The organism is Curtobacterium sp. MCBD17_028 (assembly GCF_003234875.1).
In the GTDB taxonomy this organism is placed as follows: domain Bacteria; phylum Actinomycetota; class Actinomycetes; order Actinomycetales; family Microbacteriaceae; genus Curtobacterium.
The window spans coordinates 1-56,327 of record NZ_QKTQ01000016.1; the positions used below are offsets into that span (position 1 = coordinate 1).

Below are 56,327 nucleotides of genomic sequence, written 5' to 3' on the forward strand. Positions count from 1 at the left end.
CGGCTCGGATGGGCGGGGCCGGAGGGGTGTCAGGAGCGCGGGGACAGGACGACCGCGACCGCCTCGGCCCGGGTGCGGACGCCGAGCTTGGCGAACACCTGGTTCACGTACGACTTCACGGTCGGGACCGTCAGGAACAGCGCGCTGGCGATCTCCGGGTTCGTGCGACCCGCCGCGATCGCCGCGAGCACGTCCGCCTCGCGCGGGGTGAGCGTCGGCCAGCGGGTGCGGAGCGCCCCGGGTGTCGCCGGGTCCGCCGCTCGCGAGGGCGCTGCCAGGGGGTGGGTCCCCGGATCCGCGGCGCCCGTCGCCCGCGGCGCCGCCGGTGCCGGGAGGCCCGTCGTCGGCTCGGTCGCGTCCGGCAGGTTCGCCACGAGGAGCGCCGCCACCGACGCGTCCAGGGTCGTCTGCCCACTCGCCACGGCCCGGACCGCCGCCGCGAGTTCGGCTCGACCCGCGTCCTTCGTCAGGTACCCGCGGGCCCCGGCACGGAGCGCGGTGACGATCGAGGCGTCGTCCGCGAAGGTCGTGAGCACGAGGACGCGGACCCCGGGGTGCTCGCGCTGGATCGCCGCGGTCGCCGTCGCGCCGTCGACCCCGGGCATCCGGAGGTCCATGAGGACGACGTCGGGGCGTTCCGTCGCCACGAGCGCGAGTGCCGCGGCGCCGTCGGCGGCCTCGCCGACGACCTCGACGTCGGGCAGGAGCGACAGGACCGTCACGAGCCCGTCGCGGACGATCGCCTGGTCGTCGGCGACGAGGACGCGGATCGGGGTCACGAGCGCGGGCCGCCGTCCACGTGGGGCACGTGCATCGACACGACGAACTCCCCCGCCTGGCGATCGGCGCGGACGGCCGAACCGTCGCCGAGCTCCGCGAACCGCTCCCGCATGCCGACCAGGCCGTGGCCACCGCTGGCGAGCGGGTTCGTGACGACCACGTCGACGGCATCGGAACCGTGGACGACGGAGAGCTCCACGGTGGCACCCGGCGCGTGCCTGCGGGCGTTGCTCAGGGCCTCCCGGGCCGCGGCGACGACGACCGCGCGGTGCGCGTCGTCGAGGTCCCGCAGCGAGAGGTCGCCCTCGGTGAGCACGGCGCCGCCGAACGAGCGGTGCGCGGCCACGAGGGGCACGAGCCCGCCGCCCGATGCGCCAGGGTCGGGCACGGCGGCACCGGCGTCGAAAGGGCCGGACGTGGCGGCGCCGGACACGTCGCTGCCGGACACGGCGGCGCGGGACGCGGCGGGGAGGGACGGTGCGGCTCCGTCCCTCCCCTCCGGATCGCGGAGCGCCGCGACCGCACGCCGGGCCTCCACCAGGCTGTCCGCGGCGAGACGGCGGGCATCGGCGGCCTTGGCGGTGCCCTCGGCCGTCCGCCCGGCCTCGAGGAGGGCCTCGACCGCGTCGAGCTGGAGGACGAGTCCGCCGAGTCCGTGCGCGAGGACGTCGTGGACGTCTCGGGCGACCCGAGCCCGGTCGGCGAGCAACGCGGACCGCTGCTGCTCGGCCTCGGCCTCGGCCACGCGGTGTGCGAGCGCTTCCTCTCGGCGCCTGGCGAGCCGGGCCTGCCGCCGGCTGACCCCGATGAGGACCGCCACCGCGAGGCCCGCGAGCACGCCGAGCAGGACCAGTGCCGGGACGCCCTCGACGGCCGCCACGACCGCGACGATGACGGCCGCGACCCCGGCGAGCGACGGTCCGAGCCACACCGGCAGCGCGAGGTCCGCCCCGAGGACGACGAGCGCGACCATGATCGGTGCGACGAGGGCGGCCGAGGACGCCATGACGCCCGGTGCGGCGAGGAGGACCATCACGACCGCGGCGACGGCCGGGCCGGCACGTCCGGGCAGGAACAGCCGCACGGCCCACGCGAGCAGGGCGACCCCGGTGGCGACCACGACGAGCACGGGCACGTCCGCGCCGGCGAAGGACCGGGCCGTCGACCACGCGACGACGACCACGCCGACGAGGTTGAGTGCGGAGCCGACTCCGTTGCGGTCCGTCAGCAGGGCGTCGGTCGAACCGGTGCCGGGGCGGCCCACGCTGTTCACCGCTCCATCATGCCCGGACGAGGGGTCCGCGCGGGATCCGGCGGTCGATGACGAACGCGCGGGCGGCCCGGTTCGCCGCGATCCCGAGCAGGACCACCCCGGTCGAGGTGAGCAGGACGGCGCCGAGCTGCGATCCGAGGACGTCGATCCCGACGCGGACCAGGACGAGGACGAGCCAGAGCGCCGCGCCGGTCCAGCCGCTCCGCGCCTCCAGGGACGACGGCCGCCCGGGGCCACCTGCGTCCACGGTCCGGAACCGCGTCATCGTGCCCATCACCGCACCGACGGCGGCCGACAGCACGAGCTCGACCACGAGGAGCGCGACGTCCACCGTGCCGACGCGGGTCACGCCGCTGTGCGTGAGCGAGAGCACGCCGACGCCGGCAAGGACGACCGGCATCCGCCAGACCCGGGTCGGGTCGACGCGGCGCCAGGTGGTCTGGCGGTACATGAGGAACGCGACGAGCGCGAGTCCGAGCGCGATGTTCCCGATGGCCTGCAGCGTCATGACGACGGTCTCCTCCCGGTGGTCGGGACGCTCCCGTGACCACCGGGATCCAGCCTCGTCATCGGGTCGCGGACGCCCCACCACCCCCGGGTGGGGACCGGGGTGCAGGCGGGTGGTGATCGTGCTCGTCGGGGCAAGGCGGAGGATGGGGGCATGGAGGACGCAATCCGCATCGGTGCCGGCATCGCCGTGATCGAGCCAGACCGGCACCGCCCGGGGTCGTACACGCTCGTCGTCGACGGCACCCCGCAGTCGCACGTCGACCTCGAGGACCCCACCCACCTGGCCTTCGAGTACGTGCGGCGGATCGGCCACGCGATCGACCTGCTGCCGTCGGGGCCGATCACCGCGCTGCACCTCGGCGCCGGGGCGCTGACGCTGCCACGGTACGTCGCGGCCACCCGCCCGGGGTCCCGCCAGCAGGTGATCGAACTCGAGCGGGACCTCGTCGACCTGGTGCGCAAGGAGCTGCCCCTGCCCCGCGACGCGTCCATCCGAGTCCGGTACGGCGACGCCCGCGCCGTGCTCGAACGGCTGCCCGCGGGACTCGCCGGGACGGTCGACCTCGCCGTGGTCGACGTCTTCAGCGGCTCGACGACGCCGGCCCACGTGACGAGCATCGAGTTCCACCGGGAGCTCGCCGCGCTCCTGTCGCCCACCGGGATCATCGCGGTGAACGCGGCGGACGGTGCCGGCCTGGCGTTCGTGCGCGGGCAGCTCGCGACGCTGCAGGCCGTGCTGCCCTCCGTGGCGGCCGTGGCGGACACGGGGATGCTCAAGGGGCGGCGGTTCGGGAACGTGGTGCTCCTCGCCTCGCCGACCGAACTGCCGTTCGCCGACATGCCCCGACGGTTCGCGTCCGACCCGCTCCCGAGCAAGGTCGTGCACGGCGCCGAACTCACCGCGCTCATCGCCGGTGCGGCCGTCGTGACGGACGACACCGCGACCGGGTCCCCGGAGCCGAACCGGTCCGTGTTCACGAGCGGGCGCTGAGTCCCCTGCCGCTGGGCCGCCGGTCCTGCCAGGATGAGCGCAGTGCCGCCGGGCCCCCGGCGTCGCACCGACCCGGACGAGTGGGGAACCGCCATGAGCAACGACGACCGCGACGCACCCCGGTGGGGGGAGCGCCTGCCGCAGCCCGACGCCGACCGACACGGTGAGGCCCCGCGGGACGGGCAGCCGCGGTACGGCGAGCAGCCGGACGGGCAGCCCCGGTACGGCGAGCGGCAGGACCCGGCACCGCAGGACGGCCAGCCCCGGTACGGCCAGCAGGACGACGGCCAGCAGTACGGGCAGCGCCGGTACGGCGAGCAGCACGACGGGCAGCAGTACGGCCAACAGCACGACGGGCAGCAGTACGGCCAACAGCACGACGGCCAGCAGTACGGCCAGCCCCAGTACGGCCAGCCGCACCAGGGCGACACCCAGCACGGCGCTCCGCAGTGGCAGCCGTACGCGCAGCACCCCTACGGGCAGCCGTCCGGCGGCAGCGCGGCGTGGGCGAGCGCTGGCGGCGCGCGACCGTCCCGTCGACTCGGCGTGATCGCGCTCATCGCCGGCATCGTGGCGCTCGCGCTCGGGATCGTCGGCGGGATCGTCTTCGGCCAGGGCCTGGCGCACATCCCCGGCCTCGCCGACCAGATCCGCAGCGGTGGCGGCGTGGTCGACCAGTCGGAGCTCCAGGCGAAGATCCGCCAGGACCCGTCCGTGCTCGCGGGGATCGCGACGGGCGGTCTCCTCGCCCTCGTGGGCACGGCCTTCGGGATCTGGGCCCTCGTGCAGGGCATCATCGCGATCGCCAAGGACCGCGGCCGCGTGTTCGGGATCATCGCAGTGGTCGTCGCCGTGCTCGGGCCGATCGCCTTCGGCGCGGTCTACACGGCCGTCGTCGCCGCAGCGACGCGATGACGGTCGCCGCCGAGCGGGCGCAGTGCACCCCGCACGCAGGTCGACGGGGCTACCCTCGTTCCTGATGTGCCCCCTCCCGACCGACCCGACCGGCCCCCGGGACCCGCGCGCGGACCGACGCCTCCGGGACACCGACCCGGTGGACCTGCGGCCGCGGACCGCCGGAGTCAGCCCCGGGAGCACGTTCGCGCCCATCAGCCTCCGTCCCGCCGTGGACGTCGCCCTCGTGCAGGAGCGACTACAGCGCCTCGGCCAGAACCGCAGCACGGCAGCGCTCGCCGAGCGGGCCGAACTGCTCCGGCTGCTCGGTCGGCTCGACGAGGCCCTCACCGTGGCCGAGGAGGGGTTCCGCCTCGCTCTCTTCACGGGTGACCGCGCCGACGGAGTGTCCGCCCGCATCCGACGCGCGCACGTGCTGCACGACCTCGGCCGGTTCGAGCGCGCGGTGACCGAGGCCTCGACCGCCCGGGGCACCGCCGCGATCGAGGAGTGGTACGAGCTCGAGGGTGCCGCCGCCGAGCTCGAGGGCTGGTCGCTGTACGAACTGAACCGCTACGAGGAGGCCCGCGCCGCACTCAACCGCGCCCACGACGCCTTCCGTGCCGCGGGGGCATCACCGGAGCGGACGAGCGCGCTCAAGGCCGCGGTGGAGGAAGCGATGCGTGCCCACCTGCAGAACCCCTCGTCCTCGCGACGCTCGGATCCAGCCGACGCCGTGCGTGCCGCCGCGGCGAGGAGGGACCTGCCCCGGTGAGCGACCTGGACCGCGTCCGGCAGATCGCCGCCGCGGTCATGGGCGCCCACCTGGAACCCGGGAGCTGGTCGTTCGACCTCGACAACGCGAAGACCCGCGCCGGGCAGTGCGACTTCGGCCGCCGCCGCATCACCGTCAGCCGGTACATCGCCCTGCGCTCGACCGATGACGAGGTCCGGCAGGTGCTCCTGCACGAGGTCGCCCACGCGCTCGCGGGTGCCCGCGCCGGCCACGGTCCGGCATGGCGACGGGCAGCGGGGGCCATCGGGTACGTCGGCTCGCGCTTGCACGACGGGCCCATCGCGAGCGAACTCGCGCCGTGGGTCGGGACGTGCCCGGCCGGCCACGAGCACTTCCGGTACCGCACCCCGAACCGCCCGATGGCGTGCGCGCGGTGCTCGCGGCGATACGACCCCCGGCACGGGATCACCTGGCAGCGCCGCACACCCGAGCGCGCGGCCTGATCTGAACCGGCTGCGACGTAACCGACTAGCGTGGTGTCCGTGCACACCGGGCAGCAGATCAGGACCGAGTCCGGCGGGACGTGGTTCTACGACGCGGGCCGGATCGCGCTCGACTTCGCCCACACGGGCGGCTTCGCCGACGACCCGGACGGACTCCGGCCGCGGGCGCACCTCGGCGAACTGCTCGCGACGCCCGCCGACCTCGACCAGTGGTTGTCCGAGCACACCGAACCGGTGGACGTCGGCGCCGGCGAGCGTGAACTGCACGACGCGCGCGAGCTCCGGGGCGCGATCGCCCGCCTCGCGGTGGCCGCGGCACCACCGCCCGTCGTCACGGCCGGCGGCAGCGTCGTGGCCGCGGGCCTCCGCGCACCCGCCGGCCCGGTCCGACCGCGCCCGGACGACATCGACACCGTCAACCTGTTCGCCGCCCTGCCCGACGTCCCGCCGACCCTCGCCGGAGGGCGTCGTCGCGCCGGTGCGAACCGCGTCCGACTCGCGCAGGCCCTGTCGAGCATCGCGCGTGACGCGGTCGCGCTGTTCACCGAGGTCGGGTTCGACGGCGTCGAGGGAGACCACGCCGGTCGGCTGAGCCGCTGCGCGGCCGCCGACTGCGGGCTCGTGTTCCACGACGGGTCGCGCGGTGGCACCCGGCGGTGGTGCTCGATGCAACGGTGCGGCAACCGCGAGAAGGTCCGCGCGCACCGCGCGCGCGTCGCAGCACGGTGACCGACCCCCGGCCGGAACGTCGGCGGGCGGGCGGTCTCGCACTCCTCGGGCCCGCGTTCGTCGCGGCGATCGCGTACGTCGACCCGGGGAACGTCGCCGCGAACCTCACCGCCGGCGCGCGCTACGGGTACCTGCTGCTCTGGGTGCTCGTCGCGGCGAACGCGAGCGCGGTGGTCGTGCAGTACCTGTCGGCGAAGCTCGGCATCGTGACGGGTCGCTCACTGCCCGAGGTGCTCGGCGCGCACATGCGCCGCCCCGCGCGACTGCTGTTCTGGGCCCAGGCCGAGGTCGTCGCGGCGGCCACCGACGTCGCCGAGGTGATCGGCGGCGCACTGGCGCTCCACCTGCTGTTCGGGCTCCCGCTGTTCGTCGGCGGGGTCGTCACGGGGATCGTGTCGGTCGTCGTGCTCGCCGTGCAGTCCCGCCGGGGCGCCCGGACGTTCGAGGTCGTCGTCTCGGGCATGCTCGCCGTGCTCACCGTGGGGTTCTGCGCCGGCCTCGTGTTCACCGATCCGTCACCGTCGGCGATGCTCGCGGGACTCGCGCCGCGGTTCGAGGGCTCGGGGTCGGTCGTGCTCGCGGCGTCGATGCTCGGCGCGACGGTCATGCCGCACGCCGTCTACCTGCACTCCGCGCTGAGCCGGGACCGGCACGCGGCGGCCGCGCCGGGCACCGAGCGCCGGCGGGTGCTCCGCGCCACCCGCTGGGACGTCGGGCTCGCGCTCGTCGTCGCGGGCGGGGTCAACGTCGCGATGCTCGTCCTGGCGGCCGCGACGCTGCAGGGGGTCGGGGGCACCGACACGATCGCGGGTGCCCAGCGCGCGATCACGGCACACCTGGGTCCGGTCGTGGGCGTGCTGTTCGCGGTCGGGCTCCTCGCGTCGGGGTTGGCGTCGACCTCGGTGGGCTGCATGGCCGGGGCGGAGATCATGCGGGGCCTGCTGCACGTCCGGATCCCGCTGCTGCTCCGGCGCCTCCTGACGCTCGTGCCCGCCCTGGTGCTCCTCGCGGTCGCGGTCGACCCGACCGTCCTGCTCGTGGTGAGCCAGGTGGTCCTCAGCTTCGGCATCGCGTTCGCCGTCGTGCCGCTCGTCGCGTACACGTCCCGCCGGAGCCTCATGGGGCCGGACGTCAACGCGATCGGGACGCGGGTGCTCGCGTCGGTGATCGCGGTCGTCATCGTCGCGCTCAACGTCGCGCTCATCTGGCTGACGCTGCACGGCTGAGCCCGCGCGCCCCTGCCTGCCGTCCGAGGTGGCTCGCAGGCAGGCCTCCGGCCCCCGTCCCCGGACGCAGCGCGGCCGGACCCGGGACGTCCGGATCCGGCCGCGGGGCACGCGTCAGGTCAGTCGGTGACCTGGACTTCCTTCCAGAACGCGACGTAGCCGCTGTAGTCCTTGCCGACGCGGTCGAACGACGACGGGATCGGGTCCGGGTACGACCACGCGCGGTCGGGCAGGACCTGGTCGCCGGCGTGGACCGTGAAGTACTGGGTGTCGCCCTTCCACGGGCAGTGGTACGGCGTGTCCGACTCCTCGAGCAGGTCGGTCCGCACGCTCGCCGGCGGGAAGTACCAGTTCCCCTCGATCTGGATGAGGTCCTCCTGCGGGGCCTCGGCGATCACGGTGCCGTTGGCGACGGCCTTCATGGTTCCTCCTGGGTCGATCGGTCCGCGGCCCGGGCGACCGCGTTCCCGTTATGGAACGCTACCCGCGGCGGCCGTGTTCCCGTCCGCCGCCGGCGCCCCCGGCGCGCAGGGTCCGCAGCGTCGCGGGGGCGGCGAGCGCCGCCTCCACCAGGTCGTGACGGCCGACCGCGTCGAGCATCGTCGCGCTCACCGACGCCGTCAGGAGGTGCCGGACGGCACGCCGCAGGCCCGTGTACGCGGCGCAGGCCGCGGCGGCTTCGGGCGACGTGTGGTCGATGCCCCGAGCGGCGAGCGCGTCGACCACCGCGCCGGCGGCGAGGAGGTCCTCGACGGCGGGCTCGGGTGCGCCGGCGGGATCGGCCACGGCCTCCCCGGCGTCCTCGAGCGACGGCGCCGCACCGCCGGCCGTCGCGTCGTCGTCGACACCCGCGCCGACCACGGCGACGACGCACCGGTCACCGAGTGCGGCCTGGAGGCCCAGCACCCGCTCCGCCACGAGGTCCGCGTCCGCGAGTCCCGCGTGCACGACCTCGGGGCCCGCGGGGAGGAGCGGCAGGACGGCCCGGACCTCCGATGTCGGGAGGACGTCGACCCACACGAGCACGTGGGCGTCGGCGGCGATGCGACCCGCGCCCGCGGCGCCCCACCCGAACCGGACCTGGTACTTCGTCTGTCCACGCTCGTGCACCCCGTCACTGTAGCCGCGACGACTAACATCGCCGCATGGACATCGACCCGATCCCGACCCTCATCGGCGACCGCGTCACGCTCGAGCCGCTCGGACACGAGCACGCCGACGACCTGCGGGCCGTGGTGGCGGACGGGGACCTCTGGCGCACCTGGTACACGTCCGTACCCCGCCCGGCCGAGGTCGAGGGCGAGATCGACCGTCGGCTGGCCGAGCACGCGGCGGGCACGATGGTCCCGTTCGCCATCCGTGACCGTCCGACGGGTCGGGTCGTCGGGGCGACCACGTTCCTCGACGTCGACGAGCTGAACCGGCACGTGGAGATCGGCGCGACGTTCCTGGCGCGCTCGGCGCAGCGCACGGGCGTCAACCCCGAGGCGAAGCTGCTCATGCTGTCCCACGCGTTCGACGTCTGGGAGTGCATCGCGGTCGAGTTCCGCACGCACTGGCACAACCGGCAGTCGCGTGCCGCGATCGAGGGGCTCGGCGCGAAGCTCGACGGCGTCCTCCGCAACCACCGGCTCGGGCCGGACGGCAGTCGACGCGACACCGTCGTCTACTCGATCACCGACGGCGAGTGGCCCACGGTCCGGCTCGGTCTGCGTGAGCGGCTCGCCGCCCACGACCGCCGCGCGGGCAGCCGCCACGAGGGTCGGCACGCCGGCCGGCACGCCTGAGGCAACCGTGCACGTCGGACTCCGCGTGGTGCTGGACGCCCCGGTCGCCACGGTCCGGGAGGCCCTGCTCGACCCCGCCGTGATGGTCGCCGTGACCCGCCCCCTGCTGGTGTACCGGTCGCTCGAACCGGGCGGGTTCCCGGAGCGGTGGACCCCCGACGAACCCCACCGGGTCCGGGCGGACGCGTTCGGCGTGCTGCCGAGCGGTGCGACCCACGTGCACCTCGAGCGGTACGAGGTCGACGGCGTCCCCGTGCAGCGCGACGTCGGCGGCGGGATCTCCGGCCTGTTCGCGCGCATGACGATCCGGCACCGGATGGCGGCCACGGCGACCGCGGACGGACGGACACTGCTGCACGACCGGCTCGTGTACCGCACGCGGCCGTGGGGGCTCGGCGTCGCGCTGTGGCCGGGCATGTGGGTGGTGTGGCAGTGGCGCGGCCTGCGCATGCGGATGCTCGCGCCGACCTGGGCGACGCGCGGCCGATCCCCCGTCTGATCCCCCGTCCTCCGGAGACGCCGACCAGAGCCGGGCGCGGCCGGTGCGCCCTGTGGACGACGGAGGGCACCGGATCGCCGTCGGGCGTACCCTCGCTCCCGTGACCGACGCGAGCACCGCCGTGGACGAGACGACCGCCGCCACCTTCGCCACGATGGACTGGCGGCGCCGCACCTTCGACCTGTACCGCCGGGTCCGTGCGGTCGGGGACCCGGCCGAGGCGCACGCGCTGTGGCGGGCCGGACGCGACGCGATGTTCGCGGAGCACCCCGCCAGCCCGCTCCTCCCCGAGGACACCGTGGGGTTCACCGGGCTGCCCGTGGCGGCGTACGACCCCGACTGGCGGTTCGAGCTCGCCGTCGAGCCGACCGAGCCCGCGCACCTCGACGTCCCGACCGGCACCGACGGCATCGTCGCCTTCGACCGCGTCGGCCTGGTGCGGGTCCCCGACGTCGGACCGCTCGACGTCTGGGCGCACGCCGGGTACGGCGGTGGGCTGTTCGTGCCCGTCAAGGACGCCGACGCGGGACGCCCCGGGGGCACGTACGGCGGCGGTCGCTACCTGCTCGACACGATCAAGGGCGCGGACCTCGGTGGCACCCCTGACTCCCTCGTCGTCGACCTCAACTTCGCGTACAACCCGTCGTGCGCCTACGACCCGGCATGGGCGTGCCCCCTCGCGCCGCCCGGCAACACCGTCCCCGTCCCGATCCCCGTGGGCGAGCGCTCCGGCGTGGTGGCGGCGGAGGACGTGCGGTGAGCGGCACCGGGCACCTCGTCGCGATCGACGCCGGCGGACGGGTCCCGCCGTACGAGCAGGTCCGCTCGCAGATCGCCGCGCAGATCGCCGCGGGCTACCTGGTCGACGGCGAGCGCCTGCCGAGCGTGCGCGGCCTCGCCGGCGAACTCCGGCTCGCGCCCGGCACCGTCGCCAAGGCCTACGGGCTGCTCGAGGAGGCCGGTCTCGTCACGACGGCGCGCGGCGGTGGGACCCGCGTGGTCCGGCCTGCCGCCGTGCCCGAGGCGGTCGACGCCGCCGCGCGGGTCCTCGCCGAGCAGGCCCGCCACGACGGCCTGTCGTTCGACCAGACGGTGGCGGCGCTGCGGGACCGCTGGCAGGACTGACGCGCCGAGCGCGCACCCGTCCGACGCGGTCCGACACCCGTCGCCCTGGCCCTCCGGTGCCGACGGCGATATGATGGGGGCACTCGAGGCGTTCCACTGCCTCGTGCGTCGTACGACGCCCCCGAGACTCTCCCGGTCCCCGGCCACATGGTCGGCCGGACCGATGCGTATCGTGCACCGGGCCTCCAGAACGGAGGGCCGTGCCTGGCTCACTGCGGCGAACCCGCCCGCGCGTCCGCGCCGGCGTCCCGCTCCGCACGGCCGTCGGCCGTGCGCATCCGAAAGGCCCTCGTGACCTCCGACTCCACCGTTCCCGCGTCCACCGACACGGACGCCCCCACCACCTCGTTCGCCGAACTCGGCGTCCCGACCGCCATGGTCGACGTCCTGACCGCGCAGGGCAAGACCGGCGCGTTCCCGATCCAGGTCGACACGCTGCCCGACACCCTCGCCGGCAAGGACGTCCTCGGCCGCGGCCGCACGGGCTCCGGCAAGACCCTCGCGTTCTCGATCCCGCTCGTGGCCCGGCTCGCCGGCGACCAGCGCCGTCGCCGGAGCGGCCACCCCCGCGCGCTCGTCCTCGCGCCGACCCGAGAGCTCGCGACCCAGATCGACGCCGTGCTCGCCCCGCTCGCCCAGGCGATGGGCCTCAACACCACCGTGATCTTCGGCGGTGTCTCCCAGGGCCGTCAGGTCGATGCCGTCTCGCGCGGGGTCGACATCGTCGTGGCCTGCCCGGGCCGACTCGACGACCTCATGAAGCAGGGGCACGTCAAGCTCGACGGCATCGAGGCGACCGTCCTCGACGAGGCCGACCACATGGCGGACCTCGGGTTCCTGCCCGTCGTCACGCGGATCATGAAGGCCACCCCGGCCGATGGTCAGCGGCTGCTCTTCAGCGCCACGCTCGACAACGGCGTGGACAAGCTCGTCAAGCAGTTCCTGCACTCCCCCGTCATGCACTCCGTCGACGACGCCTCGTCGCACGTCGACCAGATGACGCACCACATCTTCGAGGTGTCCGGGGCCGACGACAAGAAGGACCTCGTCCAGGTGCTCGCCTCGGGCTCCGGCCGTCGCATCATGTTCATGCGCACGAAGCACCACGCCAAGCGCCTCGCGAAGTCGCTGACCGCGGCCGGGATCCCCGCCGTCGACCTGCAGGGCAACCTGTCGCAGCCGCAGCGGGACCGCAACCTCGCGCGCTTCGCATCGGGTGACGCGCTCGTCCTCGTCGCCACCGACGTCGCCGCACGCGGTGTCCACGTCGACGGTGTCGAGCTCGTCGTGCACGTCGACCCGCCGACCGAGCACAAGGCGTACCTGCACCGCTCGGGCCGCACCGCCCGTGCCGGGTCCGCCGGTGACGTCGTGACGGTCGTGCTCCCCGAGCAGCGCCGCGACGTCGCGCAGATGCTCAAGAAGGCGTCGATCGGCGCGCGCCCGCAGCAGGTGACCGCACGGTCCGCCGCGGTCACCGAGCTCGTCGGGGACGTCGCACCGATCCGCCACGTCGCGGAGGCCGCGCCCACGCAGCGCCAGCCGCAGCGCGCCACGCGCTCCGTCGCCGACGCGGTGGCCGCCTCGGCCACCGAGGGCGCCGGGCGTCGCCGTCGCCGCGGCGGTCGCGGGACCGGGCAGGGCACCGCCACCGGCGAACCGACGCAGGGTCGATCGGGAGGTCCGCAGCGGTCCGCCGGGACCCGTTCCGGTGACGAGGCCGGGCACCGTTCGGACGCGCGTCGCGGCGAGCCCCGGCGTGGCGGCCAGGCCGGCTCGCGGTCGACCGGCCACACGTCCGGCGGCGGTCGCCGCGCACAGTCCTCCGTGACGCGTGGCGGCTCGGCCGCGGTGTACTCGTCCGAGACGGGGCGGCCCGCCCAGCCGTGGCACGACGAGAAGCCGGCCCGCCGGACGGGCTCGCGCCGGGCCTCCCGTCCGGCCGGATCCGCGCGCGACTGATCGCTGGCAACCCGCTGGGAGCACGTCCTCTCATCCGCGTACGGTGAGCGGCGTCCTGGTCACGACGTGGCCCGGACGGCAACCGTCCCCGACGGAAGGAGAGCCCATGGCAGGCACGGAAGACATGAAGAACAACGGCGAGAAGCTCCTCGGCAAGGCCAAGGAGGCGTTCGGCGACGCGACCGGCGACGACCGGTTGAAGACCGAGGGCCAGACCGACCAGGCCAAGGGCTCTGCGAAGCAGGGTGTGACGGACGTCAAGGACGCCGCGCACGGTGTCGCGGACAGCTTCAAGGACAAGTAGGACCAAGCCGGAGAACGGCTGCGGACGGCCCCGACGATCGATGATCGTCGGGGCCGTCCGTCGTTCCCGAGCCGTTCGTCGTCCCCGAGCTGGGGCGCCGGCAGCGGTCGCGGGTGTCGGTGGTGTGGGGGTGCTGACCCCTGGTCACATGAGGGCGCCGACCGACGCCAGCCCGGCGCGGAGCAGGGAGCCGCGGCCACCCTCCATCTCGGCCGCCACCGCGTCACTCGCCGCCTCGATCGGAGTCATCCACGTGAGCTCGAGGGCGTCCTGGCGGGGTTCGCACGTGCCGGTCACGGGCACCACGTAGGCGAGCGAGATCGCGTGCTGCCGGTCGTCCGTGTACACCGACGCGCCGGGCAGCGGGAAGTACTCGGCGACCGTGAACGGCGTCGGGCTCGCGGGCAGCTGCGGGAACGCCATGGCACCGAGGTCCTTCTCGAGGTGACGGAACAGCGCGCTCCGCAGCGACTCCCCGTACATCACGCGGCCCGACACGAGCGTGCGCGCGATCGATCCGCTCGGGCTGACCCGGAGGAGGACGCCGACCTCCGTCACGACACCGAGTCCGTCGGTGCGGACGGGCAGCGCCTCGACGTAGCAGATGGGGAGTCGGCGCCGGATCGACGCGAGCTCCTCGTCGGACAGCCAGCCGGAGTCGGGGTCGGGAGTGCGCAACGAGGCCATGGTCCGTTCTTACCAGGCAGGACGAGCGACGGCGGCGACCGGCACGCGTGGCACGGTGTGCACGCGGTCGGTCACCGCCGCCGGTCCGGGTCGGGTCCGCGGATCGGACCCGTGGCGCCGGCTCACTCCGCGAGGATCTGGAGCAGCTCGCGGCGGAGCTGGTCGATCTTGTCCCGCGCCGCGGCCAGCTGCGCCTCCGACGCTCCGGAGCGGTAGAGGTGCACGACCCCGAAGAGCTTCTGCAGCCCCTCGGCGAACGCGCGCTGGGTGTCCGAGACACCGCTCGGGCTCGTCTCCCAGGCGCGAGCGATGTCGGCGGAGCGCGCCTCGACCTCGGCGCGGCCGGCGTCGGTCAGCTCGTAGGTGCTCCGCCCGTCGGTGCCCACGGCGCGCACCAGACCCTCGTCGACGAGCTGTTGGAGGGTCGGGTAGACCGACCCCGGGCTCGGACGCCAGTTCCCTCCCGTCCGCTCGGCGATCGCGCGGATGAGGCCGTAGCCGTTGTACGGCTCGCCGTTCTCGGCGCCGTCCGCGAGCAGTCCGAGGACGGCCAGGCGGACGTCGCCACGGCGTGCGCGCCGGCCCTCTCGCCCGAAGCCGAAGCCGGGCGCGAAGCCCGGACCGAAGCCGCCGGGTCCGAAGCCGCCGGGTCCGAACGGCGCTCCCGCGCCGCCTCGGCCGCCGCCGTGCTGGTGGTGTTCCCGGGCGCCGCCGAAGCGTGCGGCCCAGGGGCCTCTGCGGCCCTGGTGGTGGCCGTCGTGACCGTGTTCGTCGTCATGCATGGATCGCATGGTCGACCTCCTGTTCATGTCGCGTTCATCGTGGTATCGCGATGTGTGAACGATATGTCGTTAATGCGCCAGCCGTCAAGGCTGGGGCGGACTTCCGGCCGAGCGAGCATCCTGAGCGGAACGGGACCGCTACGGATCCCGACGGCCGGTCACCGGAGGGAGACGCCATGGGCAAGCTCGTGTACGGCGTGAACGTGGTCGAGATCGGGTTCGACGACCGCACGCTCGCGCACCTCAGCGTCGTGATCATCGCCAAGCTCCGGCGACGCGAGAGCTTCCTGTTCTCGTGGCGCGACGACTCCTCGGTCGGGGACGGCCGGAGCAGCGTGTGGATCGACCCGTCCATCCCGCTGCACTTCAAGTACTTCGGGTCACGGCCACCCTCGCTCAACCGGGCGTGGGTCGCAGCGCTCACCGCCACCGCGAACTCGGCACAGGGGCTGCACCTGGTGCCGGAGCCGAGCGACGGGGACGGGGCCGGCGGCGACGACGGCTGAAGCGCGCTGTCCGCCAGCCCCGGCCACGGCGTGACGCGCGGCGTGGAGCGACGGCCTGGCGACGGGTCGAGGGGATGCGAGACCTCGCGCCCTGCCGTATCGTGCAATGCGTTGACGATGTCTCATGCGTCGTCGCCGTCGTCCGTCGACGAGGAGCCGGGGCGGGTGCCGGCACGGGGAGCCGGGTTCAGGGGCGCTCCGCGCCGGGCCCGGCCGGGCTCCGTCCGGAGGCGAGTCGGAGCACGTGGGCGGGGTCGGGCCTCCCGGCCGGATGTCGGGCGTCGCGGGCATGATGGGCCGCACATGACCGACGTGCTCGACCGCTTCTCGCCGCCCACTGCCGCGTGGTTCCGCGGGGCGTTCACCGCGCCCACGGCCGCGCAGACCGGCGCGTGGGACGCCGTCTCGACCGGGCGCCACGCCCTCGTCGTCGCGCCGACCGGGTCCGGCAAGACCCTCGCGGCGTTCCTGTGGTCGATCGACCGGCTCATCACGGCGCCCGAGCAGCCCGATCCGCGGGCACGGACCCGCGTGCTGTACGTGTCCCCGCTCAAGGCGCTCGGCGTCGACGTCGAGCGCAACCTCCGCAGCCCGCTCGTCGGCATCACGCAGACGGCGAAGCGTCTGGGACTCGAGCCACCGGACGTCACCGTCGGCGTGCGGAGCGGGGACACCCCCACGGCCGACCGTCGCCTGCTGCAGCGGACGCCGCCCGACGTCCTCATCACGACGCCCGAGTCGCTCTACCTCATGCTCACGTCCTCAGCCCGGGACACCCTGCGGAACGTGGACACCGTCATCGTCGACGAGGTCCACGCCGTCGCGGCGTCGAAGCGGGGCGCGCACCTCGCCCTGAGCCTCGAGCGCCTCGACGACCTGCTCGAGCGTCCGGTGCAGCGGATCGGCCTGTCGGCCACGGTCCGCCCGGCAGAAGAGGTCGCACGGTTCCTCGGTGGTCGGGCTCCCGTCGAGATCATCGCGCCGCCCGCCCAGAAGACGTTCGACCTGCGCGTGGTCGTCCCGGTCGAGGACATGGCCGAACTCGGGCAGCCCGCCGCGGGTGACGACCCGACGGCCACGCCGACGAACGGCTCGATCTGGCCCCACGTCGAGGAGGCCGTGGTCGACCTCGTCGAGGCCCACCGGTCGACCATCGTGTTCGCGAACTCGCGGCGCCTGGCGGAGCGGCTCACGGCACGGCTCAACGAGATCCACGAGGAACGGCTCGGGCTGGTCGGCGCCCCCGAGGAGGCCCTGGTCGCCGTCGCCGCGGACGCCGGGGAGGCCGCCGAGCACGGACCCGGCTCGGACGACGGACGCGCGACACCGCGACGACCGCCCGCACAGCTCATCGGCGGCTCCGGACAGACGGCCGGTGGCGGCGGCGCGACGACGGACGACGCCGTCCCCGTCCTGGCCCGCGCCCACCACGGCTCCGTGTCCAAGGACCAGCGCGCGATCATCGAGGACGACCTGAAGTCGGGGCGCCTGCGGTGCGTCGTGGCGACGAGTTCGCTCGAGCTCGGGATCGACATGGGCGAGGTCGACCTCGTCGTCCAGGTCGAGGCACCACCCTCGGTCGCGAGCGGCCTGCAGCGCGTCGGCCGGGCGGGACACCAGGTCGGCGAGGTCTCGCGGGGCGTCCTGTTCCCGAAGCACCGCGCCGACCTCGTGCACAGTGCGGTCACCGTCGAGCGCATGGTCGAGGGCGCCATCGAGTCCATCGCGGTACCGGCGAACCCCCTCGACGTCCTCGCCCAACAGACCGTGGCCGCCGTCGCGCTCGACGAGGTCGACGTCGAGCACTGGTTCGAGCTCGTGCGGCGGAGTGCTCCGTTCAGCGGCCTGCCGCGCTCCGCGTTCGAGGCGACCCTCGACCTCGTGAGCGGGCGCTATCCGAGCGACGAGTTCGCCGAGCTGCGCCCCCGGCTCGTCTGGGACCGCGTGCACGGGACGATGACCGGGCGTCCGGGTGCCCAACGCCTCGCCGTGACGAGCGGTGGCACGATCCCGGACCGCGGTCTGTTCGGCGTGTTCATGGTCGGCGAGAAGGCATCGCGCGTCGGCGAGCTCGACGAGGAGATGGTCTACGAGTCCCGCGTCGGCGACGTCTTCGCCCTCGGGGCGACGAGCTGGCGGATCGAGGACATCACGCACGACCGCGTGCTCGTCAGTCCCGCGTTCGGCCAGCCCGGACGCGTCCCGTTCTGGAAGGGCGACGGCATCGGCCGCCCCGCGGAGCTCGGCCGGGCGATGGGCGCGTACGTGCGCGAGCTCGACACGGCCGCGCCGGACGACGCCCGGGCCCGGGTGTCGGGCAGCGGGCTGGACGACCGCGCCGTGACGAACCTCCTGACGTTCATCCGGGAGCAGCGCGAGGCGACCGGGCACGTGCCGACCGACACGACGCTCGTGGTCGAGCGCTTCCGGGACGAACTCGGCGACTGGCGGATGATCCTGCACTCGCCGTTCGGCATGCAGGTCCACGCACCGTGGGCACTCGCGGTCGGGGCGCGCCTGCGCGAGCGGTACGGGATCGACGGCGGCGCGATGGCCAGCGACGACGGCGTGGTCGTGCGGATCCCGGAGACCGACGCCGAGCCTCCCGGCTCCGAGCTGTTCGTGTTCGAGCGCGACGACCTCGACGCGTTGGTGACGGACGAGGTCGGGGGCTCCGCGCTGTTCGCCGCGCGGTTCCGCGAGTGCGCCGCTCGCGCGCTCCTGTTGCCGCGCCGTGACCCGGGCCGGCGGTCGCCGCTCTGGCAGCAGCGCCAGCGGGCGTCGCAACTGCTCGACGTCGCGCGCAAGTTCCCGACGTTCCCGATCATCCTCGAGACCGTGCGCGAGGTCCTGCAGGACGTCTACGACGTGCCGGCCCTCCTCGGCATCGCCGACGACATCGCGCGTCGGTCCATCCGCATCGTCGAGACCCAGACCGAGCAGCCGTCGCCGTTCGCGCGCTCCCTGCTGTTCGGGTACGTCGCGGCGTTCATGTACGAGGGCGACTCGCCCCTCGCCGAGCGTCGGGCCGCGGCGCTGTCGCTCGACGCCACCCTGCTCGGCGAACTGCTCGGTCGTGCAGAGCTGCGGGAGCTCCTCGACCCGGGCGTGCTCGCGAGCGTCGAGGCGGACCTGCAGCGGCTGTCACCCGACCGCCGCGCGCGCGACGCCGAGGGGCTCGTCGACGTGCTCCGCCTCGTGGGACCGCTCGACCTCGACGAGTGCGTGGCCCGGAGCTGGCTCGCCGACGCCGCCGCCACGTCCGAGTCCGCCGCCGCGGACGCCCGGGCGACGATGACCACGACCCTCACGGACCTGGAGCGGGACCGCCGACTCCTCGGCTTCACGTTCCGGGGCGAGCAGCGGTGGTCCGTGATCGAGGACGCCTCGCGCCTCCGTGACGCCCTCGGGGTCGCCCTGCCGATCGGCGTACCGACGGCGTTCGTCGAGCCGGTCGCCGACCCCCTCGGCGACCTCGTCGGCCGGTACGCACGGAGCCACGGGCCGTTCGCGGCTGGCGAGGCCGCCACCCACCTCGGCCTCGGGGTCGCGGTGGTCACGGACGTCCTGCGGCGCCTCGTCGCGGACCGGCGCGTCGTCGAGGGCGAGTTCCGCCCGGACCGTCAGGGTGCCGAGTGGTGCGACGCCGAGGTCCTCCGGCGCATCCGGACGCGGTCGCTCGCCGCGCTCCGGCACGAGGTCGAACCGGTGTCCGCCGACGCGCTCGCCCGGTTCCTGCCCGCGTGGCAGCACGTGCACACACCCGAGACCCGTGGGGGCCTCCGCGGCGTCGACGGCGTGCTGCAGGTCGTCGACCAGCTGTCCGGCGTCGCGGTCCCGGCGTCCGCGTGGGAGTCGCTGGTGCTGCCGAGCCGCGTGGTCGACTACACACCCGCGATGCTCGACGAACTGACCGCGACCGGGGAGGTCCTGTGGTCCGGCGGCGGGTCGCTGCCGGGGAACGACGGCTGGGTGCGCCTGCACCTGGCGGACACGGCCTCGACGACGCTCGCCGAACCGTCCGGCGCGGACACCACCGAGCTGCAGCGCGACGTGCTCGGGGCGCTCGCGGGTGGCGGCGCGTACTTCTTCCGACAGCTGGCCCAGTCCGTCGGCAGCACGGACGACCAGGCCCTCGCGACGGCGCTGTGGGACCTCGTGTGGGCCGGGCAGATCACGAACGACACCTTCGCGCCGCTCCGGTCCGTGATCGGCGGTCGCACCCGGGCCGCCGCGCCCCGCACGCGCGCCTACCGTCGCCGACGACGGCCGACCCTGCCTGCACAGTCCGGGCCGCCGACCGTCGGCGGCCGGTGGTCGCTCCTCCCCCTCGCCGAGCCCGACCAGACCGTCCGGGCCGCCGCACTCGCCGAACAGCTGCTCGAGCGGCACGGCGTCGTCACCCGCGGTGCCGTGCAGGTCGAGGGCGTCCGAGGCGGGTTCGCCGGCGTGTACCGCGTGCTCGCCCGGTTCGAGGAGACCGGGCGTGCCCGTCGCGGTTACTTCGTCGAGGGCCTCGGCGCGGCGCAGTTCGCGACCGGGCCCACCGTCGACCGACTCCGCACGTACAGCCAGGACATCGACGCCGCCGAGGCCGACCCGGAGCGCCGTCGCGTGGCGATCACCCTCGCCGCGACCGATCCCGCCAACCCGTTCGGTGCGGCGCTGCCCTGGCCGGCGGGCGACACGGACGAGGACGGCTCGCGCGGACACCGGCCGGGACGCAAGGCCGGTGCACTCGTCACGATCGTCGACGGCCGCCTCGCCGTGTACGTCGAGCGGGGCGGCAAGAGCGTGCTGACGTTCACCCCGGACGAACCCGTGCTCGCCGCCGCCGCGCAGTCCATCGCCGCGACGGTGCGCCGTGGGCTCGGGCGCCTCGCCGTCGAGCGCGTCGACGGGACCTTCGTGCTCGAGACGCCGCTCGGAGACCTGCTGCGCGACGCCGGGTTCACCGCCACGCCACAGGGACTGCGACTCCGTGCCTGAGGGCGACACCGTCTACCGCGCGGCCCACAAGCTGCACGCGGCCCTGGCCGGCAAGGTCCTGACGCGCACCGACTTCCGGGTACCGGCGTTCGCGACCGTCGACCTGACCGGGCGCGTGGTCGACGAGGTCGTCCCGCGCGGCAAGCACATCCTGCACCGCATCGGCGACGTCACCGTCCACTCGCACCTCAAGATGGAGGGCCGGTGGGACGTCTACGCGCCGGGTGACCGTTGGCGGCGCCCTGCACACCAGGCACGCGCCGTCCTCGACGCCGAGGGCGTCTCCACCGTGGGGTTCACCCTCGGCGTGCTCGAGATCGTCCCCCGCGAGCACGAGGACACGATCGTCGGGCACCTCGGCCCGGACCTGCTCGGGCCGGACTGGGACCCGGCGCGCGCCGAGGCGAACCTCGTCGCGGACCCCGCACGGCCGATCGGCCTCGCGCTGCTCGACCAGCGGGTCATGGCCGGGCTCGGCAACGTCTACCGGAACGAGTTGTGCTTCCTCCGCGGGGTGCTGCCGACGCGGCCCGTCGGCGAGGTGCATGACCCGACGCGCGTGGTGGCGCTCGCGGAACGGCTCATCGTGGCGAACCGCGACCGCTCCAACCGCGTCACGACGGGGAACACCCGGCCGGGGCAGCGATTCTGGGTCTACGGGCGCGACGGCAAGCCGTGCCTCCGCTGCGGCACGCGGATCCGGTACGGCACGCTCGGCGAGGACGCGCTGTCGCTGCGGGACACCTACTGGTGTCCGCGGTGTCAGCACTGAACCCCCGGACAGTGGCGAGCGCCGCAGACAGCACTGAGCGCCGCGGGGCTCGTGGCCGGCCGCGGCGCTCAGAGTCGTTGCGCGGGCGGACCCGCGTGGATCAGTGGTCGATGTCCTCGACGATGCAGCTGATCACGGTCTTCGCGTCCGACGACGACGCGGTGAAGCCCGCGGGTGCGTTCGGCGACGACGAGCCGTTGCGCGCCGCGGCGTTCACGGCGTAGATCGTGCCGTCGAAGGTCTGCCCCTTCGCCATGGTCGGGTTCTTCGTCGTCACCCAGACGGCGACCTCGTCCTCGTTCGGGTCGTCCTGGCCGTTCGTCGGCGCCACCGAGGCACCGATGTACCAGCCCCCCGTGGTCTTCCACGTGTCGGCGAAGTCGATGTCGTCGTGGGTGCCGAGCGCGTGGTTGATCTGCTCGACGACGTCGACGTTCGCGACGGGGCACTTCGACCCGTTGCGCTGCGCGGGGTTCGTCTGCTGCTGCTGGGAGCCGGGGACCTTGCCGACGGGATCCTGGTTCTGCGCGCCCCCGGTGCCCGCGGTGTGACAGCCGGTGAGCAGGAGTGCAGACGCGACGGCCACGATGGCCGCGCTCGTGATCTTCGTGGTCCTCATGGCCCGGACCGTACCCGCGCACTCCTGCCCGGGCTCCCATTTCCGGGAGTCCGCTCAGCGTGTCTGTCCCCCGACCGATCGACGTCGCGGCTGATCCACGGGTGTCGCGCAACCTCGGCCCGGTTCCTCCTGGTGCCGGTGTGCCATCATCCGCGCATGCCGTTCACCGTCAGCCACACGATCGTGGCGCTGCCGTTCCGCGGGACCCGGATCCCCGCAGCGGCCCTCGCCGTCGGTGCCATGGCACCGGACGCGGTGCTCTTCGTCCCGGAGCTGCCCGCGTACGGGGTGACGCACTCGGCACTCGGCGCGCTGACGGTGTCCACGCCGGTCGCACTCATCGCCCTGGCCGCGTGGACCTTCGGGCTCCGATGGGCGTTCACCGCGATCCAACCCCGGTCGGTGCACGACCGACTGCCCGCGTCCTGGGACGACCCGACGAGTGCGTGGTCCGCCTTCCGGTCCCGGACGCCCGCCGCGCGGGTGGGTCGGCTGGCGCTGGTGCTCGCCACCGTGATCGCCGGCGTCTACAGCCACGTCGCGTGGGACTCGTTCACCCACCGGCACGGGTGGTCGGTCGCGCGGATCGCGGTCCTCCGTGCGTCGATCCACGGCCACCCCGTGTACGACCTGGTGCAGAACACGTGTTCGGTGGGCGGGATGCTCGTGCTCGCCGTCGCGTTCGTGCTCTGGTTGCGCCGGACGCCCACGGTGCCGCGTCCCCGGCGCCTGCCCGCGGGGGTCGCGCGCGGCCTGCGCGTCGCACTGCTGGCGGTCGCGGGGCTGGTGACGATCGTCGGAGCTGCCCCGCTCCTCCTGGTCGGATCGAGCGCGGAGGGCGTGCTCGGCTGGGCGGCGATCCTGGCCGTGCGGGTGTGCGCGGTGCTGCTCGTCCTGACGGCCGTCGGCCTCGCGCTGGTGCGCGTGGGACGGGCGCCGGATCGGGTCGTGCCCCGCGGCCGGTGACCGGGCGGACTCGTCAGGGGGCCGTGACCCAGGTGCGCAGGAACCGGGCTCCCGCCTCGTCGTGGATGACGCCGTCGGGCGCGGTGAGGACCGGGTACGGGGTCTCGGGCACACCGTCAGCCGGGCGGACGTCCACGTGCGCGACGTCGTGCCCGTGCTCGTGCAGCCAGTCCGCCATGGCGTAGTCGCTCCGGGAGTCACCGACCGTGCGCCAGGTCGCGGGCAGGGCGCCGTCATCGGCCAGGAGCTCGAGCGCACGCTCCGCTCCCATGTCCTTGCCGGTGCGGGCGGACTCGATGTCGGTGGAGATGATCGTCGGGTCGATGCGCCAGGTGACGCTGCCGTCGTCGGCCGGGCGGACGTCGTCGAGTCGCCGCACCCCGTACCCGCGGCGGACGAGGGCGTCCATCGCGCGGGCGTCGAGGTCGGGCTGCCGGGCCAGGAACGTCGCACTCGGGACGTCGACCCGCTGCTCGATCGAGACCATCGCCCGCTTCGTCTCGTCGTAGAACACGACATCGGCGAAGGTGTCGGCGACGAGGGCGCGCATCTCGTCGGCGAAGTCCACCGGGAGCGCGAGGTCCTCGGCGACCTCGATCGCGCTCATCCCGCCGTCGAACCGCGGGTCGATCGAGCACCAGACCGCGCCCTTCTCGCACACGGCGTGCACCCGACCACCGGGCGCGAGACCACCGGCGAGCAACGGCCCGACGACCTGCTCGCGGATGAACGCGTCGCTGCGCCCGGTGTTGAAGACGACCGGGATCCCCTGGGCCGCCAGTGCCACGAGGTCCTCGACGATGGACGGGATGGCGATCGTCCGCGACACCGGACTGGCGATCGGACCGTCGACGTCGAGGAGCAGACCGAGGCGCGGAGGGGTCGTCATCCGTCCATCCTCCCAGGCGAACGCCGAGGGACGGACGCGGACCGACGCGCTCCGTGGTGACGCGCCGACCGAGGTCAGCCGAGCGGGTCGGGCTCCTCCACCCGCTCCCGCAGGAGGAACGGGACGACGCCCTCGGCCAGCGCGGCACCGTTGACGACGTGCGCCTGGTCCTGCAGCACGGTGTGCTCCGACCCCGGCACGGCCTCGACCGCCGCGTGGGCCGCGAGCTTGAGCCAGTCCGGGCTCGATCCGCCGGTCATGACGAGCACGGGTGTCGTGATGCGGGCGAGGACCTCGGTCGGCAGGGCGAATCCGGTCATGACGTGGACGTCGTTCGGGAGGGTCGCGGCACCGGCGAGCAGACCGGCCCACGCCGGGCGCTGCATCCGCAGGACGACGGGCGCGAGCCAGGGCGTGCCGAGCACCCGACGCAGGAAGAACCGCACCGCTGCCGCGGCACGACCGCCACGGACGAGGGCCGTGATGCGCTCGGGGTCCGGGAACCGCGGATCGACCGACGCGCGGTACGGCGGCTCCCAGGCGACCGCTCGCTCGATCGGCGCTCCGCCCGCAGCGGCCAGGAGGACCAACCCGGCCCCGGCACAGAGGCCCACGACGGACGGTCGCCCGCCCGCAGCGGCGATGACGGCCTCGAGGTCCTCGACCTCGCGCTGCGCCTCGGCCAGCCCGCCACCGCTCTCGCCCCTGCCACGGCGGTCGTACCAGGTGACGGTGAAGTGCTCGGCGAGGGCCGTGGCGGTCTCGGTGAGGGCCCCGAAGGCACGGTGGTCGAACGGCCCGGCGACGAGCACGAGCGCCGGCCCGCTGCCCGTGGTGGACGTCGCGATCGCGGTGCCGTCCGCGGAGACGACGGTGCGCTCAGCGGGTTCGACGTGCATGGAGGTCCTCTGGACGGGATGGCGCGTGGTCGGGGCGCTTCCGGGGAAGGCGCTCCCGATTCTGTCAGCGCGCTCCCGACGCGTCATCACCCGCAACCAGGGGTGGTCGTCGCGCCTCCGGCACGGAGCGGGCCGTCGTCCGGACGAAGCCCCCGGGGCCGGTCACCCGAACGGACCGGCCCCGAGGCGACGGCGACCCGACCCGAACGGGTGCGCCCTCGGCCCTGGGGGCTCCCCGACGCCGAGCGCCGGGCACTTCTCGCCATGCCTTCGATGCGGGGTCCGCGGACCGATGGGATCGCGCTTGACCCCAGTTCGGGTGGCGTCGGCGATCGCGTCCGTCGCGTGGCGTAACAGATGCCGTGCGGCGCCGGACCCGTGGCACGCTTGCCTCCACGCAGCGCACCACGCGAAGCCTCGCGCGCGGCGTCGACCGCTCCCGTCGTGGACGGCCGCCGCGCACGCCTGCGACGTCCCACTGCCCGAGGGAGTCGCACGACGACTCCGTCCCCGAGGAGCGCACGCATGTCATTCGAGAACACCACACACATCCAGGCCACCACGGCCGGTTCCCTTCCCCGTACCCCCGAGCTCATCGCCGCGAACGCCGCGCGACCGCTCGCCGAGGACGGGTTCACCCTGCAGACGACCGACGAGGTCCGCGCCCTGACGAGTGCCGCCGTCGACGACGTGGTCGCCCGGCAGGTCCGGCTCGGGATCACCCAGCCCGGCGACGGCGAGTACGGCAAGGCGATGTCGAGTTCGGTCGACTACGGCGCCTGGTGGGGCTACTCGTTCCAGCGCGTCAGCGGCCTGTCCCTGACCGAGGAGAACATCTTCACGCAGGAGCCCGTCCGCTCGGAGCCGGGGCACGTCCGCCTGACCTCGTTCCCCGACCGACGGGACTGGATCGCCTTCCGGGACGCCTACCAGGACCCCGAGAGCGGGATCTCGGTCGGCAAGAACGCGACCGCGTTCCCCACGACGACCGGGCCGATCGTCTACACGGGCCACGAGGCCGCCCGCACCGACGCCGCGAACCTCACGCACGCGCTCGAGGCGAACGGCGTCGACAACGGGTTCATCACCGCGCTCTCGCCCGGTTCCGGTGCCCGCGTCGCGAACGAGTACTACGCGACCGAGGAAGAGCACATCTGGGCCTGGGCCGACGCCCTCCGCGAGGAGTACCGGATCATCCTCGACGCGGGGCTCTCGCTGCAGATCGACGACCCCTCGATCGCCGAGAACTGGGACCAGATCAACCCCGAGCCGAGCGTCGAGGACTACCGCGCGTTCACCCGGATCCGGGTCGAGGCCCTCAACCACGCACTCCGCGGCCTGGACACCTCGCGCGTGCGGTTCCACCTGTGCTGGGGCTCGTGGCACGGACCCCACACGACGGACATCGAACTCCGTCACATCGTGGACCTCATGCTCGACATCGACGCGAGCGCCTACTCGTTCGAGGCCGCGAACGCCCGCCACGAGCACGAGTGGACCGTCTGGGAGGACACCGAGCTGCCGGACGGCAAGGTGATCATCCCGGGTGTGGTCGGCCACGCCACGAACGTCGTCGAGCACCCGGACCTGGTCGCGCAGCGGATCGAGCGGTTCGCCGAGTTCGTCGGCCGCGAGCGGGTCATCGCCGGAACGGACTGTGGTCTGGGCGGCCGCGTCCACCCCTCGATCGCCGCCGCCAAGCTCGAGTCGCTCGGCGAGGGCGCCCGACGGGCCTCGGCGAAGCTGTTCTGAGTTCACACATCGCGCTGACCGGACGGCCCGGCCCCTCCTGGGGTCGGGCCGTCCGTCGTCCCGGCCCCTCCTGGGGGTCGGGCCGTCCGTCGTCCCGGCCCCTCCTGGGGTCGGGCCGTCCGTCCTCTCGGCCGCCGCGATCCGTGCTCGGTCGTCAGACCGTCCGTGCGGCGAGGTCGGCCTCGCGCTCGAGCAGGGACCGTTTGACGTGCTCGCCCCAGGCGAAGCCCCCGAGACCGCCGTTGCTCCGGAGCACCCGGTGGCAGGGCACGAACAGTGCCGGTGCGTTCCGGGCGCAGACGCTCGCCGCGGCGCGCACGGCCTCCGGACGACCCATGGCCGCGGCGAACTGCGTGTACGTGAGCACGGTGCCCGCCGGCACGAGCCGGAGCTGCCGCCAGCCCTCGGTGAACAGTTCCGTGCCGAACTGCCGGACGCGCACCTGCATGGCCGGTTCGACGTCGCCGTCGTAGTAGGCCTGGACCGCCGTGGCCGACGCCACCACACCCGGCACGACGACCACCGGGCGGTGGCGCTCCGCCAGCCGGGCGAGGACCTCGGTGGCCTCCGCCGTCCATCCGGACGCGAGGACCGTGCCGTCGCCGTCCTCGAGCACGGTGAACGGACCGTCGGGCGTCGCGAGGGTGGCGACGCGCGCGACCGTCGTCGCCGCGCGAGGCTCGGGCGGGACCACGACGGCGTCGGACGACCGGAGCGGGGACGCCGCGTCCGGTACGACGGACGCCGACTCCGACGCGGCCGGTTCGGGCCGCAGGTCGATGGTGCTCATGGGATGTGCCTTCCGTTCGGTCGATGCCCCTGGTGCGGCGGGGTGCGTGCGGCAGCGCGCCAGAGGTGCATGGTCAGGTAGCTCCGCCAGGGAGCGAGTGCCGACGACCATACGGAGAGTCCGCGCGGGTCCTCGGGGATCCCGAGGGCCTGTGCACCGTTCCGCACGGCGACGTCCTTGGGGAGGAGGAGATCGGGGTGGTGCCGGACCCGGAGCGCGACGTACGCGGCGGTCCAGGGCCCGACCCCGGGCACGGCGAGCAGTCGCGCGCGGAGGTCGTCCAGCGTCGCGGCCCGGTCCACGACGAGCGATCCGTCGGCGAGCCCCGCTGCGACCCGGTGCAGCGTCGCGACACGGGCCCGGGGACCGCGGAGGATCCGCTCCGCGTCGCCCGGCGGCGCCGACCCCGCTCCCGCATCGGCGACGAGCTGTCGCCCCACGGCATCGGCGAGCACGGCGGCCGTCGGGAACATCCGCATCCCGGGCGCGACCGTGTCGAGCACCGGCTCTCCGAGGGCGTCCACCACACGACCGAGCGCCGTCCGCGCCGCGGCGACGCGCACCTGCTGCCCGAGGACCGCCCGGACGACGAGCTCGTCGGCGTCGAGCGCCCCCGGCACCCGGATGCCCGGCACAGCGGCCACCGACGGCGCCAGCTCCGGGACCACTGCGAGCAGGGCGTCCACCGCGACCGGGTCCGCGTCCAGGTCGAACAGGGACCGGACGCGCGCGACGAGGGTCGGGAGGTCGGACAGCGTCGTCATCCGGACCTCGAGGTCGATGCCGGTACCGCGGCCGGAGGGCCCCGGGTCGGCGGGGGTCGCGGCGAACCAGGCCGGGCCTCCCGGCAGTCGCACGACCCGCTCGTAGCGGGCACCGCCGGGATCCGCGGCGGTGGCCGCGACCTCGACGCCGGGCAGCGCGCGGGCGGCGAACCAGGCGAAGAGGCCGTGGGCGTCGAACGGCGGTCGCGCGGGCAGGTGGACGCGGAGCGCCCCGTCCGGCGTCGGCGCCGCGCGTCCACTCCGCGCCCGCAGCGCGGTCGGGGTGAGCCCGTAGACCTCGCGCACGGTGTCGTTGAACTGCCGCACGCTGCCGAATCCGGCGGCGAACGCGACGTCCGCGACCGGCAGCGACGACGTCGTGAGCAGCGTCCGGGCGTGCTGGGCGCGCTGCGCGCGGCTCAGCGCCTTCGGCCCGGCGCCGAGCTCCTGCACGAGGATCCGCGTGAGGTGTCGCGGGGAGTACCCGAGGCGTGCGGCGAGCGCCGGCACTCCGTCGCGCTCGACCACGCCGTCCGTCACGAGGCGCATGGCGCGCGCGGCGACGTCCTCGCGCACGTTCCACGCGGGGCTGCCGGGGCTCGCCTCCGGCAGGCACCGCTTGCACGCGCGGTACCCGGCGAGGTGCGCGGCCGCACTCGTGGGGTAGAACGTGACGCCCGAGCTCCGCGGCGTGCGAGCGGGACAGCTCGGTCGGCAGTAGATGCGCGTCGAGTGGACGGCGGTGACGAACTGGCCGTCGAAGCGGGCGTCGCGCGACGCGGCGATGCGGTAGCGCTCGGCGTGGAGCGGGTCGGAGGTCGTGCCCGTCCCCCCGCCCGTGTCCATGCTCCCAGCCTGACACGCGCCACCGACCCGGACCAGCGGGAATCGGACACGGCGGCAGGGTCGACGGGATCGGCCCGACGGGCGCGCAGTGGCGCGCTCGGTCCGCCTCCGCACCTCGACCGGGAGGCACGGCGGACGCCGACAGGTACGGTCGGGTGTCATGGACGCGAGCGGTGAGCACCCCGCGTGCGGCGGGGCGGACGCGCACGGCGGGGCGGACGCGCGCGACGGGGCGGGCGCGACTCCGGGCCTCCCGGCCGGACTGCTGACGACCGCGTACCCGGTGACCGTCGAGCTGCTGCTCGCCGCACCGCGGCACCGCTACGAGGGCCGGCCCGCCGACGGTCCGGCCCCGGCGGACGGACCGGAGCTCCACGAGCGGATCACGGTGCGGGCCGGGCTCGGGATCGTCGGCGACCGGTTCCACGGCCATCCCGCGCACCGCCAGGCGTCCGTCACGGTGATCGGGGCCGAGCCGCTCGAGGCGCTCGCGGCGGAACTCGGCATCCCGCTGGACCCGGCGCTCACCCGACGGAACGTGGTGCTCCGCGGCGTCGACGTCGAGGCCCTCCGCGGCGTCCTGTTCTCGATCGACACGGGGTCGGGGCCGGTCGTGCTGCAGGGACACCGTGCGGCGAACCCCTGCGCGTGGATGGACGTGGCGATCGGGCCGGGCGCGTTCCGGGGGATGCGGGGTCGGGGCGGGATCCGCTGCGAGCCGCTGACCGACGGCGTGCTGACGCTCGGCCCGGGGACGCTCCGGGCGGCGGTGCCGCTGGGCTGAGCGCGGTTCGCGTGGCCGTCGAACCGCGTGGTGCCCGTGGAACCGCGGGATCACGCGGTTCGACGGGCACCAAGGTGTTCGATGTGCGGCGGTCAGCCGACGGGGACGACCGCCCCTTCGACCGCGGGGACGAACGCCTGCAGGTCGCCGGGATTCCGGGAGGTGATGAGCGTGTAGCCCCCCGAGACGTCGACCTCGACCTCGCGGTCCACCCACTCGGCGCCGGCGTTGCGGATGTCGGTCTGCAGCGTGTGGAACGAGGTGATCGTGCGTCCGGGGAGGATGCCCGCCTCGACCAGGAGCCAGGGGCCGTGGCAGATCGCGGCGATGGGCTTGCCCGCGTCGGCGAACGCCGTGACGAGGGCGATCGCTCCCGGCTCGCGGCGCAGTGTGTCGGCGTTGATGGTGCCGCCGGGGATGAGGATCGCGTCGTAGTCGCTCTCGTCGGCCTCGTCGAGCGCGAGGTCGACGTCCACCTGCTGGCCCGGGTCCTTGTCGCCCACGAGCGTCTGGATGGGCGACTGCTCCTTGGCGGCGATCGTGACCGCGGCGCCCTTCTCGCGGAGCTGCTCGACCGGGACGACGATCTCGTCCTGCTCGACCCCGTAGTTCGTGGCGATCACGAGGATCTTCGTGCCGTTCAGTTCGTCGGCCATGGTGCTCCTTCCGTCGGTGCGCGGTCCGGATCGGCTCCGCGCCGCCGTCGGGTCGTGTCCGGCGGCTCCATCGAGTGTCGGCGTGATCACCCGCGAGCGTCCGCAGGTCGCAGCCGACGTGGAGGCGCCCCGTCCCCCGGGTGCACACCGGCTCGGCCCGGCACCTGCTCCCGGCCCGGCGGGCGCTCAGCCCCGGATGCGGAAGCCCGCGCCCGCGCGTGACACCGTGACGCGCGTGTGGTCCTTCACGCGGTCGAGCCCCTGCGTCGTCGGGGACGTGTGCGCGCCGACCACAACGACGTGGGCCCCCGACGCCACGGCGGACACGAGGCCCGCTTCAGCGTCCTCGAAGGCGGTGCAGTCCCCGGGCGGGAGACCGAGCATCTCGGCCCCGAGCCGGTAGCAGTCGGGAGCGGGCTTGCCGTTCGGCACGTCCTCGGCGGTGACGACCACCTCGGGCACGGGGACGCCGGCCGCCGCCATCCGGTTCAGTGCGAGGTCGCGCGGCGCGCTCGTCACGAGGGCGACGGGCGCTCCGAGGTCGAGGAGGGTCCGCACGAGCGCGCCGGCGCCGGGGACCTCGGTGATGCCGTCGGTGCGACGGACCTCGTCGGCCACGAGCGCCGCCGACAGGGCGACCCGTTCGTCGTGCGACCGGTCGGGCAGGAACCGGGTCACGGTGTCGATCGTCTGGCGACCGTGCGAGAACGCGAGGATCTCGCGCGGGTCGATGCCGTGCTCCGCCCCGAAGCGCCCCCAGGCGGCCTCGACGATCGCGGTGGAGTCGACGAGGGTGCCGTCCATGTCGAACAGGAACCCGGCGGTGACGTGGTCGAGGTGCTGCGGCATCACGGTCGACGGTACCGCGTCAGGAGCATGTCGCCGGCGCGGAGGACGTGGGCGAGCCGCATCGAGCGGAGGCCCTGTCCGGCACCGCCCCGCGCGATCCGGGGGCCGTCGCCACCCTCGAGGACCGGGCTGACGGTGAGGCACAGCTCGTCCACCGCATCGGCCGCCACGAGCGCCCCGAGGAGGCCGGGCCCGCCCTCGCAGTGGATCTGCGCGAGGCCGCGCTCCACCAGCGCCCGCCGGACGACCGCGACGTCCACGGCGTCCGCCCCGCAGTCGACGACGTCCGCGACCGCGGCGAGCGCCGCGCGTCGGTCCGCGGGCGCCTCCGCGTGCGTCAGGACGACCGGTCGCACCGGTGCCTCCGTGAAGACCCGCGACGCCGCGTCGAGCGCCAGGGACCCGCTGACGATCGCGAACGCGGGGTGGTCCGGGAGGTCCCGCGCACGCCGCCACGCCACGTCCGCGTCGTGCAGGCGCATCGGCCCGTACCCCTCGTTCCGGACGGTCCCGGCTGCGACGAGGACGACGTCCGCGAGGCGGCGCAGGAGGTCGAACACGCGGAGGTCGGCCGGGCCGCCGAGGCCACCGGAGACGCCCTCGGCGGTGGCGGAGCCGTCGAGACTGCTGACGACGTTGACCCGCACCCAGCCGTCGGCCGTCGTCGGGGAGGGGTGTCGGGCCTCCCGGCCGTACAGGGCGAGGAGCGCGTCGTCGTCGAGCGGTCCCGGGCCGGCGGCGGGGAACAGCTGCTCGATGGCTGCGGTGTCCGTCGCCCCGGCGGCGGCTGCGGCTGCGGGCTCGTCCGCGGCGTGCTCGTCCGGGCTCATGCGACCGGACGGTTGCCCTCGGGCAACAGGTTGTGGACCGGGTCGACGGGGGCGCGCCAACCGAGCACGGCCTCGACCATGCGGGCCGCGTCGACCGCGGGACGGACGTCGTGCATGCGGAGGATCCGGGCGCCGAGCATCGCGCTCATCGTCGCGGCCGCGAGCGACCCCGCCAGCCGTTCGCCCCGAGGCCGCCCCAGGGACTCCCCGACGAAGTCCTTGTTCGACACCGCCGCGAGGGTCGGGAACCCGAGCGCCGCGACCTCGGCCAGTCGCCGGGTCAACTCGAGCGAGTGCACCGTCGTCTTGTTGAGGTCGTGTCCGGGGTCGACGACGATCCGCGACTCCGGCACACCACGCTCGAGCGCGAGGTCGACCCGCCGCCGGAGGAACGCGACCACGTCGCCGACGACGTCGTCGTACCGCGGCATCGGGTGCTCCTGCCGCGGGGCAGCCAGGCTGTGGGTGATGACGACCGTCGCGTCGCTGTCGGCCACGACGTCGGCCATCCGCGGATCCGACAGCCCCGTCGTGTCGTTGACGACCGAGGCGCCCGCGGCGATCGCCGCCGCCGCGACCTCGGGCCGGAACGTGTCCACGGACACGACCACGTCCGACGCCTGGACGAGCGCGCGCACCACGGGCACGACGCGGTCGGCCTCCTCGTCCGCGGGCACCTCGGGGCCGGGGGCGAACTTGACGCCGCCGACGTCCACCCAGTCCGCGCCCTCGTCCGCCGCCGCCACCGCTGCGGCGACCGCTCGATCGAGCGCGAACGTGGCGCCTCGGTCGTGGAACGAGTCGGGGGTGCGGTTGACGATCGCCATGACGGCGATCCGCCGGTCGAAGTCGAACGTCCGGCGGCCGATCCTGCGGACGGGGTGGCGGAGCGGCGGGAGCACGGGACCGGTCGCGAGCACGGGACCGGTCGCGAGCACGGGGGCGGCCGTGCTCTCGGGGCCGACCGCGCGCTCGGGGCTGGCCGCGCGCTCGGGGTCGGCCGTGCGCTCAGGGCCGGTCACGAGCACGGCGCCGGTCGGGAGGCCCAGGGCCGCGTCCGCCGTCATGCCACCGCTCCGCTGCCGGCCGCGCCGATGAGCGCGATGACCTCGGCCCGACGGACCGGATCCGCGAGGACTCCGCTGCTCGCCACGGTCACCGTCGAACTGGCCGTCTGCCGCTCACCACGGGTCGTCACGCAGGCGTGCACGGCGTCGAGCACGACGAGCACCCCCGGGGCGTCGAGCCCCTCGGCGATGGCCGACACGACCTCGGACCCGAGCCGCTCCTGCAGCTGCGGCCGCGAGGCGATCGCGTCGACCACCCGCGAGAGCGTGCCGAGCCCGATGATCCGCTCGCCCGGCACGTACGCCAGGTGGGCGACCCCGAGGAACGGCAGCAGGTGGTGCTCACACACCGAGCGGAACCGGACGTCGCGCACGATCACGACCTCACCGAGCTCGTCCGGCTCGGCCGGCACCGCCCCACGTCGCACGATGTCGGTCGCGTCGACCCCGAGGCCGCTGAAGAACTCGGCGAACGCGTCCGCCACCCGCGCGGGCGTCGCCTGGAGGCCCGGACGCGTCGGGTCCTCGCCGACACCGGCCAGGAGCTCGCGCACGGCCGCCTCGACGCGAGCCCGGTCCTGGCGTCCGTTCACCGCCCCATCATCACACCTGCTCGCCGACATCGGCGGGCAGGGCCTCGTGGTGGGGCGCCCCGTGGGTGCGGCGCTGCTCCTTCATGCGGGCCTCGAAGAGGTGGCGACGGCCGCCGGCCAGCTGCTCGCGGGCCTCCCGTTCGGCGTCGCGCACGACCGACCAGTAGCCGTCGTCGTAGTCCTCGACGATCTGGAACGTCCATCGGCCGGCGATGACGTTGCGGCCGACGACGTCACGCTCGATGCGGTCGGCGACGTCGTCGTGTCCGGCCTGGCGGAACAGGTCCACGGCTTCACCGATCGCGAGGTCCGCCGTACCCGTGAGGCGGTGGAAGCCGTACAGCAGGCCGCGAGCGTGCTCGAGCGCCTCGAGCCCCTCGGACAGCTTGCCGAGGGCGTCCACCGTGGCGTCGTCGACCCCCTCCGGGATCCGATGTGCTGCGTCGGGCCCGTCGGTGTCGGGACGTTCGTTCGTCATGGTGATCGTTGTACTCGGGCGGCTGCCGGTCACCCCCGGGGCGGTGTCCCCCGGCGCGTTTCCATGGCGCATGGTGCCGCGGTCACGCCATGCGACGGAGCGTGTTCACGTTCCGCGTCGTCGTCGTCGCGCGGAACCGCGACGTGGCCGCACGCTTGGCGAACGGGGTGTCGGTGCTCGACCCCTTCGGGCACGCCCAGTAGACGACGCCGTCGCCGACGGCCACCCGGTCCGGCGGCTGCACCGGGTCGGCGACGAGGGCCTCGAGGGCGTCCTGGTCCGACGAGAACACGACGTACGCGTGCGTCGCCGCGTCGACCGGGAACGGGAACGCGTCGACGAGCGCCGCCAGTCGGTCCTGTCGCACGAGCACCACGGGCACCGGGCGGCCGAACCGGTCCTGGAGGCCCCGCTCGAGCCGGTCCCGGAGGGTCGCCTCCGCAGCGTCCTGCGCGAGCGCGTGCTCCGGTCCGGCGTCGGGCGCCGGGGCCGTGAACACCACGTTGCCGCTCGCGAGCACCGGTCGGACGTCGGTGCCGCCGATCCCCGCGACGACCGCGGTGAGTTCGGGGTTCCGGAGGGTGACCCCGCCCACGTTCACGCCGCGGAGCAGGGCCACCCAGCGGGTGCCGACGTCCGCGTCGGCGGCGACCCGGCGTGCACTCACGACGGCTGCGCCTCCACCTCGTCACGCTCGAGCGAGATCGTCGGGATGGACGCGGTGATGACGGATCCGTCGGCACGGAGCGTGCCCTGGATGTCGCTCGTCGTCGGCGCGTGCGCCTCGAGCCGCGGCCCCTGGTGCCCGAGCTCGACGACGAGCGGGTGGTCCGCCGAGACGAGGAACTCCTCGTTGTGCACCCACACCGTGACCTCGGTGCCGTGCTCGATCGTGAAGGTCATGCGATCCGGTTCGAGCTCGACGCGCATCCGGTTCCCCTGCACGGTGAGCCGGAAGGTCAGGCCGGGCCATGTCTTCGGGAGCCGCGGGTTGAACGTCAGTCGGCCGCCGTGGTCGCGCATGCCGCCGAAGCCGTTGACGAGGGCACCCCAGACGCCGCCCGTCGAGGCGACGTGGACGCCGTCGGACGTGTTGCCGTGCAGGTCGGCGAGGTCGACGAACAACGAGGTGAGGAAGTACTGCTCCGCGAGCTCGTGGTACCCGACCTCGGCCGCGATGATCGACTGGACGACCGCCGACAGCGTCGAGTCACCCGTGGTCAGTGCGTCGTAGTACTCGAAGTCGCGGCGCTTCTCGGCGGGCGTGAACTCGTGGCCCTGCAGGAACAGCGCGAGCACGACGTCCGCCTGCTTGAGCACCTGGAACCGGTAGATCACGAGCGGGTGGTAGTGGAGGAGGAGCGGGCGCTTCGACTCCGGCGTCTTCTCGAGGTCCCAGAGCTCCTTGTCGAGGAACTGGGCGTCCTGCGGGTGGATGCCCCGGTGCGGGTCGAACGGGATCTCCATGGCCTCGGCCGCCGCGGCCCAGCCCGCGATCTCCGACTCGTCCAGACCCGTACGACGGACCATGCGCGAGAACTCGACCGGGTCGTCGGCACGGAGTTCACGGCACGCGTTCACGGCGAACCACAGGTTCGCGCGGGCCATGACGTTCGTGTACATGTTGTCGTCGACGACGGTGGTGTACTCGTCCGGGCCCGTCACGCCGTCGATGTGGAACTTCCGGTCGCCGTTCCGCCGCCAGAAGCCGAGGTCCTCCCACAAGCGCGCGGTCTCGACGAGGATGTCGATCGCCCCACGCTTGAGGAACTCGCGGTCACCGCTCGCCCGGACGTACTGCATGAGCGCGTGGGCGATGTCGGCGTCGATGTGGTACTGCGCGGTGCCGGCCGCGTAGTACGCGCTCGACTCCTGACCGTTGATCGTGCGCCACGGGAACAGGGCGCCGCGCTGGTTCAGCTCGCGAGCGCGGTCACGGGCGGCGTCGAGCATGTTGTAGCGGAACCGCATGGCGTTCCGGGCGACGATCGGTGCCGTGTAGCTGAGGAACGGCAGCACGTAGACCTCGGTGTCCCAGAAGTAGTGGCCGCCGTACCCGGAGCCGCTCACGCCCTTCGCCGCGATGCCGTGGCCATCGGTGCGGGCGGTGGCCTGCGCGAGCTGGAACAGGTTCCACCGGACCGCCTGCTGCAGGCCGGGCTCGTGCGGGATCTCGACGTCGCTCCGGGCCCAGAAGTCGTCCATCCACGCCCGCTGGTGCGCGAACATGTCGTCCACGGAGGTCTCGGCCGCACGGTCGAGCGTCCGGTCGCAGCGATCGGCGAGCTCCCGGGCGGGGACCCCGCGCGACGTGTGGTACGTGATGGTCTTGACGAGGCGGATCGGCTGTCCGGCCTTGGCCGTGATCCGGTACACGTGCTTGGCGAGGTCGTCGTCGATCTGCGCGGTGTGGTCCCAGGTGTTGTCGGTCTCGAGCCGGTGCTCTGCCCCCACGCAGATGGTCATGCCCGAGCTCGACGTCTGGTAACCGAGCAGCGACCGCTCGCCCGTGTTCCGCCGGAAGCGCGGTTGCAGGACCCGGTTCGTGAACTGCTCCGCCTTGCGCGGGTCGAACATCGGCGCCGCGGTCTGCATCATCGCGTGGTACTCGTCGGGCACGTCCTGGCGGTTGAGGATCTGGCTCGACAGCAGCACCGAGGCATCGTGGTCGAGCATCGTGACCTCGTAGTCGACGACCGCGAGGTGCCGGTCGGCGAACGACACGAGTCGGCGCGAGCGGATGAGCACGCGCTTGCCCGAGGGCGTGCTCCACTCGGTCTCACGGAGCAGGTAGCCGTCACGGAACTCGAGCCGTCGCGTGTACCGGAGGATGTCGGCCTCGGCGAGGACCAGGGGTTCGTCGTCGACGTAGAGCCGGATCACCTTGGCGTCCGGGGCGTTGACGATCGTCTGTCCCACCTTCGCGAACCCGAAGGCCTCTTCGGCGTGACGGATCGGCCAGGTCTCGTGGAACCCGTTCACGTAGGTGCCGTACGAGAACCCGCCCCGGCCCTCGTCGAAGTTCCCCCGGAGGCCGAGGTACCCGTTGCCGACCGCGAACAACGTCTCGGCGACGCCCTGCTCGTCGGGGGCGTACTCGGCCTCTTCCAGCGCCCACTCGTCGATCGGGTAGCGGGTGCGGTCGAGGGGATCCGCGGTGATCGGGTTCATGCGTCCTTCCCGGGAGCGTCCGTGGGGTGGGTGACTGTGCCCGGAGCCGGCAGGTCGTCGACGAGGTCGGCGAGGTCGGGCACGACGACGTCCGCGCCGTGCGCGCGGAGGGCGTCCGCGCCCGCACCGCGATCGACGCCGACGACGAGTCCGAAGGCCCCGGCGTGGCCGGCCTGGACCCCGGCGAGGGCGTCCTCGAACACGACGCACGACGCCGGCGTCAGTCCGAGGCGGTGCGCCGCGTCGACGAAGGTGTCGGGGGCCGGCTTGCCGGCCAGGTGGTCGGCGATCGCGACGGTGCCGTCCACCACGACGGGGAAGCGGTCGAGGATCCCCGCGGTGCGCAGGACCGACCGGGCGTTCGCGGAACTCGAGACGACCGCGACGAGGTACCCGGCAGCGATGGCGGCGTCGAGGAACCGCGCGGAGCCGGGGTACGGCAGGACGCCGTTCTCCTCGAGCTCGGCGTTGAACGCGGCGTTCTTCCGGTTGCCGAGACCACAGACCGTGTCGGCGTCCGGGCCGTCGGACGGGTCGCCCTCCGGGACCTGGATCCCCCGCGCGACGAGCAGGGACCGGACGCCGTCGTAGCGCGGCTTGCCGTCGATGTACGCGTAGTAGTCCTGCTCGGTGTACGGGGCGACCCCGTGCTGCTCGAGGTACGGCGTGAACAGCCGTGACCATGCGCGCATGTGGACGTCCGCGGTGGGCGTCAGGACGCCGTCGAGGTCGAAGAGGAGCGCACGCTGCTCGGCGAGGCTGCCGGGCACGCGTGTGGACGGGGTGGTCATCGGGCGATCGACCTTCCGAGGGGTGTGGCGGGGTGGGGTGGGGTTCCTGCGACTGGCCAGTGTAGGAGTCCGACCAGGGCGTGTCCGCTCAGCCTCCGGGCCGGGCCCGTGCGCGGCTGCCCAGGGGCACCGGTCGTGGGATGCCGATCGCGCTCACCCCGGGCATGGACAGCCAGGCCGTGGTGCCGTCGTCGACCACCGTGGCGAGGACGTCGTCGCACTCGGGGCAGCGGAGGACCGTGCCCGCCGCATCGGCCAGGACGACCACCGTGGCGACGACCCCGACCGCCCCGCAGCCGGAGCATCGGACCCGTGCGGTGGTGGTGTCCGTGCCGAAGACGTCGGCCAGGACCCCGGCCGCCGCGTTGCCGTCGAGTCGGGTCGTCATGCGCTGCCTCCGAACCGCTCGGCTCGCACGCCCCGGGTGTCGTACCCGAGCTCGCCGAGCCACGTGATGACCTGTTCGACGAACGGCGTCGAGCCGCAGACGTAGATGCGCGGGTGGGCCGCCGCCGGCACGATCGCGGCACCGAGGCGGTCCCGCGTCAGGCGGCCGGGTGCGGCGTCGTCGCCCGGGGGCGTCCGTCGCGAGTACACCGTCGTCAGTGCGAAGGGAGCGTCCGCGTCGAGCGCCGCCCGCAGTTCCGGGCGGAAGAAGACGTCCTCCGGCGTGCGGACCGCGTACAGCAACCGGAAGGGCGTGGGGTCCCCGGCCTCCGCGTGCGCACGGACCATCGCGACGAGCGGGACGACGCCGGATCCGCCCGCGATGAGCTGGACCGGGCGCGGTTCCGGTTCCGTCGGTGGCCGCCAGACGAACCAGCCGCCGAGCGGTCCGTGCACCTCGAGTTCGTCGCCCACCATGACGTCGTCGACCAGGAAGGGCGAGACCTCGCCGTCGTCGACCCGGTCCACCGCGAGCTCGACCCGGCTGCTCGCCCCGTGCGAGGCGATCGAGTAGGACCGCGTCGCCTGGTAGCCGTCCTCGGCGGTGAGGCGCAGGTCGAGGTGCTGACCGGCCTCGTTCCCGGGCCAGCCCGCGACGTCGAGCACGATGCGCCGCGCCGTCGGGGTCTCGGACGCGACCGCGACGACACGCGCCACGTGCCACCCCGGGCGCGGGAGTGCGGACGCGGGACGGGAGGCCGGGTCCGCAGGCGCACCCGTCGTGGCCGACACCGTCTGCGCCGATGCGGTCGCTCCGACGTCGACGCTCACCAGTAGCGCTCTTCCTTCCACGGGTCCCCGTGCAGGTGGTAGCCCGCGTTCTCCCAGAAGCCCGGCTCGTCGTTCGCCTGCATCGTGATCCCGCGGACCCACTTGGCGCTCTTCCAGAAGTAGAGATGCGGCACGAGCAACCGCGCCGGACCGCCGTGTTCGGGCGACAGGGGCTCGCCCTCGGCCTCGAACGCGATCCACGCCTTGCCGTCGAGGACCTCGGCCAGGGGCAGGTTCGTCGTGTAGCCGCCGTAACTGTGGACCATGAGGTGGTCGAACGAGGTCTCGACGTCGGCGAAGACGGCGTCGAGCGGGACGCCCCGCCACCCCATGTCGAGCTTGGACCAGTGGGTCACGCAGTGGATGTCGGTCCGGATGTCCTCGATCCCGAGCGCCCGGACCGCGTCCCACGACCACTCGTGCACTGCGCCGGTCTCGGTACGGACGGAGAACTGCCACTCCTCGGGCTCGATGATCGGTGTGCCGCTCGCCGAGAGCACCGGCCAGTCGGCCACCGTGGTCTGTCCCGGTGGCAGCCGCGGGTCCACGTCACGTCGCCGCCCGCCGAACCCCCTGGTGAAGGTCGCCATGTCCCGTCCTCCTCGTGCTCCTGCGCACCCCGCGGCGCGTGCTCCGATGATGGCCGGGAAGCACGCCCGCCGACAAGGTGCCGAGCCGAGATGGTGGACAGCGTTCATGCACCGGCCGATGTGGAGGACGAGCCGGACAGGGCGTCGACACGGCGGTGTCCACGCCGAACGGAACGACGGACGGGACCCGGTCGCCCGGGTCCCGTCCGTCGTGTCCCGCTCGGTCCGCGCGTGGTGCGGACCGAGCGGCGCCTGCGATCAGGCCGGGAGCTGCAGGACCTGCCCCGGGTAGATCAGGTCGACGTCGGTCACGGTGCGCGTGTTCGCACCAGCGAGGCGCGTCCACCCGCCGCTCACGCCGAGCTTCGTGGCGATCGTGTTGAGCGTGTCGCCCGAGAGCACCGTGTACGTCTTGCCGCTCGTCGCCACGGACGGGATCGACGGCGCCGCGGGTGCGGACGGTGCCGCGACGGGCGCGCTCGAGGTCGCCGCGCTCGACGTCGCGGTGGACGAGGCGGCCGACGGCGCGGTGGAGGTGGTCGACGACGGAGCGGTCGAGGTGGTCGCCGCGGGAGCGGACGCGCCCTCGGTGCCGCTCAGACCGAGCCGGGACGAGCACGCCGGCCAGGCGCCCCAGCCCTGCGACGCGAGCACCCGGTTCGCGACCGCGATCTGTTCCGACTTGCTGGCGGACGCCGGGGTCCCGGTCCCGCCGTTGGCGGCCCAGGTGCTCTGGGAGAACTGGAGGCCGCCGGAGTAGCCGTTGCCGGTGTTGGTGGCCCAGTTGCCACTGCTCTCACACTGGGCGATCTGGTCCCAGGTCGACTCGGAGGCCGCGTTGGCGGGTGCCGCCAGGGCGACGCCCGTGACGGCGAGGCCGGCGAACGCGAGCCCGCTGACGAGCGCGCGGGTACGGATGGACTTCTTCATGGTGTGGTGCTTCCTCACGGGGCCGCGCACGCCGACGATCGTCGGACGACCGCTGCCCACCCCGGCCGATCTGCGGTCAGGTCGAGGGTTCCGTCGCGGGGCAGCTGTTCGCGCGCGTCCGGCCTCGTTGGTGCAACCGCCTGGGGCGGCCACCGTCGTTCCCCACCCCCGGGACGACCTCGGCCACGATAGGTACCGCTCGACGCGGACTCAACCGGGAACGATCGGTCCACCCCTCGGTCGGGCGCGCAGCCTGAGCGGAACGACACCCCGGGATCGCCATGACCGCGCGGATCGGCGGCATTGGGCGCCGCGATCATCCGAATCACCTGGGAACCCCGCATCCGGGGGTCACGCCGACCCTGCCCAGAGTGCACGACACGCCGTGTGCACTCGGGTGCACACGGCGTGTCGTGCGTTCTGAGTGGGAGGCTCAGAACCCCCGGTCGAGGCGGTGCCACACCTGCTGCACCTTGAGCTCCTGCCGGAACTCGCGGATCGTGGTGTGCTCGTCGATCACCACGAACTCGGTCCCGGCCATCGTCGCGAAGCGCTCCACGACGTCGAGCCCGACCGCGTTCGTCATGACGGTGTGGTGGGCGGCACCCGCGGCGAGCCAGGCCTCGGCGGCGACGGGGAACGACGGCCGGGGCTCCCAGACGGCGCGGCCGACGGGCAGGTGCGGCAGCGGCGCGTCGGGCTCGACGACGTCGACGACGTTGGCCGTCAGGCGGAAGCCGTCGCGGACGTCGGACATCGCGACGACGACGGCCTCACCCGGATCGGCCGTGAACACGAGGCGCACGGGGTCGTCCTTGCCGCCGATGCCGAGCGGGTGGATCTCGAGCGTGGGGCGTGCGGCCGTCAACGTCGGCGAGACCTCGAGCATGTGCGCGCCGAGGATCTTCTCGCGACCCGGCGTGAGCTCGTACGTGTAGTCCTCCATGAGCGAGGCGCCGCCGGGGAGCCCGGCCCCGGCGACGTTCATCGCGCGGACGAGCACGGCGGTCTTCCAGTCGCCCTCGGCACCGAACCCGTAGCCGTCGGCCATGAGCCGCTGCACCGCGAGGCCCGGCAGCTGCTTGAGCGCGCCGAGGTCCTCGAAGTTCGTCGTGAACGCACCGAACCCACCGGCCTCGAGGAACGAGCGGAGCCCGAGCTCGATCGCGGCACCGTCACGGAGGGACTGGTGGCGCTCGCCACCGCGACGGAGCTCGGCGACGACCTCGTACTCCTCCTCGTACGAGGCCACGAGGGCGTCGACGTCGGTGTCGTCGACGTCGGCGACCGCGTCGGCGAGCTCGTTGACGGCCCAGGTGTTCACCTGGACGCCGAGCGCGATCTCGGCCTCGGTCTTGTCACCCTCGGTGACGGCGACGTACCGCATGTTGTCACCGAAGCGCGCGAGCTTGAGCGACCGGACAGCGGCCCAGGCGGCGGCCGCACGGGCCCAGGCCGAGACCTCGGCCACGACGCGCGGATCCGACACGTGGCCGATCGTCGTGGCGTGCGCGACCCCCATGCGGGCCAGCGCGTAGCCGAACTCGCGGTCGCCGTGCGCGGCCTGGTTGAGGTTCATGAAGTCGAAGTCGATCTCGCCCCAGGGCAGCTCGACGTTCGCCTGTGTGTGCAGGTGCAGCAACGGCTTCGTGAGCGCACCGAGCCCCCCGATCCACATCTTCGCCGGGCTGAACGTGTGCATCCACGTCGTGACCCCGATGACACGGTCGTCCGCGCTCGCCTCGATGAGGGCGCGGCGGATCGAGTCCGGGTCGGTGAGCACCGGCTTCCACACGAGCTCGACGGGCACCTGCGCCGCGAGCTGCGCGTGCACCGCCTGCGACTGCTCCGCGACCTGGCGGAGGGTCTCCTCCCCGTAGAGCCCCTGGCTCCCGGTCAGGAACCAGATCTGGTATCCGTCGAGTCCGCTGTCGATCTGCGTCATTGCATCGCTCCCTTGGGTTCCTGTCCGTAGACGTTCTGGTACCGGTCGAACAACCGGTCGATGTCGGCGGGGTCGATCGGCAGCGGGTCGCCGAGCTGCCGGCTGATGTGCACGGTGCGGGCGACGTCCTCGGCCATGACGGCCGCCTTGACCGCGTCGCGGCCGTCCTTGCCGATGGTGAACACCCCGTGGTTCTGCATGAGCACGGCGCGCGAGCGGTGCCCCTCGAGCGTCGCGACGATGCCGCGGCCGATCGAGTCGTCACCGATGATCGCGAACGGACCGATCGGGATGGGCCCGCCGAACTCGTCCGCCATCGCGGTGATGACGCACGGGATCTCCTCGCCCCGTGCGGCCCACGCGGTGGCGTAGGTCGAGTGGGTGTGCACGACGCCGCCGACGCTCGGCATCTGGCGGTACACGTAGGCGTGCGCGGCGGTGTCGCTCGACGGACCGTGCTCGTTGCCCCAACCGTCGGCGGGCACGCCGTCGAGGGTGCAGACGATCTGGTTCTCGGGACGGAGCTCGTCGTACGTCAGGCCGGACGGCTTGATGACGAACAGGTCGGCGCCGGGCACGCGCTCCGACACGTTGCCGCCCGTCCAGACGACGAGTCCGTTCCGGGTCAGCTCGCTGTGCAGGGCGGCGACCTTCTCGCGGGTCGCCTGCACGGCGGCACGGACGTCGTCGGACACGGCGTCGCCGGACACGGGGGTGTCCTCGGTCATGGGGTTGCTCCTTCGTTCGGGGTGTCGCCGTTCGCGACGGCGTCGCCGTCACTCGTGCCGGCCGGTGTGGCCGCGACCGCGACCGGCTGCAGGGCCAGGCCGGCCCGGTACCGCTCGAGGAACGTGGCGAAGCCCGCGACGTCCTCGGCCGCTGGCTGCACGACGTCGACCGTGTCGCCATCGAAGACCTCGGTGGCCAGGTACTCGGCCAGGGACCGCTCGTCGGCGGCCTCGAGGTACGCGGCGAGGACCGCCATGCCCCACGGGCCGCCCTCACCCGCGGTCGCCCCGACGGCGATCGGCACCCGCAACGCGGCGGCCAGCAACTGCTGGGCCGGCCCGCGCGTCCGGAACAGGCCCCCGTGGGCGAGCAGCTGGTCGACCGCGACTCCCTCGCCCGCCAGGACGTCCATGCCGATGCGCAGGGTCGCGAACGCCGCGTCCACCTCGGCCCGGATGAGGTTGCCGAGCGTGAACCGACCCGCGGGACTGCGGACGAGGAGCGGTCGCCCCTCCTCGACGCCCGTCACCGGCTCGCCGGACAGGTAGTTCGAGGACAGCAGGCCACCGGCGTCGGGGTCCGCGTCCAGGGCCTCCGCGAGCAGCGCCGCGTACACCCGGTCCGGCTCGACCGGCGACCCGGTGACCTCGGCGAAGCGGCCGAACACCCGCGCCCAGGCGGCGAGCTCGCTCGCGCCGTTGTTGCAGTGCACCATCGCGACGGCGTCACCGGACGGCGTCGTCACGACGTCGAGCTCGTGGTGCGCGGCGGTGAGGGGTTCCTCGAGCACGACCATGGCGAAGATGCTCGTGCCGACGCTCACGTTCCCGGTGCGCGGCGCGACCGCGTTCGTGGCCACCATGCCGGTACCCGCGTCCCCCTCGGGCGGGCAGAGCGGGATGCCGTCCTGCAGCGAGCCGGTCGGGTCCAGCAGTCGTGCGCCGTCCGCGGTCAGGTGCCCCGCCTCCCGTCCGGCGGGGAGCACCTCGGGGAGCACGGCCGCGAGGTCGAGGTGCGCGGCCCGCCGTCCGACGCGCTCCTGGACCGTGGCGAGCATGCCGGCGTCGTAGGTGCCGGTGGCGGGGTCGATCGGGAACACGCCCGACGCGTCCCCCACGCCGAGCACCCGACGCCCCGTGAGCTTCCAGTGCACGTACCCGGCGAGCGTCGTCAGCGACGCGATGTCGGCGACGTGCGGTTCGTCGTCGAGGACCGCCTGGTACAGGTGCGCGACGGACCAACGGAGCGGGATGTTGAACTGGAGCGCCTCGGTCAGCTCGGCGGACGCCGCGCCGGTCGAGGTGTTGCGCCAGGTCCGGAACGGGACGAGCAGTTCGTCGTCCGCGTCGAACGCCAGGTAGCCGTGCATCATCGCGGACACGCCGATGGCCCGGAAGCGCGTGGGGCGCACCCCGAACCGGTCCTGGACGTCGGACACGAGGTCCGCGTAGCAGGCCTGGAGGCCCGACCAGACGGCGTCGAGCGGGTACGTCCACCGGCCGTCGACGAACTCGTTCTCCCACTCGTGGCTGCCCGATGCGATCGGCAGCAGATCGGCGCCGACGAGGGTCGCCTTGATGCGGGTGGAGCCGAGCTCGATCCCGAGGGTCGCGCGACCCTCGCTGACGTCGTCGGCGTGGCGCTGGCGCGCCTGGTCGTCATCGGGCATGGGCGACTCCTTCGTCATGGTGTGATCGTGCCATGTGAGCGCTCACTTCGGCAAGGCCGGGAGGCACGGATCGGGTGGGTGGGCCGGTCAGGACCGGGGGTGCGGGCTACGTCGACGTGCGCACGACGAGCTCCGGCTCGACCGTCCGGTCGGTCACCGCACCACCGGTGAGCACGACGAGGACGGCCTCGAGCACGCGTTCGCCGAGCGATGCGAAGTCCTGCCGCACGGTGGTGAGCGGCGGGGTGAAGTGCGCCGCCTCGGGGATGTCGTCGAAGCCGACGAGGGCGACGTCCTCGGGCACGCGGACACCCCGGTCGGCGAACGCGTGGAGCACGCCGAGCGCCATCTGATCGTTCCCGCAGAACACCGCGTCGACCGTGTCCCGGTCGAGCGCGAGCCCGGCGTCGTACCCGCTCTCGGGCGTCCAGTCACCCGCCAGCACGAGCGGTTCGAACCCGGCCTCGCGGACGAGTCGCTCGTACGTGTCGCGGCGGACCACGGCCTCCTGCGAGACCTCCGGGCCTGTGAGGTGCGCGATCCGGCGCCGCCCCCGGTCGAGCAGGTGCCGCACGGCGAGTTCCGCGCCGGCAGCCTGGTCGATCGCGACCGCGGTCCACCCCGCGACCTGGCCGGCGCGACCGTTCGCGATGACGACGGGGACCGGCGGGGCCACCGGGAGCGCGGCGAGGGCGTCGGTCGCGGTGGAGTCCGCGGCGACGAGGACGATCGCGGCGACGTCCTGCGCCAGGAGGGTCTCGACGGCGTCGCGCATCGACTCCGGTTCCGCCCGGTCGAGCGTCGCGGTGAGCACGTGGTACCCGGCACGACGGGCCGCCTGGTTGAACGCGAGCGCGGTGCTCGTGGGACCGTGCAGGGCACCGCCCGTGGACACGACACCGAGGGCGCGGCTCGTCCGGCTCGCGAGGGCCCGGGCGGCGGCACGGGGTCGGTACCCGAGCTCGGCGATCGCCGCGGTCACGCGCTCGCGCAACGGCGCCCGCACCGTCGCGTCACCGTTGATGACGCGGGACACCGTCTGGTGGGAGACCCCGGCGCGCTCGGCGACGTCGAAGATCGTCGGCGAGCGCGTCACGCTCCGCTCCGGGGTTGCTGTCACGTGTGCACCGTACCGTTCCGGCATCGGCGACCGAGCCCTGGCCGGGTGCGGGACCGACCCGCACCCCGCCAGGTCGGATCAGCCGATGGTCACCGCCGTCCACGACGTCGCCGGCAGCTCGATCGTGAGCGTGCCGTCCTCGAACGTCGCGGTGTCGTTCGTCCGGAGGCCGACGCGCTCGGTGTCCTCGAGCGTGTTCTTGGCGTAGACGTCGTCGTCCCAGATGCCCTGGGCGCTGACCGAGCCGGTCGCACTCGTGCCGAGCCGGCCGAGGTCGAGCGTGACGGTCGTCGCCGCGTCGGTGCTCCGGTTGATGAGGAACACCGACGTGCGCTCACCGTCGGTCGTCGCAGCGGCGTCCACCACGGGGACGGCACCGTAGACCGGGGTGTCGATCGTGTCGCCGTCGATCGCGACCTTGAGCGCCTGGCCCTGGGCGAGCTGCGACGTGAGCGAGAACGGGAAGAACGTCGTCTGCCGCCAGGCCGGGCCGTTCGGCTCGGTCATGATCGGGGCGATGACGTTGACGAGCTGCGCGAGGCTGGCCGAGGCGACCCGGTCGGCGTGGTTGAGCAGGGTGATCATGAGCCCGCCGAAGGCGACCGCGTCGGCGACCGAGTAGATGTCCTCGAGCTGCCGCGGCGCGATCGGCCACTCGTCGATCGTGTACGTCTTCTGCTGCGCCTCCCAGTCGGTGATGTACCAGACGTTCCATTCGTCGAACGAGATCTCGATCGTCTTGTCCGACTTCCGGGCGGCCTTGACGTGGTCCGCGGTCTCGACGACCGAGCGGATGAACTGGTCCATGTCGATACCGGACGAGAGGAAGCTGACGAGGTCGCCGTCCTTCTCCTCGTAGTAGGCGTGGCAGGAGATGTAGTCGACGTCGTCGTACGTCTGCTCGAGGACCTCGCGCTCCCAGGCGCCGAACGTGGGCATGCCACGGCCCGAGGACCCGCACGCGACGAGGTCGATGTCGGGGTCGATCTGGCGCATCGCCTTGGCGGTGCGCGAAGCGAGCTTGCCGTAGTCGACGGCGTTGCGGTGCCCGAGCTGCCACGGGCCGTCCATCTCGTTGCCGAGGCACCACATGCGGACGTCGAAGGGCCGTTCCCGCCCGTTCGCCTTGCGCTCCTCGGAGCGCGTGGTGCCACCGGGGACGTTCGTGTACTCGAGGAGCTCGATGGCCTCCTTCGTGCCGCGCGTGCCGAGGTTCACCGCGAGCATGAGGTCGCTGCCGACCTGGTCGAGCCAGTGCGAGAACTCGTGCAGCCCGACCTGGTTCGTCTCGGTGGCGTGCCACGCGAGGTCGAGGCGGCGGGGACGCTGGTCGACCGGGCCGACGCCGTCCTCCCAGTTGTAGCCCGACACGAAGTTGCCGCCGGGGTACCGGATCGTCGTGACCCCGAGCTCCTTGACGAGCTCGATGACGTCCTGCCGGAAGCCCTGCTCGTCGGCGGTGGGGTGGTTCGGCTCGTGGATGCCGTCGTAGACGTGGCGGCCGAGGTGCTCGACGAACCCGCCGAACAGGCGACGCCGGACCGGGCCGATGGTGAACGCAGGGTCGAGGGAGAGGTGGACGCGCGGCATTGCGGTGTTCCTTCGTTCGCAGTTACAACGTTGTAGTGGCTCCGAGTGTACGGCGGAAGCCCGAGGGACACAACGCGATCCACGCCGTGCCGCGGGATGCCGTCGCGCCTGCCGGGCAGCGCCGCGTCCGGTGACCCGGGGCGGTCAGTCCTCGGCCGTCACGTGCAGCAGCACCACGCGCTCCGGGTACATCAGGGGCGCTTGCAGCCCCGCGGACGCGAGCGCGCTGCCCGGGAGGACCGTCCCGCGGAACCGACGGACCGTCCCGTCGCCGACGCTGGTCCCCGTGGCACCCGCGGCACCCGTGGCACCCGTGGCACCCGTGGCACCCGTGGGCGTTGCACCGCCTCCGTCCGTTCGAACCGCGTCATCGCGGGGTTCGTCAGGAAGGACGCGGTTCGAGGCGGATGCCGTGGCGGGATCGGCAGCAGCGACGACCGGCCCCCACCACGATGCGGGCTGCACCCCCGCCTCGGGGTCGCCGACGAGCACGGGGGTGACCCGGTAGCGCGTCGCCGGGTCGAGGCCGGGCAACGTCAGGCGACCCCGCGGTGACACGTCCGACCGCCCGATCGTGGCGACGAAGAACAGGGCCTCCCGCCGCGCGGGGTCGACCACGCCGTACACGTTGAGCGTCGGGTCCACCTGGTCGACCCGCACGAGCTCCCCACGGTGCATGAGGTCCCGGTACCGCTTGTACAGGTCGATCCACGCGCCGAGGTCCCGGAGCTCGAGCTCCGTCGCCCGCGCCAGGTCCCACTCGATCCCGAAGTGGCCGAACAGGGCGGTCCCGGCACGGAACGACAGCTCGTGCCACCGCCCCGTCGTGTGGTTCACGCCCGAGGCCACGTGCGACCCGAGCAGTTCCGGCGGCAGGAGCTGCATCGTCCACCGGTTCATCCGCTGGCGCTCGAGCGGGTCGATGCAGTCGGAGACCCAGACCCGGTCCGTGTGTTCGATGACGCCGAGGTCGACCCGCCCGCCCCCGGACGAGCACGACTCGATCTCGAGTCCCGGGAACCGCTCCTTCAGCGTGGCCATGAGCCGGTACGCCGCCCGGGTCTGCTCGTGCACTGCCGGTTCACCGCCCGGCCACCGCCCCGCGTCGACGAGGTCCCGGTTGTGGTCCCACTTGACGTACGCGATCGCGTACTCCTCGAGCACGGCCGTCATCTGCCCCAGCACGTGCTCGTACGCCTCTGGGATCGCCAGGTCGAGCACCTGCTGGTTCCGCGAGCGGACCGGGAGGCGCGCCCCCGTCTGCATGATCCACTCCGGGTGGGCGCGGGCCAGGTCGCTGTCCTCGTTCACCATCTCGGGCTCGAACCACAGGCCGAACTCCATGCCGAGCTCGCGCACGCGGTCCACGAGCGGGTGCAGCCCGTCCGGCCAGACGTCCTCGTCGACGACCCAGTCGCCCAGGCCGCGGGTGTCGTCCCGGCGACCGCGGAACCACCCGTCGTCGAGCACGTACCGCTCCACCCCGAGCCCGGCAGCACGCTCCGCCAGGTCCGTCAGCCGTCCCAGGTCGTGGTCGAAGTACACGGCCTCCCACACGTTGATCGTCACCGGGCGGTCCCGCCGCGGGTGTCGGGGGCGCGAGCGCAGGAACCGGTGGAACCGCCACGCCTGGTCGTCGAGACCGACCCCGTACGCGCCGAACACCCACGGCGTGCGGTAGGACGCGCCGGGGCCGAGCCGGACCTCGCCCGGCAGCAGGAGCTCCCCACCGCCGAGCACCTGCTCGCCGCTGAACACGCGCTCCGCCGCGTGCCGGTGGTTCCCGCTCCACGCGGTGTGCACGCCCCAGACCTCACCGCCGGCGAACCCGAGCCCGGGCGTCCCGACGCTCAACACCGTCGCCGCGTCGGCACCGGTTCGGCCCTTGCGGCCCTGCCGCTCGTGGATGCCCGTCACGAGTTCGGTCCGCTGCGGTGTCCGCTCCGCGCCCCACCGTCCGCCGAAGTCGAGGACCTCGCGCGCTCGCGACGGCACGGGCAGCGCGAGCGTGACGTCGTCGAGCGTGTACTCCTCCGCACCCGTGTTCTCGACCTCGGCTCGCAGCCGCACGAGGCCGCTCTCGAGCAGTTCGACGACGACCACGAGCCCGAGCCCGGCCACCTCGTCCGCCGCGGTCACGGTGACGGTGCCGGCCCCGACCTCCCGGAAGTCGGCCAGCGCGCCCTCGTGCCCCCGGGCCTCCAGGCGGACCGCCGTCGTGCGGAACCGCGGCGACCAGTCCCGGCCGCTCCGGTGGCCGCTGATCCCGGGCCTCCCGGTCCATCCCGTCCACCCCTCGGGCAGCACGGCGACGCGCACCGGCTCGTCGACGGCGTTCCCGCCGACCGGCGGGACGTCCGCCTCGGACAGCGCCGCGACGTCGTCCGCGGTCAGCGACCCGAGCGCGGCTCCCCAGTGGACGACCGCGGGCAGGAGGCCGGACGACGCGTCGAGCACGAGGCTCACCCCGCCGCTGCTCAGGTGGACCACCGCGTCCGGCACGGAGGATGCGGTGGCCTGATCGGGGACCGGGAGGTGCGTCATCGGGACTCCTGACTCGTCGCCCTGCCAGCATCCCGGCTCCGGCCGTGCGCACACAACACGACCCGCGGCGGTACGCCCTCGTGCGGCGCACGCACGGGACGCCCGGGAGCGCCTCCCGTAGTGTTCCCACCGTGTACGAGGACGCCCGCCACTGGTTCCTGCGCGCCGGCGAGCGTGGCAACACGGCCACCGCGGTGCATGCCGACCGCGACGGCGAACCGGCGTGGTCGGAGGGCAACCTCGTCGTGCCGATCGTGCACGGCGCGCCGTACTTCGCCCGGCTGCACGAGGAACTCACCGCGCTGGAGCCCGGCGACCGGGTCTGGTTCACGGACTGGCGCGGCGACGCGGACGAGCGACTGCTCCCCCACGGGCCGACGATCGGGGAACTCCTCGCGGACCTGGCCCGAGGCGGTGTCGAGGTCCGCGGCCTGGTCTGGCGATCGCACGGCGAACGGATCTCCTCGCCGATCAGCGGCAGGTCGAACGAGCTGCTGGGGCGCGAGGTCAACGACGCCGGCGGCGAGGTGCTCCTCGACCAGCGCGTGCGGGTGTTCGGCTCGCACCACCAGAAGTTCTTCGTCATCCGGCACCGCGACGACCCGGCCCGTGACGTCGCGTTCGTCGGCGGGATCGACCTCTGCCACAGCCGGCGGGACGACGCCGACCACGCCGGTGACCCGCAGGCGCTCTCGATGGACCCCCGCTACGGCGACCGACCGCCGTGGCACGACGCCGCCCTCGAACTCCACGGACCGGTCGTGGCCGACGTCCTCGCCGTGTTCGCCGAGCGGTGGGACGATCCGCACCCGCTCGACCACCGGGACCCCTACCGGATGCTCCTGCAGCGCCTCGCACGGATGCCGCGGCACCCCGAGCCGCTGCCGGAGACCGCACCCCCGCCGCCGCCCGCCGGCACGCACGCGGTCCAGCTCCTCCGCACCTACGGAGTGAAGCGCCCGGCGTTCCCGTTCGCCCCCGCCGGCGAGCGGAGCGTCGCCCGGGCGTACACGAAGGCGTTCGAGCGGGCGCGGCGACTCATCTACATCGAGGACCAGTACCTGTGGTCCACCGAGGTCGCCACCGGCATCGCGGACGCGCTCGAGCGGAACCCGGACCTGCACGTCATCGTCGTCGTGCCGCGCTACCCCGACTCCGACGGTCCCCTCGCCGGACCACCGAGCCGCATCGGGCAGCTCCGAGCCGTGCGGGCCCTGCAGCGCACCGCCCCGGACCGGGTGGGGGTGTTCGACCTCGAGAACACCGCGGGCACGCCGATCTACATCCACGCCAAGATCTGCATCGTCGACGACACCTGGATGACGTGCGGGTCGGACAACTTCAACCGCCGATCCTGGACCAGTGACAGCGAGCTCACCTGCGCCGTGGTCGACGGAGCGGCGCGGCCGGACGACGGCCCGGACTCCTCCTTGCCGCGCGACCTGCGCCTCCAGCTGTGGGCGGAGCACCTCGGGACGACGCCGGACGACCCTCGGCTCCAGGACCTGACCGGCGGACTCGCGCTGTGGAAGGCCACCGCTCGTGCCCTCGACCACTGGCACGAGGACGGCGAGCCCGGACCGCGGCCGGTCGGGCACGTCCGGCAGCACACGCCCGAGTCGATCTCGGCGGTCCAGCGGCTCTGGGCCGGAGCGGTCGCGCGGCTGGCGGTGGACCCGGACGGGCGGCCGCGGCGGCTGCGGGGCACCACGCGGTTCTGACCGGTCCGGCTCCCGCCCGACCGGGTGCCGCATCACCACCCCCGGCACCACCCCGGGGTGGTGCCCCAGCCGCGCGGAGATCGCGAGGCTTGCCGCATGACGATCACTGACTGGCTCATCGACGGCACCCTGCTCGGACTCGTGGTGCTGCAACTCCGCGGACGACGGCTCGGCATCGTGCAGCTCCTCCTGCCGATCGCACTCGTCGCCGTGGCCGTGCTCCACTACGGGCACGCACTCCCGACGACCGCGAACGGGGTCCTCCTCGTCCTCCTCGGACCGGCGGTGGGTGTGACGCTCGGGATCGGCGCCGCGGCTCTGACGCGCGTCTGGCGGAAGGATGGTCACCCGTTCGCCCGGGCCACACCGGCGGCAGCCGCCCTGTGGGTGCTCGGCATGGGGTTCCGCCTGGCGTTCCAACTCTGGGCGAACTCGGCTGCCGGGCAGATGCACCTCACCACCTTCAGCGTCGAGCACCGGATCGAGGAATCGGCGTGGGTGGACGCGCTCCTGCTGATGGCCGTCGGTGAGGTGCTCGGGCGGACGGTCGTGCTCTTCGTGCGGGGCCGCATCGTCGGAGCCCGGCGTCGGCCCCAGATGATCGGAGTGTGACTCGTGCGGTGGCAGCGACCCTGCCCTCACAGGCGTCATGGGAGCGGTCGCGCCTCGGCGATCCGGACGCCGTGTGCCATCAGCACGACACCGACCGCTCCGGCTCGGTCACCTCAGGAGTGGTCGCGCGCCTGCAACACGACGATGTGGTCATCCGTGACGGAGTAGACCAGCCGGTTCGGGGATCAGGCCTCCGTGTGCCCGAGGTCCGCGGAGCCCCGGAACACCGCATCGCGGCGGGCGGCGGCACCGAGCTCGAACACGACGACCTCGTTGCGGCCCGCGCGGACGACGGGCGCCGGCACGTACAGCGTCCGCTGGGGGCCACGCGACCAGTACCGCCCGAGGCAGAACCCGTTCACCCAGGCGACGCCCTTGCCGAACCCGTCGAGCGCCAGGTGCAGGTCCCGCACGGCGTCGAGCTCGACGGTCGCGAGCGCGAACGTCGGCCCCGCGAGCGTCGGGGCCGGGTCGGGCCGGGCATCGCGGAGCGCGGCGACGACCGGGAGGGCCGGGGTCGGCGCCGTCAGCACGACCCCTTCCGTCATGTGCTCGCCGAGCAGGCCGTCCGCGGCAGGGGACACCGCGGCGGCGGGCTCCGCAGCCGGGGACACTGCGGCAGGCTTCGCGGCGCCGTCCGACGGGTGATGGCCGAGCGATGCGACGGCGGCGGGGACGGCGGACGCGGGCTGCGGGATGGACGCGTGCCGGGCCTCCCGGCCGTCCGCGGGCCCGGCGACGGCCGCGACCAGGTCGAGCGGCGTGACGGACCACCGGGCCAGCGGGACGCCGTCGACGGTGACCGGGCCGACCAGGCCCTTGGGCTCCCCGATGCGGACGCCGTAGTCGACGCGTCCCTGGTCCTCGACCAGGACGTCGAGCACGGCGCGGCCCACCGGCGGCAGGACGAGCGCGTGGTCGTGGTGCTCGCGCTCGAGGACGCCCACCGGTCGCCCGTCGAGGAACACCTGGGCGCGGTCGCGGACCTCCTCGACGGTGAGGACGCCGCCCGCGGGCAGGTCGACCTCGGTGCGGTAGAGCACGAAGCCGGCGCCGCTCCCGAGTGCGTCGACGGTCGGGACGTCGTCGTGGTGCGTCCACGTGGCGATGTCGTCGACGGTGCTCCAGAGCGACAGGGCACGGTCGAACCGGATCGCGACGTCGGGCACCGGGGCCGGGGCGGGCGCGTCCGGGGCGAACTCCGGCGGCAGGTCCGGCACGGGCGCGTACCGCTCGATGACCGATCGGAACGCGTGGAACTTCGGGGTGGGCAGCCCGGCCTCGTCGAGCGGTGCGTCGTAGTCGTAGCTCGTCGCGATCGGTCGGTAGACGCCCTTGTCGTTCGCACCGTTCGTCAGGCCGTAGTTCGTGCCGCCGTGGAACATGTAGACGTTGACGGACGCCCCCGCGGCGAGGAGTGCGTCGAGTTCCCGGGCGGAGTCGGTCGCCGAGGTCGTGTGGTGGTGTTCGCCCCAGCTGTCGAACCAGCCGTCCCAGAACTCTGAGCACATGAGCGGGCCGGTCGGCTGCACACCTCGGAGGGTCGCGAGTCGCTCGGACGCGCGGGACCCGAACGAGCCGGTGGCGTGGAGACCCGGGATCGTGCCGTCCTCGAGCATCGTGCCCATCGGCTGGTCGACGCTCGTGAACGGAACGGTGAGCCCGATGTCGCGGTGCATGGCGAGCAGCGCGCGGAGGTAGGCCGGGTCCGAGCCGTAGGCGCCGTACTCGTTCTCGACCTGCACGAGCACGATCGGGCCGCCGGCGTCGATCTGCCGGGGCACGAGCACGGGGGCGAGCCGCTCGAGGTACGCCTGCACGGCCGCGAGGAACCGGGGCTCGTTCCGGCGCACGCCGACGTTCGCGTCGGCGAAGAGCCACGACGGCAGCCCGCCGTTCGCCCATTCGGCGCAGATGTACGGACCGGGTCGGACGATGGCCTGCATGCCCTCGGCGGCGACGAGGTCGAGGAACCGGCCGAGGTCGAGCCCGCCGGTCAGGTCGAAGGTGTCGGGCGACGGCGCGTGGGCGTTCCAGGCGACGTACGTCTCGATGGTGTTGAGGCCCATGAGCCGGGCCTTGTGGATCCGGTCCGCCCACTGGTCGGGGTGGACGCGGAAGTAGTGGAGCGCTCCGGAGAGCACGCGGTGGGGTTCGCCGTCGAGCAGGAAGTCGTCGGGGCCGATGGCGAAACGCATGAGCGTGCCTTTCTTCGGATGGGAGGGGACGGTGCCCGGGCGACGCGCGCCCGGGCACCGTTCGGTCACTTGGACGAGACCGTGAAGCCCTGCTGCTTGCCGTACTTGACGAGCTGGCTCTGCCAGGACTGCAGGCCGCTGTCGAGCGACGTGTTGTTCTGGTAGGACTGGCCGACCGTGTCCGCGAAGACGCTGTTCGCGTAGACCTCGTAGGGCAGGTAGGTGAAGCCGGACTTGACGTTCTTCGACGCGTCGACGAGGACCTCGTTGATCTTCTGGCCACCGAAGTACGACGGGTTGTCGTTGAGGAACGACGACGACTCGAGGTCGGCGGTGGTCGACGGGAACCCGCCGGACTTGGCGAAGATCTTCGTGCTCGCGCTCGACGAGTTGAGCCACTTGAGGAAGCCCGCCGCGAGCGCGGGGTTCTTCGACTGCTTCATGACGACCTGCGAGCTGCCCCCGTTGTTCGCGGTGACGGCCTTGCTGCCGTCGTAGGTGGGCATCGGGGCGACGCGCCAGTCACCGCTGCCGGCCGGGGCGCTCGCCTCGAGGTTGCCGGGCATCCAGGCGCCGGTGATGAGCGAGGCGATCTGGCCGTTGCCGAGCTGCTTGAACCAGTCGTCGCTCCAGGCCGGGGTGGTCGAGAGGAGCTTGCCCTGGACGAGCGGGTTCCAGGTCGACGTCCACTTCTTGCTCCCCGCGTCCTGCAGGTCGATCGACACCTTCGTGCCGTTCGTCGTGAACGGGGTGCCGCCGGCCTGCCAGATCATGCTGGTCGCGAATCCGGGGTCGCCGTTGTCCGCGGTGATGTACTCGCTGGGGTTCGCCGCGTGCAGCTTCTTGGCGTCGGCGACGTACTCGCTCCACGTCTTCGGGACGGCGAGGCCGTACTGGTCGAAGATGCGCTTGTTGTAGAACAGCGCCATCGGGCCGGAGTCCTGCGGCAGACCGTAGATCTTGCCGTTCATGGCGACCGAGTCCCACGTGCTCGCGGAGTACTTGCCCTTGAGCGAGCCGAACCCGTACGAGGTGAGGTCGGCCAGGGAGTTCGACAGCGCGAACTGCGGGACGGCGAAGTACTCGACCTGCGCGACGTCGGGCGCGCCCGAGCCGGCCTTGATCGTGTTCTGGAGCTTCGTGTACTCGTCGGTGCCGGTGCCGGCGTTGACGAGCTTGACGTGCACCTTCGGGTACGCCTTCTCGAACGCGGCGACCTGGGCCTTGGCGGACGGGGTCCACGACCAGTACGTGATCGTGCCGCCCTTCTTCAGCGCGGCGGAGACGTCGCTCGCGCTGCCGCCCGAGGCCGACGAGCTGCCGCTCGCGCAGCCGACGAGGGCGACCGCGGCGGAGACGCCGATGGCGACGGCGGCGAGGCCGCGCCGGAGACGCTTGTGCATGGTGATGCCTTTCACTTCGTTGTGGATCGCAGGGGTGCGGTGGTGCTGGGTGCTGCCCCGGGCCTCCCGGCCGACGGGGCGGGGAGTCACGCCTTGACGGACCCGGCCGCGAGGCCGGACTGCCAGAAGCGCTGGAGGAAGAGGAACGCGGCGACGATCGGGATGATCGTGAGCAGCGAACCCGTGACGACGAGGTTGTAGATCGGCTGGGCGGCGGCGCCGGTGGCCTGCGCGTTCCACTGGTTCAGGCCGACCGTGA

The 56,327-nt window shown here is 73.5% G+C and carries 54 protein-coding genes (1 of these 54 running past the window's edge); 20 read left to right on the plus strand and 34 right to left on the minus strand.

The features are described from left to right. Positions 1-29 precede the first annotated feature (29 nt). The 3 genes from DEI86_RS13830 to DEI86_RS13840 are packed head-to-tail and all read right to left on the minus strand — an operon-like array spanning position 30 to position 2,561. The gene (locus DEI86_RS13830) at positions 30-779 is read right to left on the minus strand and encodes a response regulator transcription factor (protein ID WP_111049920.1); all 750 of its coding nucleotides are present in this window, start codon (positions 777-779) and stop codon (positions 30-32) included. Next, positions 776-2,053, minus strand: coding sequence for a sensor histidine kinase (locus DEI86_RS13835; protein WP_111049921.1), 1,278 nt, complete (start codon positions 2,051-2,053; stop codon positions 776-778). Before DEI86_RS13835 ends, DEI86_RS13830 begins: the two co-directional genes overlap by 4 nt. Positions 2,054-2,060: 7 nt before the next feature. Then, positions 2,061-2,561, minus strand: coding sequence for a hypothetical protein (locus tag DEI86_RS13840; RefSeq protein ID WP_111011256.1), 501 nt, complete (start codon positions 2,559-2,561; stop codon positions 2,061-2,063). Between the two features lie 153 nt (positions 2,562-2,714). Between DEI86_RS13840 and DEI86_RS13845 the strand changes: the two genes are divergently transcribed. From DEI86_RS13845 to DEI86_RS13870, 6 genes are all read left to right on the plus strand, one after another. Next, a complete protein-coding gene (locus DEI86_RS13845) occupies positions 2,715-3,554 on the plus strand; it encodes a spermidine synthase (RefSeq protein WP_111011255.1) in 840 nt (279 codons plus the stop codon). Between the two features lie 93 nt (positions 3,555-3,647). After that, positions 3,648-4,469: a hypothetical protein gene (locus tag DEI86_RS13850; RefSeq protein WP_111049922.1), complete on the plus strand. Its 822-nt coding sequence runs from the start codon at positions 3,648-3,650 to the stop codon at positions 4,467-4,469. A 64-nt stretch (positions 4,470-4,533) separates the two neighbouring features. After that, on the plus strand, positions 4,534-5,223 hold the full coding sequence (locus DEI86_RS13855; protein ID WP_111012108.1) for a hypothetical protein: 690 nt from the start codon (positions 4,534-4,536) through the stop codon (positions 5,221-5,223). Beyond that, positions 5,220-5,687, plus strand: a complete 468-nt coding sequence (locus DEI86_RS13860; protein WP_111049923.1) for a SprT-like domain-containing protein — start codon at positions 5,220-5,222, stop codon at positions 5,685-5,687. The genes DEI86_RS13855 and DEI86_RS13860 overlap by 4 nt, the downstream gene beginning before the upstream one ends. Before the next feature lie 39 nt (positions 5,688-5,726). Continuing rightward, on the plus strand, positions 5,727-6,416 hold the full coding sequence (locus tag DEI86_RS13865) for a CGNR zinc finger domain-containing protein (RefSeq protein ID WP_258376560.1): 690 nt from the start codon (positions 5,727-5,729) through the stop codon (positions 6,414-6,416). Beyond that, a complete protein-coding gene (locus DEI86_RS13870; RefSeq protein WP_111049924.1) occupies positions 6,413-7,642 on the plus strand; it encodes an Nramp family divalent metal transporter in 1,230 nt (409 codons plus the stop codon). The genes DEI86_RS13865 and DEI86_RS13870 overlap by 4 nt, the downstream gene beginning before the upstream one ends. Positions 7,643-7,761: 119 nt before the next feature. On the opposite strand, the gene DEI86_RS13875 is transcribed toward DEI86_RS13870, so the two are convergent. Together DEI86_RS13875 and DEI86_RS13880 are read right to left on the minus strand one after the other, a co-directional pair. Then, a complete protein-coding gene (locus tag DEI86_RS13875) occupies positions 7,762-8,064 on the minus strand; it encodes a DUF427 domain-containing protein (protein ID WP_111011250.1) in 303 nt (100 codons plus the stop codon). 58 nt (positions 8,065-8,122) lie between these two features. After that, positions 8,123-8,752: a hypothetical protein gene (locus DEI86_RS13880; protein ID WP_111011249.1), complete on the minus strand. Its 630-nt coding sequence runs from the start codon at positions 8,750-8,752 to the stop codon at positions 8,123-8,125. Positions 8,753-8,787: 35 nt separating this feature from the next. On the opposite strand from DEI86_RS13880, the gene DEI86_RS13885 reads away from it, so the two are divergent. From DEI86_RS13885 to DEI86_RS13910, 6 genes are all read left to right on the plus strand, one after another. Continuing rightward, positions 8,788-9,429: a GNAT family N-acetyltransferase gene (locus tag DEI86_RS13885; RefSeq protein ID WP_111027518.1), complete on the plus strand. Its 642-nt coding sequence runs from the start codon at positions 8,788-8,790 to the stop codon at positions 9,427-9,429. A gap of 7 nt (positions 9,430-9,436) precedes the next feature. Beyond that, positions 9,437-9,928: a hypothetical protein gene (locus tag DEI86_RS13890; RefSeq protein WP_146244950.1), complete on the plus strand. Its 492-nt coding sequence runs from the start codon at positions 9,437-9,439 to the stop codon at positions 9,926-9,928. Between the two features lie 154 nt (positions 9,929-10,082). Next, positions 10,083-10,688 carry a DUF1684 domain-containing protein gene (locus tag DEI86_RS13895; protein WP_111049945.1) on the plus strand — a complete coding sequence of 202 codons (606 nt, stop codon included), beginning with the start codon at positions 10,083-10,085 and terminating at the stop codon, positions 10,686-10,688. Beyond that, complete coding sequence (locus DEI86_RS13900; RefSeq protein ID WP_258368737.1) at positions 10,685-11,053, plus strand: GntR family transcriptional regulator; 369 nt, start codon at positions 10,685-10,687, stop codon at positions 11,051-11,053. The genes DEI86_RS13895 and DEI86_RS13900 overlap by 4 nt, the downstream gene beginning before the upstream one ends. 375 nt (positions 11,054-11,428) lie before the next feature. After that, complete coding sequence (locus tag DEI86_RS13905) at positions 11,429-13,015, plus strand: DEAD/DEAH box helicase (RefSeq protein ID WP_111011266.1); 1,587 nt, start codon at positions 11,429-11,431, stop codon at positions 13,013-13,015. A gap of 106 nt (positions 13,016-13,121) precedes the next feature. Beyond that, positions 13,122-13,319 carry a CsbD family protein gene (locus DEI86_RS13910; protein WP_111011245.1) on the plus strand — a complete coding sequence of 66 codons (198 nt, stop codon included), beginning with the start codon at positions 13,122-13,124 and terminating at the stop codon, positions 13,317-13,319. Positions 13,320-13,463: 144 nt separating this feature from the next. Here the strand turns inward: DEI86_RS13910 and DEI86_RS13915 are convergent, their stop codons facing one another. Beyond that, on the minus strand, positions 13,464-14,006 hold the full coding sequence (locus tag DEI86_RS13915) for an NUDIX hydrolase family protein (RefSeq protein ID WP_111011244.1): 543 nt from the start codon (positions 14,004-14,006) through the stop codon (positions 13,464-13,466). 122 nt (positions 14,007-14,128) lie between these two features. Further along, positions 14,129-14,797 (minus strand): PadR family transcriptional regulator, encoded by a 669-nt coding sequence (locus DEI86_RS13920; protein WP_111049926.1) that lies wholly within the window; start codon positions 14,795-14,797, stop codon positions 14,129-14,131. Between the two features lie 167 nt (positions 14,798-14,964). Between DEI86_RS13920 and DEI86_RS13925 the strand changes: the two genes are divergently transcribed. The 3 genes from DEI86_RS13925 (at position 14,965) to DEI86_RS13935 (ending at position 21,055) form a co-directional block, all read left to right on the plus strand. Beyond that, positions 14,965-15,294 carry an ATP-dependent DNA ligase gene (locus tag DEI86_RS13925; RefSeq protein ID WP_111049927.1) on the plus strand — a complete coding sequence of 110 codons (330 nt, stop codon included), beginning with the start codon at positions 14,965-14,967 and terminating at the stop codon, positions 15,292-15,294. Between the two features lie 303 nt (positions 15,295-15,597). Continuing rightward, complete coding sequence (locus DEI86_RS13930) at positions 15,598-20,283, plus strand: ATP-dependent helicase (protein WP_111049928.1); 4,686 nt, start codon at positions 15,598-15,600, stop codon at positions 20,281-20,283. Then, positions 20,276-21,055 (plus strand): DNA-formamidopyrimidine glycosylase family protein, encoded by a 780-nt coding sequence (locus DEI86_RS13935; RefSeq protein ID WP_111049929.1) that lies wholly within the window; start codon positions 20,276-20,278, stop codon positions 21,053-21,055. Before DEI86_RS13930 ends, DEI86_RS13935 begins: the two co-directional genes overlap by 8 nt. 100 nt (positions 21,056-21,155) lie before the next feature. On the opposite strand, the gene DEI86_RS13940 is transcribed toward DEI86_RS13935, so the two are convergent. Continuing rightward, positions 21,156-21,674 (minus strand): hypothetical protein, encoded by a 519-nt coding sequence (locus tag DEI86_RS13940; protein WP_111011239.1) that lies wholly within the window; start codon positions 21,672-21,674, stop codon positions 21,156-21,158. A gap of 156 nt (positions 21,675-21,830) precedes the next feature. Between DEI86_RS13940 and DEI86_RS13945 the strand changes: the two genes are divergently transcribed. After that, a complete protein-coding gene (locus tag DEI86_RS13945; protein WP_111049930.1) occupies positions 21,831-22,640 on the plus strand; it encodes a DUF4184 family protein in 810 nt (269 codons plus the stop codon). 13 nt (positions 22,641-22,653) lie between these two features. On the opposite strand, the gene DEI86_RS13950 is transcribed toward DEI86_RS13945, so the two are convergent. Next, complete coding sequence (locus DEI86_RS13950) at positions 22,654-23,529, minus strand: hypothetical protein (RefSeq protein ID WP_111012098.1); 876 nt, start codon at positions 23,527-23,529, stop codon at positions 22,654-22,656. Between the two features lie 74 nt (positions 23,530-23,603). After that, complete coding sequence (locus tag DEI86_RS13955; protein ID WP_181434588.1) at positions 23,604-24,428, minus strand: alpha/beta fold hydrolase; 825 nt, start codon at positions 24,426-24,428, stop codon at positions 23,604-23,606. Between the two features lie 525 nt (positions 24,429-24,953). Here DEI86_RS13955 and DEI86_RS13960 point away from each other — a divergent pair. Continuing rightward, positions 24,954-26,180, plus strand: coding sequence for a cobalamin-independent methionine synthase II family protein (locus DEI86_RS13960; RefSeq protein WP_111049932.1), 1,227 nt, complete (start codon positions 24,954-24,956; stop codon positions 26,178-26,180). Between the two features lie 154 nt (positions 26,181-26,334). Here DEI86_RS13960 and DEI86_RS13965 read toward each other — a convergent pair whose 3' ends face one another. Both DEI86_RS13965 and DEI86_RS13970 read right to left on the minus strand, forming a co-directional pair. Further along, on the minus strand, positions 26,335-26,874 hold the full coding sequence (locus tag DEI86_RS13965; protein WP_258376563.1) for a methylated-DNA--[protein]-cysteine S-methyltransferase: 540 nt from the start codon (positions 26,872-26,874) through the stop codon (positions 26,335-26,337). Positions 26,875-26,966: 92 nt separating this feature from the next. Beyond that, positions 26,967-28,580 carry an AlkA N-terminal domain-containing protein gene (locus DEI86_RS13970; protein WP_111049934.1) on the minus strand — a complete coding sequence of 538 codons (1,614 nt, stop codon included), beginning with the start codon at positions 28,578-28,580 and terminating at the stop codon, positions 26,967-26,969. 160 nt (positions 28,581-28,740) lie between these two features. Here DEI86_RS13970 and DEI86_RS13975 point away from each other — a divergent pair, with 160 nt between their 5' ends. Beyond that, a complete protein-coding gene (locus tag DEI86_RS13975; protein WP_258376561.1) occupies positions 28,741-29,364 on the plus strand; it encodes an MOSC domain-containing protein in 624 nt (207 codons plus the stop codon). A gap of 92 nt (positions 29,365-29,456) precedes the next feature. On the opposite strand, the gene DEI86_RS13980 is transcribed toward DEI86_RS13975, so the two are convergent. The 19 genes from DEI86_RS13980 to DEI86_RS14070 form a co-directional block, all read right to left on the minus strand. Continuing rightward, on the minus strand, positions 29,457-30,020 hold the full coding sequence (locus tag DEI86_RS13980; protein WP_111049935.1) for a type 1 glutamine amidotransferase domain-containing protein: 564 nt from the start codon (positions 30,018-30,020) through the stop codon (positions 29,457-29,459). Between the two features lie 186 nt (positions 30,021-30,206). Then, complete coding sequence (locus tag DEI86_RS13985; RefSeq protein ID WP_258376562.1) at positions 30,207-30,869, minus strand: HAD-IA family hydrolase; 663 nt, start codon at positions 30,867-30,869, stop codon at positions 30,207-30,209. Further along, entirely contained in the window at positions 30,869-31,699 is an 831-nt protein-coding gene (locus DEI86_RS13990; RefSeq protein WP_111049936.1) for a pyrimidine reductase family protein, read from the minus strand. The genes DEI86_RS13985 and DEI86_RS13990 overlap by 1 nt, the downstream gene beginning before the upstream one ends. After that, complete coding sequence (gene folP / locus DEI86_RS13995) at positions 31,696-32,766, minus strand: dihydropteroate synthase (protein ID WP_111049937.1); 1,071 nt, start codon at positions 32,764-32,766, stop codon at positions 31,696-31,698. Before folP ends, DEI86_RS13990 begins: the two co-directional genes overlap by 4 nt. Beyond that, the gene (gene folE / locus DEI86_RS14000) at positions 32,763-33,389 is read right to left on the minus strand and encodes a GTP cyclohydrolase I (protein ID WP_111012092.1); all 627 of its coding nucleotides are present in this window, start codon (positions 33,387-33,389) and stop codon (positions 32,763-32,765) included. The genes folP and folE overlap by 4 nt, the downstream gene beginning before the upstream one ends. Further along, complete coding sequence (locus DEI86_RS14005; protein ID WP_111011229.1) at positions 33,370-33,837, minus strand: hypothetical protein; 468 nt, start codon at positions 33,835-33,837, stop codon at positions 33,370-33,372. Before DEI86_RS14005 ends, folE begins: the two co-directional genes overlap by 20 nt. Before the next feature lie 82 nt (positions 33,838-33,919). Further along, positions 33,920-34,504, minus strand: a complete 585-nt coding sequence (locus DEI86_RS14010; RefSeq protein WP_111049938.1) for a DUF1697 domain-containing protein — start codon at positions 34,502-34,504, stop codon at positions 33,920-33,922. Further along, positions 34,501-37,008 carry a glycoside hydrolase family 65 protein gene (locus DEI86_RS14015; RefSeq protein ID WP_111012089.1) on the minus strand — a complete coding sequence of 836 codons (2,508 nt, stop codon included), beginning with the start codon at positions 37,006-37,008 and terminating at the stop codon, positions 34,501-34,503. The genes DEI86_RS14010 and DEI86_RS14015 overlap by 4 nt, the downstream gene beginning before the upstream one ends. Further along, positions 37,005-37,799: an HAD family phosphatase gene (locus DEI86_RS14020; protein ID WP_111011226.1), complete on the minus strand. Its 795-nt coding sequence runs from the start codon at positions 37,797-37,799 to the stop codon at positions 37,005-37,007. Before DEI86_RS14020 ends, DEI86_RS14015 begins: the two co-directional genes overlap by 4 nt. An 88-nt stretch (positions 37,800-37,887) precedes the next feature. Next, on the minus strand, positions 37,888-38,187 hold the full coding sequence (locus DEI86_RS14025) for a DUF6510 family protein (protein ID WP_111027504.1): 300 nt from the start codon (positions 38,185-38,187) through the stop codon (positions 37,888-37,890). Continuing rightward, on the minus strand, positions 38,184-39,017 hold the full coding sequence (locus tag DEI86_RS14030) for an FAD-binding oxidoreductase (protein WP_309146565.1): 834 nt from the start codon (positions 39,015-39,017) through the stop codon (positions 38,184-38,186). Before DEI86_RS14030 ends, DEI86_RS14025 begins: the two co-directional genes overlap by 4 nt. Further along, the gene (locus tag DEI86_RS14035) at positions 39,014-39,607 is read right to left on the minus strand and encodes a molybdopterin-dependent oxidoreductase (RefSeq protein ID WP_111012086.1); all 594 of its coding nucleotides are present in this window, start codon (positions 39,605-39,607) and stop codon (positions 39,014-39,016) included. The genes DEI86_RS14030 and DEI86_RS14035 overlap by 4 nt, the downstream gene beginning before the upstream one ends. 258 nt (positions 39,608-39,865) lie before the next feature. Beyond that, positions 39,866-40,537 carry a transglycosylase family protein gene (locus DEI86_RS14040; protein ID WP_111027523.1) on the minus strand — a complete coding sequence of 224 codons (672 nt, stop codon included), beginning with the start codon at positions 40,535-40,537 and terminating at the stop codon, positions 39,866-39,868. 433 nt (positions 40,538-40,970) lie between these two features. Further along, positions 40,971-42,482 carry an L-arabinose isomerase gene (araA, locus tag DEI86_RS14045; protein WP_111049939.1) on the minus strand — a complete coding sequence of 504 codons (1,512 nt, stop codon included), beginning with the start codon at positions 42,480-42,482 and terminating at the stop codon, positions 40,971-40,973. Further along, positions 42,479-43,210 carry an L-ribulose-5-phosphate 4-epimerase gene (locus DEI86_RS14050; protein WP_111012084.1) on the minus strand — a complete coding sequence of 244 codons (732 nt, stop codon included), beginning with the start codon at positions 43,208-43,210 and terminating at the stop codon, positions 42,479-42,481. Before DEI86_RS14050 ends, araA begins: the two co-directional genes overlap by 4 nt. Further along, positions 43,207-44,880: a xylulokinase gene (locus tag DEI86_RS14055; protein WP_111027522.1), complete on the minus strand. Its 1,674-nt coding sequence runs from the start codon at positions 44,878-44,880 to the stop codon at positions 43,207-43,209. The genes DEI86_RS14050 and DEI86_RS14055 overlap by 4 nt, the downstream gene beginning before the upstream one ends. Before the next feature lie 106 nt (positions 44,881-44,986). Continuing rightward, entirely contained in the window at positions 44,987-46,000 is a 1,014-nt protein-coding gene (locus tag DEI86_RS14060; protein WP_258368731.1) for a substrate-binding domain-containing protein, read from the minus strand. Positions 46,001-46,078: 78 nt separating this feature from the next. After that, positions 46,079-47,590 carry an alpha-N-arabinofuranosidase gene (locus DEI86_RS14065; protein WP_111027502.1) on the minus strand — a complete coding sequence of 504 codons (1,512 nt, stop codon included), beginning with the start codon at positions 47,588-47,590 and terminating at the stop codon, positions 46,079-46,081. A 144-nt stretch (positions 47,591-47,734) separates the two neighbouring features. After that, positions 47,735-50,134, minus strand: a complete 2,400-nt coding sequence (locus DEI86_RS14070) for an alpha-galactosidase (protein ID WP_181439790.1) — start codon at positions 50,132-50,134, stop codon at positions 47,735-47,737. Between the two features lie 131 nt (positions 50,135-50,265). Between DEI86_RS14070 and DEI86_RS14075 the strand changes: the two genes are divergently transcribed. Continuing rightward, positions 50,266-51,855 carry a phospholipase D-like domain-containing protein gene (locus DEI86_RS14075; RefSeq protein ID WP_220038528.1) on the plus strand — a complete coding sequence of 530 codons (1,590 nt, stop codon included), beginning with the start codon at positions 50,266-50,268 and terminating at the stop codon, positions 51,853-51,855. Between the two features lie 96 nt (positions 51,856-51,951). Further along, complete coding sequence (locus DEI86_RS14080; RefSeq protein ID WP_111027343.1) at positions 51,952-52,467, plus strand: hypothetical protein; 516 nt, start codon at positions 51,952-51,954, stop codon at positions 52,465-52,467. Positions 52,468-52,652: 185 nt separating this feature from the next. Here DEI86_RS14080 and DEI86_RS14090 read toward each other — a convergent pair whose 3' ends face one another. From DEI86_RS14090 to DEI86_RS14100, 3 genes are all read right to left on the minus strand, one after another. Further along, the gene (locus DEI86_RS14090) at positions 52,653-54,665 is read right to left on the minus strand and encodes a beta-galactosidase family protein (RefSeq protein ID WP_111049941.1); all 2,013 of its coding nucleotides are present in this window, start codon (positions 54,663-54,665) and stop codon (positions 52,653-52,655) included. 65 nt (positions 54,666-54,730) lie between these two features. Further along, the gene (locus tag DEI86_RS14095; RefSeq protein ID WP_111011215.1) at positions 54,731-56,068 is read right to left on the minus strand and encodes a sugar ABC transporter substrate-binding protein; all 1,338 of its coding nucleotides are present in this window, start codon (positions 56,066-56,068) and stop codon (positions 54,731-54,733) included. Positions 56,069-56,154: 86 nt separating this feature from the next. Next, positions 56,155-56,327, minus strand: the final stretch of a protein-coding gene (locus tag DEI86_RS14100) for a carbohydrate ABC transporter permease (protein ID WP_111011214.1). 793 nt of this gene lie beyond the right edge of the window; 173 of the gene's 966 nt are visible here — the last part of the coding sequence; its start codon lies off the right edge, out of view; the stop codon is at positions 56,155-56,157.

What these genes read in the sequence shown, in the direction of transcription:
- DEI86_RS13840 (WP_111011256.1), bottom strand. Translation starts at nt 2,561, where the DNA reads ATGACGCTGCAGGCCATCGGGAACATCGCGCTCGGACTCGCGCTCGTC.
- DEI86_RS13845 (WP_111011255.1), top strand. Translation starts at nt 2,715, where the DNA reads ATGGAGGACGCAATCCGCATCGGTGCCGGCATCGCCGTGATCGAGCCA.
- DEI86_RS13850 (WP_111049922.1), top strand. Translation starts at nt 3,648, where the DNA reads ATGAGCAACGACGACCGCGACGCACCCCGGTGGGGGGAGCGCCTGCCG.
- DEI86_RS13855 (WP_111012108.1), top strand. Translation starts at nt 4,534, where the DNA reads ATGTGCCCCCTCCCGACCGACCCGACCGGCCCCCGGGACCCGCGCGCG.
- DEI86_RS13875 (WP_111011250.1), bottom strand. Translation starts at nt 8,064, where the DNA reads ATGAAGGCCGTCGCCAACGGCACCGTGATCGCCGAGGCCCCGCAGGAG.
- DEI86_RS13885 (WP_111027518.1), top strand. Translation starts at nt 8,788, where the DNA reads ATGGACATCGACCCGATCCCGACCCTCATCGGCGACCGCGTCACGCTC.
- DEI86_RS13895 (WP_111049945.1), top strand. Translation starts at nt 10,083, where the DNA reads ATGGACTGGCGGCGCCGCACCTTCGACCTGTACCGCCGGGTCCGTGCG.
- DEI86_RS13905 (WP_111011266.1), top strand. Translation starts at nt 11,429, where the DNA reads ATGGTCGACGTCCTGACCGCGCAGGGCAAGACCGGCGCGTTCCCGATC.
- DEI86_RS13910 (WP_111011245.1), top strand. Translation starts at nt 13,122, where the DNA reads ATGGCAGGCACGGAAGACATGAAGAACAACGGCGAGAAGCTCCTCGGC.
- DEI86_RS13915 (WP_111011244.1), bottom strand. Translation starts at nt 14,006, where the DNA reads ATGGCCTCGTTGCGCACTCCCGACCCCGACTCCGGCTGGCTGTCCGAC.
- DEI86_RS13920 (WP_111049926.1), bottom strand. Translation starts at nt 14,797, where the DNA reads ATGCGATCCATGCATGACGACGAACACGGTCACGACGGCCACCACCAG.
- DEI86_RS13925 (WP_111049927.1), top strand. Translation starts at nt 14,965, where the DNA reads ATGGGCAAGCTCGTGTACGGCGTGAACGTGGTCGAGATCGGGTTCGAC.
- DEI86_RS13930 (WP_111049928.1), top strand. Translation starts at nt 15,598, where the DNA reads ATGACCGACGTGCTCGACCGCTTCTCGCCGCCCACTGCCGCGTGGTTC.
- DEI86_RS13940 (WP_111011239.1), bottom strand. Translation starts at nt 21,674, where the DNA reads ATGAGGACCACGAAGATCACGAGCGCGGCCATCGTGGCCGTCGCGTCT.
- DEI86_RS13945 (WP_111049930.1), top strand. Translation starts at nt 21,831, where the DNA reads ATGCCGTTCACCGTCAGCCACACGATCGTGGCGCTGCCGTTCCGCGGG.
- DEI86_RS13950 (WP_111012098.1), bottom strand. Translation starts at nt 23,529, where the DNA reads ATGACGACCCCTCCGCGCCTCGGTCTGCTCCTCGACGTCGACGGTCCG.
- DEI86_RS13955 (WP_181434588.1), bottom strand. Translation starts at nt 24,428, where the DNA reads ATGCACGTCGAACCCGCTGAGCGCACCGTCGTCTCCGCGGACGGCACC.
- DEI86_RS13960 (WP_111049932.1), top strand. Translation starts at nt 24,954, where the DNA reads ATGTCATTCGAGAACACCACACACATCCAGGCCACCACGGCCGGTTCC.
- DEI86_RS13970 (WP_111049934.1), bottom strand. Translation starts at nt 28,580, where the DNA reads ATGGACACGGGCGGGGGGACGGGCACGACCTCCGACCCGCTCCACGCC.
- DEI86_RS13975 (WP_258376561.1), top strand. Translation starts at nt 28,741, where the DNA reads ATGGACGCGAGCGGTGAGCACCCCGCGTGCGGCGGGGCGGACGCGCAC.
- DEI86_RS13980 (WP_111049935.1), bottom strand. Translation starts at nt 30,020, where the DNA reads ATGGCCGACGAACTGAACGGCACGAAGATCCTCGTGATCGCCACGAAC.
- DEI86_RS13985 (WP_258376562.1), bottom strand. Translation starts at nt 30,869, where the DNA reads ATGCCGCAGCACCTCGACCACGTCACCGCCGGGTTCCTGTTCGACATG.
- DEI86_RS13990 (WP_111049936.1), bottom strand. Translation starts at nt 31,699, where the DNA reads ATGAGCCCGGACGAGCACGCCGCGGACGAGCCCGCAGCCGCAGCCGCC.
- folP (WP_111049937.1), bottom strand. Translation starts at nt 32,766, where the DNA reads ATGACGGCGGACGCGGCCCTGGGCCTCCCGACCGGCGCCGTGCTCGTG.
- folE (WP_111012092.1), bottom strand. Translation starts at nt 33,389, where the DNA reads ATGTCGGCGAGCAGGTGTGATGATGGGGCGGTGAACGGACGCCAGGAC.
- DEI86_RS14005 (WP_111011229.1), bottom strand. Translation starts at nt 33,837, where the DNA reads ATGACGAACGAACGTCCCGACACCGACGGGCCCGACGCAGCACATCGG.
- DEI86_RS14015 (WP_111012089.1), bottom strand. Translation starts at nt 37,008, where the DNA reads ATGAACCCGATCACCGCGGATCCCCTCGACCGCACCCGCTACCCGATC.
- DEI86_RS14020 (WP_111011226.1), bottom strand. Translation starts at nt 37,799, where the DNA reads ATGACCACCCCGTCCACACGCGTGCCCGGCAGCCTCGCCGAGCAGCGT.
- DEI86_RS14025 (WP_111027504.1), bottom strand. Translation starts at nt 38,187, where the DNA reads ATGACGACCCGACTCGACGGCAACGCGGCGGCCGGGGTCCTGGCCGAC.
- DEI86_RS14035 (WP_111012086.1), bottom strand. Translation starts at nt 39,607, where the DNA reads ATGGCGACCTTCACCAGGGGGTTCGGCGGGCGGCGACGTGACGTGGAC.
- DEI86_RS14040 (WP_111027523.1), bottom strand. Translation starts at nt 40,537, where the DNA reads ATGAAGAAGTCCATCCGTACCCGCGCGCTCGTCAGCGGGCTCGCGTTC.
- araA (WP_111049939.1), bottom strand. Translation starts at nt 42,482, where the DNA reads ATGACGCAGATCGACAGCGGACTCGACGGATACCAGATCTGGTTCCTG.
- DEI86_RS14050 (WP_111012084.1), bottom strand. Translation starts at nt 43,210, where the DNA reads ATGACCGAGGACACCCCCGTGTCCGGCGACGCCGTGTCCGACGACGTC.
- DEI86_RS14055 (WP_111027522.1), bottom strand. Translation starts at nt 44,880, where the DNA reads ATGCCCGATGACGACCAGGCGCGCCAGCGCCACGCCGACGACGTCAGC.
- DEI86_RS14065 (WP_111027502.1), bottom strand. Translation starts at nt 47,590, where the DNA reads ATGCCGCGCGTCCACCTCTCCCTCGACCCTGCGTTCACCATCGGCCCG.
- DEI86_RS14070 (WP_181439790.1), bottom strand. Translation starts at nt 50,134, where the DNA reads ATGACGCACCTCCCGGTCCCCGATCAGGCCACCGCATCCTCCGTGCCG.
- DEI86_RS14080 (WP_111027343.1), top strand. Translation starts at nt 51,952, where the DNA reads ATGACGATCACTGACTGGCTCATCGACGGCACCCTGCTCGGACTCGTG.
- DEI86_RS14090 (WP_111049941.1), bottom strand. Translation starts at nt 54,665, where the DNA reads ATGCGTTTCGCCATCGGCCCCGACGACTTCCTGCTCGACGGCGAACCC.
- DEI86_RS14095 (WP_111011215.1), bottom strand. Translation starts at nt 56,068, where the DNA reads ATGCACAAGCGTCTCCGGCGCGGCCTCGCCGCCGTCGCCATCGGCGTC.